Genomic DNA, 56,604 nt, shown 5'->3' with positions numbered 1-56,604 from the left:
GTACGCGCGTTCCGTGTGTGCCCCATCACCGTCCGTGAGCGGTCCCGACTTGGGGATGTGGCGGGGGGCAGTGATCGCGCACAGTCGACTGCCATGTGGGCATCAACGCAGTTGGAGCAGGAAACAGCGGCAGACGGAAGTCTGGACGTCGCGGTCCTCGGCGCGGGCGTCGCGGGTCTGGTGGCGGCGACCGAACTGGAGGCCCTGGGGCGCCGGGTGACGGTCCTGGAGGGCAGCGAGCGGATCGGCGGCCGGGTCTACACCCACCGGTTCGGCACGGCGGACGACGCTCCGTACGCGGAACTCGGCGCGATGCGCATTCCTTCCTCCCATGAACTGACCATGGAGTACGTGAAGAAACTCGGTCTCGAATCCGCGCTGCGCCCGTTCCGTACAATCCTCAGTGACGACAACAATTACCTGGCCATCGGAGAGGGATACGTCCGGGTCAAGGACGCCGCCGCCCCCCTCATGGCCGATCTGCGCAGCCTCATTCCGGCGCCGCGCAGGGAATCGTACAAAGAGACCACCCTGCTGTTCGGTGCGTGGCTGGCCGCCCTCGTCCGCGCGGTGGCACCGGCAGAATTGCGCGACAATCTCGCGTCCGAACTGGCCACGGTTCTCCCGCTCGCCGACGACATCGACCTCGCGCCGTATGTCCACGGTGTACGGGCCGACCGGCTCCGTCTCGGCCCGGTGTTCCGCGACCACCCCGAGCTGCGGGCCGGCTGTAGTCCGCGGCTGTACGGCTTCCTCGACGATCTCCTCCTGGAGACCGACACCGACCTGATGTACCTCAGCGGTGGGATGAGCCAGATCTCCGACCGCCTCGCGGAGCGCCTGCGCACACCGGTCCTGGTGGGCCATGAGGTGGTCACGATCCATGCCGGCGAGGACCGGACCGACGTACGACTGCGGGTGGACGGTCGGGAGTTGACGCGTCAGTACCCGGCCGTCCTGTGCACTCTGCCCTTCTCCGTGCTGCGCGGCATGGCGCTGACCGGCCTCGACGACGACAAACGCGAGGTCATCAGCAGTGTCGAGTACGGGGCCGCGACGAAGACGGCCCTGCACTGCCGGGACGCCTTCTGGGAGGAGGACGGACTCCGGGGCGGCGGCTCGGCGACCGGCGGGCGCGCCCGGCAGACCTACTACCCGCCGCTGGAGGGCGATCCGGCCAAGGGCGCGACCCTGCTCGGCTCGTACGCGATCGCCGAGGACGCCGATCTGCTCGGGCAGTTTCCCGCGCAGGTCCGGCACGCGGCCGTCGTCGAGGAACTCGCCCGGCTGTATCCGCAGCTCAAGGAGCCGGGTGTCGTCCTGGACGCGGCGAGCGTCGCGTGGGCGGGCAACCGCTGGAGCAACGGCTGCACGTCGCGCCGCTGGCGTTGGGGCAGCGACGCCGCGCGGTGCGCCGAGGAGATGCGGCGGGCCGCCCGCCCGCAGGGACGGCTGTTCTTCGCCGGGGAGCACTGCTCGGCCACCCCGGCCTGGATCAACGGTGCCATCGAGTCCGCGCTGGCCGCGGTGACGGCCATCGACGGGGCGCTGAAGGGGGCCCGGTGAGCATCTTCGACCTGCCCCGCCTGCACTTCGCGGGCACCGCGGTGACCCGGCTGCCCACCGGGCCGCGCGGCGGTCTCTACGACCTCGCCCACCAGCGGGCGCTGACGGCCGACGGCCGGCCGTTCCCGGTGGACCGGCCGCCGCGGGAGTACCACGAGCACCTCGACCGGCTGGGGCCGCGCTTCGACCCGGACGGCCGGGTCGCCGCCGACGGGCGGTTCGGCACGGTCAAGGGCTGGAACTTCGGCGGCAACGGGCACTTCTGGGTGGACGCCCGGATCACCGCGTGGGAGCGGGCCCCGGGCGACGCCGACACGTCCGACCCCGTCGTCGGCAGGCACGTCGACATGTGGGGCCACTACAACGACTACCTGTCGACCACCCACAACCGCGCCCGTGTCCTGGACATCGACCCGGCGTCCCGCTGGACCACCACGCTCATGGTCGGCCAGTTCGGCTTCGGCAGGAAGGGCCGTTCGCACGAGGTCGGCTACCTGGCGACCGGCGATGTCACGGGTCTTCAGCCGCCTCGCCGGCAGAACTCCCGCCACGTACTCGACGCCGGCGACCACCCCTTGGCGGACGAGTTCTCGCGTTCGGTGGTGCACCAGTTCGCCGTCCAGTCCCGGCACGGCCTGACCTGGTCGGACGAGACGGAGACCTCCGAGGCCGCCCGGCTGCTCCGCGCGCGCGTCGCCGAAGGGGAGTTCGGGGGGCTCGTCGTGCGCTTCGCGCTCACCAACATGGCCACGCCCCAGGCCCACGACGCCCCGGACCTCTGGCAACTGCGCGGCACTCTCGCGCCATGGCGCCGCGACGAGGAGCGGACCTGCCCGGCCGGGCGCCCGCTCACCGCCCGCGGGCCGCGCCGCTCGGGCACGGCGGCTCCGCTGCACCACGCCGCGGTCAGCGTGAGCGACGAGCACACCACGGTCGACCTCATCACCGCGGTGCCCGTCGTCCACCGGGGCGCCGAGCCCGTCCCCGGGCCGTTGCACCCGCTCGGTCCGCGCCTCGACGTCGGGGACCTGGAGCTGCGTACGCGTGACTCCGGACGGCTGATCGCCCGCGTACCGGCCGACGCCTATCTCGGGGACACCGACCTGACGGGCGGGCTCGTCACCGTCCCGACGCTCTCCTCCCCCGCCGCCGAGCCCATGATCCTCGTCGGCGCGCCCACGGGGCGACGGACGGAGGTTCTCCTGACCGAGGAGGAGACGGTGGTCCTGGCCGACGACTCCGCCCTCTTCCTCGACCCCGCGGAACCGTCCGGCGATGCCACGGAGGTGACACTGCGCGCCTACCGTCTGGGGCGTCCGGCGCCGGGGGCCGAGCTGCGGGTCACACAGTTCTTCAACCCGCGCGCCCTGCCCGGCCATCCGGTGGCGCAGGCGGAGGGCGCCCGGTGCGGCGACGTGCGGATCGTGGACGTACGCCCCGGAACGGCAGGGCGGGAGGGCGGCGACGACAGCGAGTGGGCGGCGTCCTGCACCCTGACGACCGACGCCGAGGGACGCGGCACCTTCACCGTCCGGCACGCCTCCCCCGGCACCACCCGGCTGCTGGTCCTGCCCGAGGGGGACGAACCGCCGTGCGACCCTGCCGAGTACGGGTCCGCCGCCCGCGCGTACGACAACGACGACCGCCTCGGCTACTGGCCCGCCGTCTGCGCCGTGGACGTGCGGGCCCTGCCCGACACCCGGCACCTCGACGACATCCCCCGCGACCAGGTCACCTTCGAGGTGCTGTACCGGGAGGTGTACGCCCCGTACGAACTGCTCCACTCCTTCATGACGGACGAGATCTTCAGCCTCGCCGACCGTTCCCGGGTGGCCACCTACGCACGGCTCATCTGGCTGATGTGCGACCCAGCCAACAAGGACAAGACCTATTACATGCCGCCCACCCGCGACATGACCGGCCCACAGGCGAGGCTCCTGCTCGCCTATCTGCGGCAGGACGAGGCAGACCGCAGGCCACCGCCCAGGACGGTGCCCCGGCGGCCCCGCGACAACCCCCTCACCACGCGCGCCCAGCTCCACGAGGCGCTTCGGGAGGCCGCCACCGTCGAACTCGCCGTCATGCTCCAGTACTTGTACGCCGGGTGGTCGATCCCGCTGTACGGCGCGGGCCGGGAGCTGGTGCGGCGCGGGGAGTGGAGCCCGCGCCAGCTCCGCCTGGCGTGCGGCGACGGCGGGGAGACCCTCAGCAACGGCATCCGCGGCACCCTGATGGGCGTCGCCCGTGAGGAGATGACGCACTTCCTGGTGATCAACAACATCATCACCGCGATGGGGATGCCGTTCCACATGCCGGGCATCGACTTCGGCACCCTCAACAGCCGCCTGCGGATGCCGCTCGACATGAGCCTGGAGGCGTTCGGTCCGGGCAGCGTGCAGCGGTTCATCGCCCTGGAGCAGCCGTACGGCATCAGCGCCGACCTCGCCGAGGACACCGCTCAGGAACGGGGCGACGGCCGCGCCTATCCGTACGAGTCGCTCAGCGACCTGTACGCCGCGATCCGGGAGGGCATCGCCACCGTGCCGGACCTCTTCCCGGTGGAGCGGGGGCGTGGCGGGGGCGAGCACCATCTGTTCATGCGCAAGTCGGTCAACGCCACACACCCCGACTACCAGTTGGAGGTCGACGACGTCGCGAGCGCCCTGTTCGCCGTCGACTTCGTCACCGAACACGGTGAGGGCAACGCACTGCCGAGCGCCGCACCCGATGAGGAGTCGCACTACGACACCTTCCTGCGGATCTCGGACCTGCTCGCCGCCGAACACCACACGGACAGGGCTCCGGGGCGGCGACCGCCGTGGACCCCCGCCTACCCGGTGCTGCGCAACCCCTCGCTGCACGCGGGCAATCCGGCCCTCGATCAGGTGACCGCCCCGGAGGCCCGTGCCGCCCTGGTGGCGTTCAACCACGCGTACTTCCTCATGAACCAGCTCATGGTCCAGCACTTCGGCGCCGCGGCGGACAGCAGCCTGCGGCGCTCGCGCCTGATGAACGCGGCGATCGACGTCATGACGGGGATGATGCGGCCGCTGGCCGAGCATCTGGTCACACTGCCGTCCGGCCGGCCGGGGCGGACGGCGGGCCCCTCCTTCGAGCTGCCGGAGGTGCCGGGCCCGATCCCGCGGCCGGACGTGGCGGCGCGGGTGTTCAGCCGCCGCTTCGCCGAACTCGCCGACATGACGGCCAAGCTGCCCGGCCTGCCCGAGCGGGTCCCCGAGCTCATGCGTTCGTACGCGGATCACTTCGGCAAGGGAGGCCGTTGACCTCCTGGCCGGGGTGTGTCGACGTACCGGCGGCCCGAAGAATCTCCACCCCGCTCCGGCATTTGTCCCGCTTCGGGTGGAGTTGACGGACGTCCGGCCACCCTCGACGATTCCACCCAAGCCGATCTGACCAGGCACAAGGGGCTGCGGTTGTCATCACGTGTACACACCCCCCACATCGACCCGACTCCCTCGTCCCGCTCCCTTCTCACCGCCGCCGAGCTCTTGCCGGTCCCCCGGTCCGGACCGCGCCTGCGCGGCAGGGAACGGCAGTGGGCGCGGCTTCTGCATCTGCTCGACACCACCCGTTCCGGCCCCCGGCGAGGCGGCGTCGCCCTCGTCGAAGGACCGGCCGGCGCCGGCCGCAGCAGGCTCCTGAACGACGCCTCGGCGGTGGCGGCCCAGTGCGGCTTCTCCGTCGCGTACGCCGGCGCCGACGAAGTCCGCCGCGCCATCCCCCTGGCTCCCCTGGCCACCGCACTGGACATCGGCACCGAAGCGGAACTCCCGCACACGGATTCCGGGGCCACGGCCGACCACTTCGCCCGGCTGGTCGACCGGTTGCAGTCCTCGCTCGGCGAACGGCTGCGCCGCGGCCCCGTGGCCGTCGTGCTCGACGACCTCCAGTGGGCCGACACCGTGACGCTCGCCGCGCTCGGCCCTCTGGTGGCGCGCTGCGCGGCCCAGCCGGTGGCGTGGGTGCTGGCCCGCCGTACCGGGGAGGCGGATTCCCTGCCGGCCAAGTTGTTCGCGGCCCTCGGCGACGCCGACCGCTCGGAACGGGTGCACCTGCCGCCCCTGGACGACAGGGCCGTGGCGGAACTGGCCGCCGACCGGCTGTCGGCCGAACCCTCGCCCGAACTGCTGGCCTGCGCCAAGGCCGCCGACGGCAACCCCGCGGCGCTCGTCGCACTCCTCGACGGCCTCGTCGAGGAGCGGCGGGTACGGGTGGCCGAAGGGCGCGCGCGGCCGGTCGAGGACATCGGGAAAGGGCCGGCGCCGCGCCGCTTCAGCGATCTGGTCCACGACCGGGGCGCGGCCCTTCAGCCGGGCACCCGGCTGCTGCTGGACGTGGCCTGCATCCTCGGCCGGGCCGCCCTGCCCGAGGACATCGCGCAGATACTGGGCGAGACCACGGCCTCGGTGCTGCCCGCCCTGCGGGAGGCGCTGGACTCCCGGCTCGTGGTGTGCGAGGGCGACGCCATCGCGTTCCGGCACGAACTGGTCAGGCAGGCGCTGCTCTCGACGCTGCCCGGACCGCTGCGCGGGTCCCTGCACCGGCAGGCGGCAGAGATGATCATCGGCAGGGACGGCGGTGTCCTGCCGGCCGCGGCCCATCTGGTGCACGGCGCCCGCCGTGGTGACACCCGGGCCGTGACGGTGCTGTGCTCGGCGGCCACCGCGGTCGTGGCGACCGAGCCCCGAACGGCGGTCGAACTGGCCCAGCGCGCGCTGGAGATCGCCGGTCCGCTGCACCCCGTACGGGCGAATCTGGTCCGCGTCGCGGTCGAGGCGCTGGCCCGCTGCGGCCCCCTGCCCCGAGCGATCACGCTGGCCGAGGAGTCCCTGGGCGGCGCGCTGCCGCAGGAGCAGGCCACCGTGCTGCGGTGCGAGCTCTCCTCGGCGCTGCTGCTCGCCGGCCGGGCCGCGCGGGCCGTGGCGGTGGCCGGGCCGCCCCCGCCGGGCACCGCGGCGGCCGAAGGCCTCGCCGAGCGCATGGAACTGGGCAGGCTGCACGGCCTCGCCGACCTGGACGCGGCGGCCGCCGAGCGTGAGACGCGGCAGGAGATGACACGCCGGGGCGGTCCGTCCGCCGGGCTGCGGTGCGTGCTGGCCCGGTCGCACTGGCACGCGGGCCGGGTCGGCGAAGCGCTGCGGCAGGCCCGCGCGGCGGTCGGCTCGGCCGACGGGGAGCACGGCGTCTGCTGGCCGTTCCCGCCCCGTCTCGCGCTCGCCACCATCCTCACCCACCTGCGGGAGACCACGGAGGCCACGGCTCTGCTGAGCCCGCTGCGCGACGAGATCGAGGCCGAGGGCCGGCCGGTGCTGTGCGGCGCCGGCATGATCCTCGGGTCGTCACTCGCCCTCGCCCGTGGCGCCCTGGAGGAAGCGGCGGCCCAGGCCACCGAAGGGCTCGCCGCCGCGAACGAGGCGGGCATGCCGCGGTACTCGCCGCTGGGATGGCGCACCCTGGCCGAGGTCGCGCTGCGCCGAGGAGACCTCGCCGCGGCCGACGAACACGTCAAGCACTTGACGCAGGCGGTGGCGGAACAGGGTCTTGACGGTGCCGCGGCAGCCGCCTCCCGGGCGGGCGCCGCGTGGATGTCGGCGCAACTGGCGGCGGCACGGCGCGACCTGGAAGGACTGGACTCCGCGCTGGCCACCGTCCACGCGGACCACAACGCCCTGCGCCCCCTGCTCTGCGAGGAACCGGCGGCGGCCGCCTGGCTGGTGCGCACCGCGGTCGACCGGGGCGACAGGGAGCGGGCCGAGGAGACGGTACGGGCCGCGCAACGGCTCGCCGCCGACAACGCGGACGTACCGTCGCTGCTCGCCGCCGCCGCGCACGCGCAGGGGGTGCTCCAGCAGGACGCCGACGCACTGCGGCGGGCGGCGCAGACACACCGCGATCCGTGGTGCGGGGCCTCCGCCGCCGAGGACCTGGGAGCGCTGTGCGAGGCCGACCGCGCCACGACGGTGATGGAACTCGAATGGGCCATGGCCAAGTACGCGCGCCTGGGCGCCGCACGCGACGAGGCCCGCGTACGCCGTCGGTTGCGCCGCCTCGGCGTGCGTCGGCGGCACTGGAAACACGCGGACCGGCCCGCGTCCGGGTGGGCGAGCCTGACCGACACCGAGCGCAGGGTCGCGGACCTGGTGGCACAAGGCCTGACCAACCGTCAGGTAGCCACCCAGATGTTCCTGTCCTCGCACACCGTCGGCTTCCACCTGCGCCAGATCTACCGCAAGCTGCGGCTGCGCTCCCGCATCGATCTGGCGCGCACCCACCCCGGAGTCGACGACGATCCCGGGCACCACGCGTCGGGCCGCGCCGCGCCGCCGCCCGGCGCCGACTCCCCCGCAAGCCCACGCGGCCCGGTACGTCATGCCCCGGAGACGCCTCTCGGGCCCGCCCCGTCGGCCCCGGGCCACCCGGGCGACACTACGCAACCGCGCTGAACGACCCGACCGACCTTGTTCCTGACCAGGAGAGCTTGCTTGCATACACGACGTGATGAACCAAGGCGTCGCACCGAACACCTCCCCTCCGCGCCCCGGACGGACAGCGGACGCCGCTGACCCCGCGCCGGAGACCGACACCTCGCTGCCCAGCCACGCGCGCATCTGGAACCACTGGCTGGGCGGCATGCACAACTTCGCCGTGGACCGCGCCGCGGGCAACCGCCTCGCGGCGGACAACCCCGGCCTCGTGGAACGGGTGCGCACCACCCGGCACTTCCTCACCCGTGCCGTGCGCCACCTCGCCCTGGAGGAGGGCGTCCGGCAGTTCCTCGACATCGGTTCGGGGCTGCCCACGGCCGGCAACACCCATCAGATCGCCCTCCGGGCGGCATCCGGGTCACGCGTCGTCTACGCCGACAACGACCCCCGCACCGTGGCCTACGCCCATGGCCTCCTCGCGTCCACCTCCCCGGAATCCGTCACCTACCTCCAGGCCGACCTGCGCGAACCCGACGCGCTCCTGGCCGCCGCGTCCCGCACGCTCGACCTGACGTCCCCCGTCGCACTCGTCCTCAGCGGCATCCTCGGCCATGTGCCCACGTACGAGGAGGCGTGCGGCATCGTCGCGAAGCTGATGGGCGCACTGCCCTCCGGCAGTTTCCTGCTGTCCCACGACGTGAGCGACACCGCCGACGACTGGCGCGCGATCCAGGCACGGCACAACTCGACCGCCGACCTCGCCTACCGCCTGCGCACACCCGAGCAGATCACCGGCTACTTCGATGGCCTGCGCCTCGTCGGCCCGGGCGTCGTCCCCCTCACCACATGGCGGCCGGACACCGACGACCCGTACTCCCACGAGTGGGCCGCCCTCGTGGCCGACGTCGTGGGCGGCGTCGGCCGCAAGCCCTGAGAACCGGTCCGCCGGCCGGTTCCGTTTCCCGCTCTCCCGGAGGCCCGCCATGCACGCCACTCCCACCTGGGACCCCCAGCGTCACCTCGACCACCCCGACCCGCGCACCCGCCCCTTCCACGACCTCCTAGCCCGCGTCCCCGATCTGCCCCGCAACCCGGCCCGCATCATGGACCTCGGCTGCGGCACCGGGTGCGTCACCGCGCTGCTCGCCGCACGCTGGCCGGACGCGCACATCACCGGGCTCGACAGCTCCGCCGACAGCATCAGTGCCGCCGCCGCGTTCGCGGGAGAGACGCCACAGGGCGGGCGCCTCCACTTCCGCCACGGCGACATCGGCCGCTGGACCCCGGAGGAACCGTTCGACCTCGTCATCTCCAGCGCCGCCCTCCAGTGGGTGGCCGATCACCCCGACCGTTTCGAGGACTGGCTGCGGACCCTGACCCCCGGTGGCGTCTTCGCCTTCCAGGTCCCCGACAACACCGCCTCCCGCGCCCACGCCGCCCTGCGTGACCTGTGCGCGAGTCCGCGCTGGCAGGACCGCCTCGGCACCGGCGTCCTTCCCGTCCACCGGGTCCACGACCCGGCCGACTATCTCGACCGGCTCTCCTCCCTCGGCTTCACGGTGGACGCCTGGGAGTCGACGTACGCTCATGTCCTGCCGGGCAAGGACCCCTTCGCGGACTGGACCACGGGGACGGGAATGCTGCCGCTGCTGAGTGCCCTGGCGGATGAGCCCGGAGCCGCCGAGGACTTCCTCGCCGCCTACCGCCGACGCCTGGCCGAGGTGTACCCGGCCACCGCGTACGGCACGGTCTTCCGGTTCCGCCGCGTCTTCGCCGTCGCCCGCAAGGACGGGGCGGTGTGACGGCGACCGCGTCGGCTCAGCGGCGGACCGCGTGCAGATACCAGCCAGGACCGACGATCCTGCCCTGGTCGTCGACCTCCACCCGCTCCCTGTCGATCGTCACGCCCAACCGGCGGAAGTGGGCGATGTCGTCGTCGGTGAGGGTGTCGGGGACCACCGCCGTGGTGAGGCTCGTGCGCCGGATCTCCGTGATGTCCCAGTGCGTGCTCACGATGGTGCGGAGGTTCTCCTCACTCACCACCATGGGCTGCTGGACACCGGGGGTCCCCGCCGCCCAGCACACCAGATGCAACTGGGCTCCCGGCTCGGTGACTTGATGCAGCGCGGCGAGGTACCGGTGGCGCTCGTCGTCACCGAGGCAGTGGTACAGCGCGCTGTCGAGGACGGTGGCGAAACGCCGCCCGGCCAGTTCCGCCAGCCGCGTGGCGTCCGCCTCGACGAACTCCACGTCGGCCCCGGCCGTCGCGGCGCGCTCCCTGGCGGTCCGCAGCACGGCGGGCGAACTGTCGAACGCGGTGACCCGGTGGCCCCGCAGCGCCAGCATGATCGCGTTGTCCCCCGGCCCGCAGCCCGCGTCGAGGACCGGGTCGTGGAAGTCCACCGACTGTTCCAGCTCGACGACCGCCGGCTGCGGTTCACCGATGTCCCAGGGCACTTTCGGATAGGGCAATTCCGTGCCCGCCACGATCGGCTGCCCGAGGTAGAAGGCGTCGTAATCGACGTTCTCCTTGGGGAGCAGCATTTCGGTCGGCTCGTCCGACATGGCATTCCTTTCCATTCGACGGTGGGGCAGCGACCATCGTGCGCTCGGTAAGTCCCTGTCCGGTAGGCATTCCGCCGTCACCAGGGACATGTCTACGCGACCGCGCGGCATGGGTCCCTCGCCACGGCGCCCACGTGAAGGGAGAGCACGCCATATCCCGGCGGCTCACGGGCCGTTCGGGGGATGCGCTGTCAGTCGCCGCCGCGAGAAGGTCAGCGGCATTTCAATGAGAGGTGGGGAAATGGAACGTCTCCTGTCGGACCACGAGGCCATGATGACCGCCGGTGACATGCGCGTGGTCACCGTCTGGGAACTGCGCGGGGACATCGACGCCTCGGCGCTCCAGGACGCGCTCGGACAACTCGTACGCCGCTATCCCGTACTCGGCGGAAAGCTGTCCCTCCAGGACGGAAACGCGTACGTGCGCATCACGGACGGGCAGCGTGCCCCCGTCCGCCTGGACCGGGGCACGGACCTGCGGCAGGAGCTGAACGCCACGACCGACTGGTCCGAAGGCCCCCTGTTGCGCATGGCGCTGATCACGGAAGAGCGAACGCGTGACACACCGGGGCAGACGCATGACACACCGGGGCGAACGTGTGACACACCGGGGCCGGCTCACCGGCTCGTCACCACACTGCCGCGGGCGTGCGTGGACGGCACCAGCGTCATCGCCCTCCACCAGACGTTCTGGTCCCTGTACACCGCCGCGTGCTCGGGGCGGCACTCCTCCACGGCGCCGGTCCAGCCGGTCCTCGCCCCGGCGATCGAGGACGCGTTCCACCACAAGTACGGGCCGGACGAGCTGCGGACATACGTGGCGCAGCGCGCGGAGACCGATGCTCTGATCCCCCCGGCCCGCCTGCCGTCACCGGCGTCGGCGGGGCCGGGACCCGGGCCCGACATGACGTTCGGAGCGGCCCGTGTCACCGTGGACGCCGCCCGCACCGCCGCGCTCGTGGACGTCGCCCACCGTCACGCGCTGTCCGTCAACTCGCTGGTGTGCGGGGTGTTCACCGCCGCCGTACGGCCCTCGCTCGAACCCGCCCGCGGGCCCGTCTCCGTGTGCTGCGGCGTGGCGGTGGACATGCGCAGGAGGGTGACGCCGCCCATCCCCGACGAGGTCCTCCAGTCGGCTGCCTCCGGCATGCCGGTCCGGCTCTCCGTCGACGACCCCGCCGACCCCCTCGCCCTGGGCCGCGAACTGTCGAAGTCCGTGCGCGAGGGCCTTGCCGCGGGAATCCCCGAACGGGAGCTGGCGGCCTTCCCGTACATGGCACAGCAGTGCCCGCCGACCTTCTTCGTCACCAACCTCGGCAGGATCACCCCGCCGTCCCTGCCGGGCGACCTCGTCGCCACGGGGCTACGGGTGCTGCCGATGGCCCGCATCCCCACGCTCTTCGTCGTCGTCACCCGCTTCGGCGACGGTCTCCACATCGACCTGCCGCTCAGCCGTGCCTGGTACACGGACGCACAGATCGACGCCCTCGCGTCGCGGACGCACGACGTCATCGACCAGGTCGTCGCGCCGCGCGCCCCCATGGCCGCGGATCGCGAACGGCACGTGCCGGAGAACGCGGGGCCGCGCCAGGGGCCACACGGTGACCTCTGAGGCGCCGCGGTCACCCGCCACCGCGGCCGACCTGACGTTTCGCCATGGCCGGCGTCGGCCTCGCCGTCATGGCCGAGATCGCGGCGGGGACCGCCCTGGCACCGAGCCTGCTCGGGCTGCTGCTGTTCATGGTCCTCCTGGGCCGGCACACCGACCCGGCCTCGCTGCGCACCAGCGCTCGCCACGCCGCGTCGGTGTCGCTGTGCGCCCTCACCCTGTCCGTCGGCTGCGGCATCGCGCCGGCCGCTGCCGCCGCGGGACTCCGCCAACGCCGTGACGGTGTCGGTGCTCACCTCGCTGGGGCAGACTTCGCCATGGGCGTGCTGATGGCGCTGATCACGGCCCTGCCGGGTGGTCTCGTACGGGATGGCCACGGCGCTCCGCGGCCCCCGGACGCTACGAAGGCCCGGCCCCGGAGGGCGGTGCCAGGCGGCGACGGCGACCGCCGCCGTGCACGCCGGCCGGCCGTCCGGCGGTGGCACGGGGCCGGTGGTTGATGAGGGCGGCGGCAGCCACGCCGGCCAGCGCGAGGATGCCGGCCGCGCACCACATGGCGGTGGAGTAGCCGTGGACCGTCGCCCGCGCCGTGAGCTGCCGGGCGGTGGCCGGGTCGAGGGGAGGGTGGTCGCGCAGGTGGGCGGCGGTGGCGGTGGCCGCGACGGTGTTGAGCAGGGCGGTGCCGATGGCGCAGCCGATCTGCTGGGCGGTGGTCACCATGGCCGAGGCGACACCGGCGTCCCGCGGCTCGACAGCGTGGGTCGCGAGGCTGACGGCGGGCATCAGAACGGTCCCCAGGCCGAGGCCCATGACGAACATGCCGGGCAGGACGATCGCGGTGTAGGAGCTGGTCGGGGTGATCTGGGCGAGGACGACGAGACCCGCGGCCCCGACCAGGAACCCGGACATCATCAGCGGCCGCGCGGGAACGCGTGGCGCCAGGCGGGTGCCGATCAGTGTCGCGCCGATCATGATGCCGACGGTCAGCGGCAGGAAGGCCGCGCCGCACAGCAACGGGCTGAAGCCGAGGTCGCGTTGCAGGTAGAAGGTGAGGAAGAGGAACAGCCCGAACATGCCGACGAAGACGATGCCCAGGCAGAGGTAGGCGCCGCCCCGGTTGCGGTCGAGGATCACGCGCAGCGGCAGCAGCGGTTCCCGCACCCGGGCTTCGAGCACGACGAACGCGGCCAAGAGCACGACCGCGCCGCCCAGCAGGGCCAGGGTCACCGGCGCGGCCCAGCCGTCGGACTCCGCCTTGGTCAGGCCGTAGACCAGGCACACCAGGCCGCCTGTGGCGAGCACGGCACCGGGCAGGTCGAGGCGGCGGCCGCGGCGGCGGCCGGCCCCTCGCTCGTCGGGGAGGTAGAGGACGCCGAGGGCGGCGACGGCTGAGAACGCGATGTTGATCAGGAGCGTCCAGCGCCAGGTCAGGTACTCCGTGAGCACCCCGCCCAGCAGGAGTCCGATCGCGGCTCCGGCGCCCGCGATGGCCCCGTAGATGCCGAACGCCTTGGCACGCTCCTTGCCGTCGGTGAACATCACCGACAGCAGGGACAGCGCGGCCGGCGCCAGCAGTGCGGCGAAGGCACCCTGGACGGCACGCGAGCCCATCAGCATGGAGGTGTTCACGGCCGCGCCGCCCACAGCGGACGCGGCGGCGAAGCCGATGGCGCCCACGAGGAAGGCGTGTCTGCGGCTCCACAGATCCGCGATGCGGCCGCCGAACAGGAGCAGTCCGCCGAACGCGAGCGCGTAGGCGGTGACCACCCACTGCCGGTTGGCGTCCGAGAAACCCAGGTCCTGCTGGGCAGAGGGCAGGGCGATGTTCACAATGGTGCCGTCGAGCACGACCATCAGCTCGGCGAGACAGATGAACACCAGGGCCTTCCACCGCCGGGTGCAGGCCTTGTGTGCCGGGCGAGCCATGCGGTTCCCCTTTCCGGGGTAACGGGAACGGACCTGCGGAATCCGGCCGTCGAGGAATCACCGACATGGACGTCATGGGGGACCTCTGGCGAAGCCGTGCTTTCAAGTCCTTTGCGTGCCGGACCTGTTGCTGCCGCGGTCCTTCCCACGTGGTTGATCAACGAGACGTGCCCCGCCGCGGCTTCCCCTGAACGAGTGACGAACGGTCCCGGCACGAGGTACGGGCGCGGGCGCCACCAGCCGACACCCGGGCGTACGGCCCCGCCCGCCCGGTAAACAGATTCAACGGCACTCTGTTAAAAACCTCCCCGGTCACGAACCTTGATGAGTCTCAGGCGGATGGGCGAAAGTCAGGGCGCGGCGGAGCCCCCACTTTCGCCGCCAGGCAAAAGCCCGCCTTCACGGGAAACGCACCCAAATCCCCATTCCGGGAATGTCGCTGTGCCCGGGATGCCGGAATGCCGTGTGGCCGCTGCCTGCTACCGGAAGGAATAAGAGTGCGCATTTCGCATAAGTCTGCCCTCATCGCCGCCGTCGGAGCACTGCTCTCGGTCACCGCCGTGACCACGACCCAGGCCCAGGCCGGCGAGGCCGCTCCGCGGTACCAGCCGGAGATGGTGCGGGCGCTCGCCGATTCGCTCGGCGTCAGCGAGAAGGCCGCCATCGCACGGCTCGACGAGCAGGACGCGCAGCAGAGACGGCTCTCTGCGCTGTCCAAGAACGGGATATCCGGCGACGGTGCCTTCTTCACCACCGGCGGCAAGCTGACCGTCAACGCCGACAACGCCGCCGAGGCCGGCAAGATCGAGAAGAGCGGCCTCAAGGCCCGGATCCCCGCCCGCGGCCAGGCGGAGCTGGACCAGATCAAGGCGAAGCTGGACGCCCTCGCCGCCAAGCGCGTCCCCGCAGGCGTGTCCTCGTGGCGCGTCGACCTCGCCTCGGACACGGTCACGGTCGAGGTCAACACCGGGCGGGGAGCGGCCACCAAGGCGTTCCTCGCCGAGGCCGCGAAGCACGGCAAGGCGGTCAAGGTCGTCAAGGGCCAGGAGAAGCTCACCCCGCAGGCCGTGATCTACCCGGGCAGCCGGATGACCTACAACGGCTACCTGTGTTCCGTCGGTTACGGCGCCCGCGACAGGTACGGCAAGCAGTTCCTGGTCACCGCGGGGCACTGTGTGGAGGACCTCCCCGTCCTCTCGTACAACAACGTGCGTTTCGCCAAGGCCACGCACTCCCGGTTCGCGGGCGGCACGCGCAGCGTGGACATGGGCATCGCGGCCATCGACGCCGGCAACTCCATCGCCACCAGCGTCGGCACCTGGGGCAACAGCAGCCCGGTCGCCGTCCAGGGCAGCCGCCGGGCCGCCTCGGGTTCCGCGCTCTGCAAGTCCGGCCAGACCACGGCCTGGACCTGCGGCAAGGTCAACTCGTACAACGTCAGCGTCACCTACACCGACCCGAACGGCGGCCCCGACACCGTGGTCTCCGGCCTCGGCAGCTCCACGGTCTGCACCGAGGGCGGTGACAGCGGCGGCGCCTACATCTCCGGCAACCAGGCTCAGGGCATGACTTCCGGCGGCCCCATCGGCCAGCAGTGCTCGGGTGTGAACTCGGGTGGTTCGTCCTACTTCCAGCCGCTCGATGACGCGCTCAGCTACTACGGCCTGACGCTGAACACCAACTGATCCTTTTCCGATCCGGGTCACAGGGGCCGTTCACCGGTTACGGTGAACGGCCCCTGCTCGGCGTATGGGCGATGGCACCGGCCGACGGACCGCGGAACGGCGCACATACGCCCACATCGAAAGAAATCATGACGAACGACCTCATTTCCTCAGGCCCGGACACCTTCGCGCTCGTCTTCCGCCAGGCCCTGCGGCACCGTGGGCTCTCCCTGGAGCGCATATGCGACCGCCTCCACGCCCAGGGGATCAGCGTCAGCCCTGCCACGCTCAGCCACTGGCAGCGGGGCCGCAGCCAGCCCGAGCGGCTCCAGTCGCTGCGGGCCATCGACGCGTTGGAGCCGATACTCGGGCTGCGGCAGGGCACGCTGCGCTCCCTGCTCGGACCGCACCGCCCCCGCGGCCGTGCGCTGCCGCACGACCCTGCCGCCGTCCGCGGTGTCTACGGCGAGAAGTCCGACCTCGAACAGGTTCTGGGCGAGGCGTTCCTGCACTTCAACTCCGACACCCAGGCGCTGGTCACCCACGAGACGGTGACCCTGGACGAGCATCGTTCCATCCGCGAGATCACGGTGACGAGCGTGCTGCGAGCCGTTCGGGACGGTGCCCGGCAGCTTGCCGTGGTCCACTTCCTCGACGCGCTGCCGACCGACGCCGTCGATGTCGTCGTGCGCGGCGGGGAGCTGGCCGACCGGCGCTTCCTGCCGGAGCTGCGCAGTGTGCTGGCGGAGATCTCCTTCGGCCGCCCGCTGGCCCGCAACGACACGGCGGTGGTCGAGTACACCGTCCACATCGGCCCGTCCTCCACGACCTCCTACTGTCATGAGCGCCGTCTCAGGGAATCCCTCCGGACCTACCTGCTGCACGTGCGTTTCCATCCGCTGGCGACCCCGACGAGCTGCCACTACGTGTACCGGGAACGCCTCGACGACGAGCCCCGGCACCGCCACCGGGTGTCCCTCGACACGTCCCACACCGCCCACCTGCTGCCGGCCAAGTGCCCGCCGGGTGTCTACGGACTGGAGTGGCAGTGGGACTGACCTCCATGGCGTGCCGACGACGGCGCCCCGCCGGGCCTCGCTGAGCGTCAGGGGAGCCGCGCGGACGCCGCCTCCAGCAACGTCCAGCCGTCGATCTCCCGTGCCCGCCGTTCGTCCGGCTGCCGGCCGTCGGCCAGCGCCTCGTCGAGCAGGGCCCGGACGGCGCCTGGTTCATGCAGGTTCAGGGACCCGCCCCGGACGAAACCCACGTCCCCGGAGCCGAAAGGGGCGCCGCCCGGCACGTAACGGCCCGGCGCCCGGGCGAAGACGATGCGCAGCGGGCCGCCGGTACCGGCCGGCTGCGGATACAGCGTGAGGGTCTGGCGGCAGTCCGCGGACCCGCCGCTTTCCCGTACGCGATGGTGGTGGCGGAGCGTCCACAGATACGCGCGCCCGTCGGCGACGAGCCGACGAGGCTTCTTCGGATGACGGGGCACGGCGCCAAGGGTACGACCTCTGCGGCATACGGCGAAGATCGTAAATCCGGTGTTCGCACACCCGCATGTCCCCTACATTGAAGCCCGATGACACTCCTACATGCCCATGACTACGGGGGCGTTGGCCCCCAGTTGGTTCTCCTGCACGGTTTCGGACGGTCGCTCGCCGACTGGGAGACAGCCGCTGCCCTGCTCACCACCGACCACCGCGTCCTCGGCCTCGATCTCCCCGGGCACGGCCGCTCCCCCGACGCCTCCCCCTGGACGATGTCCACCGCTGTACAGCTCATCGCGGACACCCTCGACGCGCACGGCGTTTCCGATGCCGTCGTGGTGGGCCATTCGCTCGGCGGAATGACCGCGGTCGAGTACGCCCGGGAGCACCCGGACCAGACCCGTGCCGCCGTGAATCTGGACGGCTTCTGGTGGGGCCCCGAGTACCCCGGCGCCGACCGCGTGAACGAGGGGCTGCTGGCGATGGCCGGGAGCGTCGCGCCCGCCGGGTACGTCGAGCAGAGGGTCGCCGACGCCGCCCGGCTCGGCATCCCCGCCGACCGCGCGGAGGCCGCGGCCCGAGCCGCCGCCCGACCGCTGCCGGACGGAACATGGCAGACGCTGCCGGAGCGGACCGCGGCGGGGGAGATCGTCGATGAACTCCACGGGGTCGGCGCGCTCGGCGTCACCAAGTGGGTGGCCGGGGTCGAGCGCCCGCTGCTCCTGGCCCAGGCGGGCCGGCGGCTGCCGTCCGCGCCGGGCATGGAGTGGTTCAGCGAGTTCAACGCCCGCTTCGCGCAAGGGGTCCGCGAGGAACTGGCGGTACTGGCCCAGACCCGGCCGACGGTCACGGTCGCCGAGGTCGAGGCCACCCACATCATGCACATGGAGGCACCGGAAGCGGTGGCGACGCTGGTGACCGAGTACGTCCGGCGACTGCCGTAGCCGTCCCTTGGAGCCGGGCGGGCTACGAGGTCCTTACCAAAGACGTCGTAGCCCGCTCTCGCCAGTCACGCCGCCACGCGGGGGCCTCGCATCCCGTTGAACCCCACGGCCACACAGGACGCGAAGCGATGCTCTGGAAGCTCGACGGGCTCGCCGAGTGCGACATCCGTCGGCCGCTGACCGCACCGGGCACCAATCTGCTCGGCCTGGTCAAGCACTTGGGGCTCTGGGAAGCGCGGTACTTCGGCGAGGTGTTCGGCCGGCCGTTCCCGATCGTCGACCGTTACCGATCCTCGACCGTTAACGATCGTCGGCCGTTACCGTCGGGTGTGGGCGCACTCGGACGGCACCATCGCCGCCCTCGCCCTCGGCTCCCCCGACCACTTGCCCTGGGCCGCGTCCCGACGTGGAGCTGTTCAACGGCCTGGTCCACTTGCTCACCGAGACCAGTCGGCACTCCGGACGAGGGCCCATAGCAGGGCGCTGAACTTGAGCCCGGTGAACTACCGCCCCCCGTAGGCAGGTTGCCTGATAACCGACACTTCGCTGAGCGCGGCTCGTTGCCCTCTATGGCACATGTCCGGATGGCTGCCCCGAACAGAGGGGCGGCAGAGCGTGCCGTGAGCCGGCGCGAGCGGGCGGTGGCCCTGGCCGTGAGGGAAGTTGACGCGAGAATGGACAGTAGGTTCGACGGTGGCCGCGGGATGCCGCTGAGCGCTGCGCAGACGGGCATGTGGTTCGCCCAGGCCCTGGATCCGCGGAGCCCGGCGTTCCGGGCGGCCGAAGTGCTGGAGCTCCAGGGCCCGGTGGACGTAGGCGTACTGGAGCGGGCGCTGCGCGAGGCTCTCACCGACGCCGAGGGACTGCGCGCACGGTTCGTGACCGACGACGGCGGTGATGTGCGGCAGATCGTCGAGCCGCTGCGCGGCTGGGGGTTGCCGCACATCGACCTGCGGGACGAGAGCGACCCCACCGCGGCCGCGTACGCGTGGATGCGCGCCGAGCTCGACCGGCCGGTGGACCTCGGGCGCTCCCCCACGGGGGTCTTCGTCGCACTGCGGACGGCACAGGACCGGTACCTGCTGTACCTCGCCATGCACCACATCACCCTGGACGGCTACGGCGCGGCCTTGTTCATCCAGCGGATCGCCGAGGTGTACACCGCCCTGGACGCCGGGGAGCCCGTACCGCCGTGCCGTATGGGCGCGTTGAGCCAGGTGCTTGCGGACGAGGCCGAGTACCACGCCTCGGAGCGGTTCGTACGGGACAGGGAGTACTGGGCGGCGGAGCTGGCCGACTGGCCCTCCCGGCCGGATTCCGCGCACGAGGTGCCGGACATCCCGCGCGGCTTCGTCCGGGCGACCGGCCACCTCGACGCCGCGGCGGCGGACGGGCTGCGGTCCCTGGCCCGAAGGGCGCGTACGGGCCTCGCGACGGCGGCGATGGCCGCCCTTTCCCTGTACGTGCACCGGCTCAGCGGGCGGGACGAGGTGACGCTCGATCTGACGGTGACCGGCCGCGGCGCCGCGGCGCGCGACGTGCCGACGATGCTCGCCAACATCCTGCCGCTGCGCGTGCGGATGGACGAGCGGAGCACCCTGGAGGACCTGCTGCGCCACACCGTCGTCAAGGCCAAGGGGCTCCTGCGCCACCAGCGCTACCCGTACGGATACATGGCACGCGAGCTGAAGATCGCCCGGCGTCCGGAGGGCTTCGCGGACGACTGGGGCATCAACATCATGACGCACGACAAGGAGTTGACCTTCGGGCGGTACGCGGCGGTGCTGCACAACCTGTCCAACGGACCGGTCACGGGCCTGGGCGTGAACGTCTACGACCGGCCCGCCGACGGCTCGCTGCGCATCGACTTCCAGGCCGACCCGGCCCTGTACTCCGCCGCGGACGTCACCGCCCACCACGGGCGCTTCATGGCCCTGCTGCGGACACTGTCACAGGCCGAACCGGTCCAGCCCCTCAAGGACATCGACCTCCTGCCGGCCGGTGAGCGCGCGGAGCTGCTGCGCGCCGCGAAGGGCGGTGAACACGCCGTCCCCGCCACGACGTTGCCGGAGCTGTTCGAGGCCCACGCCCGCCGTGCCCCCGACGGGACGGCCCTGGTGTGCGGCGGCACGGAGCTGACCGGCGGCGAACTCAACGCCCGCGCCAACCGTCTCGCGCACCTGCTGCTCGCGCGAGGCGCCGCCCCCGAGACGTACGTGGCGGTGCTGCTGCCCCGTACGGCCGACTACGCCGTCGCCCTGCTCGCCGTCCTCAAGACGGGCGCGGCCTGTGTGCCGCTGGACCCGAGCCACCCGGCGGAGCGCATCCGCACGATGGTGGGCGACGCCCGGCCGCTGTGTGTGATCACCGCCTCCGCCGAAGCCCCACGCCTCGCCCGTGCCACACCCACGGTGGTGCTCGACGAGGAGAAGACGGTGGTCGAGCTCGGGTGCCGGCCGGTGACCGATCCTCGCGGCCCTGACCGGCCCCGGCCCTTGCGGGCGCATCATCCCGCGTACGTCAGTTTCACCTCGGGCACCTCGGGGCGCCCCAAAGGTGTGGTCGTCGAGCACCGGCAGCTGACCAATCTCTTCTTCGACCACGAGCGCGACCTGATCGCTCCCGGCGTCGCCTCGGCGGGGCGCCGGCTGCGGGCCGCGCTCACCGCCTCCTTCTCGTTCGACACGGCCTGGGTGGGGCTGCTCTTCCTGGCCGCCGGTCAGGAGCTGCACCTCATCGAGGAGCCGGTGCGGCTCGATCCCGGCGCCCTCGTCGCCACCGTCCGCGAGCGGCGCATCGACTTCCTCGACCTCACGCCTTCCTTCCTCCGCCGGCTGCTGGCCGCGGGCCTCGTGGAAGGCGAGGGGCATCATCCGCGGATGGTGATGGTCGGCGGCGAGGCCATCGACGCCGGCCTGTGGCAGCGACTGCGGACCTGCCCCACGACCGTCTTCCACAACTACTACGGGCCGACCGAATGCACGGTGGACGCGGTGTACCGCCGTATCGAGGAGGCCGCGGAGCGCCCCGTCATCGGGCGTCCCGGCCACAATGTGCGGGCCTACGTCCTCGACCACGCGCTGCGGCCCGTCCCCGCGACGGTGCCGGGCGAGCTGTATCTGGCCGGTGCGCAGGTCGCCCGGGGGTACCTGGGGCGGCCCGGCCTGACCGCCGGGCGGTTCGTCGCCGACCCCTTCGGCGCGGCGGGTTCCCGCATGTACCGCACCGGTGATCTGGTGCGCCGGACGCATGACGGCGAGCTGGAGTACCTCGGCCGCAACGACGAGCAGGTCAAGGTGCGGGGCGTACGCATCGAGCTGCCGGAGATCGAGGCGGTCCTCGCCGGTCACCCGCGCGTCGCCCACGCCGCCGTCACCGTCCACGAGGCCGGTCACGGCGCCTCCGCCACGCAGACCCTGGTCGCACATGTCGTGGCCTACGAGGAGCATGTCGCCGACGGCGTCGGCGCGCCGCTGGACACCGTCGGCCTGCGGTCCTGGGTCTCGGCCCGGCTGCCCTCGCCCATGGTGCCGTCCCGCTTCGTCGTCCACCGGGCCCTGCCCCTGACCGTCCAGGGCAAGCTGGACCGCGCCGCCCTCGCCACCGCGGCGGCCCCCGCGGCCCCGGCCGGCGGCCGTCCGGCGGGGAGCCCGCTGGAGAAGGAGCTGTGCGGCATCTTCTGCGACGTCCTCGACGTTCCGGACGTCAGCATCGACGACGACTTCTTCGCCCTGGGCGGCCACTCGCTCCTGGCCGCCCAGCTCACCGCCCGCGTCCGCACCGACCTGGGTGCCGAGCTGCTGCTCGGCGCGCTGTACCAGGCCCCGACGGTCGCCTCCCTGGCCAGGCTCCTGGAGGAGGACACCCAGCAGGACGCCTTCGAGGTCCTGCTGCCGCTGCGCACCACCGGCACCCGCCCGCCGCTGTTCTGCGTGCACCCCGCGGGCGGCCTCGGCTGGTGCTACGCGACCCTGCCGCCGCATCTGCCGGCCGACGTCCCGGTGTACGCGTTGCAGGCCCGCGGGCTGCGCGGCGCCGACCGGCCCGCGGATTCCTTCCGCGAGATGATCGCCGACTACATCCGGCACATCCGCTCGGTCCAGCGGAGCGGGCCCTACCACCTGCTCGGCTGGTCGCTCGGCGGAGCCCTGGCCCATGCCGTCGCGGTCCAGTTGCAGAGCGAGGGCGAGCGGGTGGACATGCTGGCCATGCTCGACGCCCAGCCCATCGACCCCTCGGGCCACCTGTGCGCCGAGCAGGACTCGCAGCGCCTGACGAACCTCCTCCTCGAAGCCGCCGGGCAACTGCCCCAGCGGCGCGGCCCCTCGCAGGGCGGCGCCATCTCCGGTCGTGATGTCATGCCGACCGAGGCACTGCGGGCGTCGTACGCCGAGCACGCGCTCGACGAGGTCCACCTCAAGGCGGCCACGGCGCTCATCAGCCACCACGCCACTCTCCTGCCGACCTTCACCGAAGGCGTCTTCGACGGTGACCTGGTCTACTTCCACGCCACCCGGGGGAAACCCGACACCGCCCCCACGGGCCGCAGCTGGCAGCCCTGGGTCACCGGCCGCATCACCTCCCACGACACGGCCTGCACCCACCACGCCATGACCCAGGCGGAGAACATCGCCCTGACCGGCAACGTCCTCGCCGAACGCCTGGTGCCCCGCCCCTCGTCGAGGTGACAGGTCACCGTGACGGCGACGTCAGTGCCTCACGCCTCGGTGCCGTACCGCGCGGCGATGTCCTGGGAGTCGGCCCAGCGGCTGTAGGTGGGTGACTGGGGCCAGCCGTCGGGCGAGTCCTGCCACACCTCCTGCCGCCCGTACGGCAGCACGTCGACCAGCGCGAAGGTGTGGCTGAGCTGCTCGACGCCCCGGCCGCTGGTGTGCCAGGTGCGGTAGACGGTGTCGCCGTCGCGCAGGAGGACGTTGACCGCGAAGCCGCCGCCGGGCGGTGCGCCGACGTCGCCGCCGAACGGGCTGTTCGCGGTGGAGTACCAGGTCATCTTGTTCCCGACCCTGCGTTTGTACGCCAGGGCCTCGTCGATGGGCCCCTGGGTGACGATGACGAACCTGGCGTCGTACGCCTCCAGGAGCTCCGGCCGGGTGAACTGCGCCGTGAAGCCGGTGCAGCCCGAGCACTGCCAGGTCTCGCCGGGGAACCACATGTGGTTGTAGACGATGAGCTGGGAGTGGCCGGCGAACACGTCGGCCAGCCGGACCGGGCCGTCCTCGCCCTCCAGGGTGTAGTCGGGCAGCTCGACCATCGGCAGGCGGCGGCGCTGGGCGGCGATCGCGTCGAGTTCCCGGGTGGCGGCCTTCTCGCGGGCGCGCAGTTCGTCGAGCTCGTACTGCCAGGTCTTGGCGTCGACGACGGGGGGTAGCGCCTCGGCTGTCATGAGTACCTCCGTGGTTCACGGCATGCGGCATGAGCGTTCTGTACGGGTAGACCGTCCGCGTCCGCCGAACTCATCGCTCCCCGCGGCGGCATCCTGCCGGTGGCCGGTTAGGATCCGGGCCATGGCTCTGACCATGCGTGACATCGACCGCTTCGAGGCCGCCATGCCCCGCCTGCGGGCCATCGCCTACCGCCTCCTCGGGTCCGCGAGTGACGCGGAGGACGCCGTGCAGGACACGTTCCTGCGCTGGCAGGCGGCCGACGTCGACCGCGTCGAGGTCCCGGAAGCCTGGCTGACGAAGGTCCTCACCAACCTCTGCCTCAACCAGCTCGCCTCGGCCCGCGCCCGGCGCGAGACCTACGTGGGCCAGTGGCTGCCCGAGCCGCTGCTCGCCGGGGACCCGATGCTCGGCCCCGCCGACACCGCCGAGCAGCGCGAGTCGGTCTCGTACGCCGTGCTCACGCTCATGGAGCGCCTCTCCCCCAATGAGCGGGCCGTGTACGTGCTGCGTGAGGCCTTCGGGCACACGCACCGGGAGATCGCGGAGATCCTCGACATCACCGAGGCCGCCAGCCAGCAGATCTCGCACCGCGCCAAGAAGCACATCCGGGCCGGCAAGGCCCGCGCCGAGGTCGACGAGGCCGCCGCCCGGCGGGTCATCGAGGAGTTCCTCACCGCCGCCACCAGCGGCAGGACCGAGCCGCTCGTGCGGCTGCTCACGGAGGACGCCATCGCGGTCGGCGACGGCGGCGGGAAGATCCCTGCCCGCGCCAAGGCGTTCGAGGGCGCCGTCGCGGTCGCGAAGTTCATGCGGGGACTGTTCCTGCCCGGCAAGGCCAAGCGCGACATCGCCGGCGGCTCGCCCGAGGTGTACACCACGGCCGCCAATGGTTCCCCCGCCCTCGTCGCGGTCGTCGACGGCCGGGTCATCGGCGTCACGTGCCTGGAGATCACCGCCGCGGGCGTCGCCGCCTTCCGCAGCCAGTTGAATCCCGACAAGCTCGAACGCGCGAACCGGCAGTGGGCGGCGACGGGCCACGATCACGGGGAGCCCCTGCACCTCACCTTCTGACGCCTCGGCGCCAGAAGGTGAGGTGAGTCACATCGCGTTCCTGTCAGGAAACGGCGGGCTGTCCGGTTCAGGTGGCGAACCCCCGCGAGACAGGAGCCAGGAAATGCAGCACCGCATCATCGTCCTCGGAGCCGGCTACACCGGAGCGTTCGCCGCCGGGCGCCTCGCCAGGCGGCTGCGCCGTGAGGACGTCACCATCACCCTCGTCGACGCGGAGCCCGACTTCGTCGAACGCGTACGGATGCACCAGCTCGCGGTCGGCCAGGACCTCACACCCCGGCCCTACAGCGAGATGTTCGCGGGCACGGGCGTCGCGCTGAAGCTCGCGCGGGTCACCGGCATCGACGTCGACAGCGGCACCGTCTCCGTCCACGGCGCGGACGGCACCGAGGAGTTGGCGTACGACACTCTGGTGTACGCGCTCGGCAGCGGCTGGAACCCCCAGGGCGTACCCGGCGCCGCCGAGCACGCCCACGACATCGCAGGCCGCCCCGGGGCGCTCCGGCTGCGTGAGCGCCTCGCCGCGCTGGAGGCCGGCAGGACCGTGGTCGTCGTCGGCGGCGGGCTCACAGGGATTGAGGCGGCGACCGAGATCGCCGAGGCGCGCCCCGACCTCGACGTCGCGCTCGCCGCACGCGGCGGCCTCGGCGACTGGCTCTCACCCGCGGGCCGACGTCACCTGCGGAAGGTCTTCGGCAAGCTCGGCATCGCGGTGCACGAGCACACGGCCGTCACCTCCGTGGAGGCCGACCGCGTCACCACGGCGGACGGCGGTGACGTCCCGGCGGCGGTCACGGTATGGACGGCCGGGTTCGCGGTCCACCCCCTCGCACGGGCCACCGCCCTGGAGGTCACCGGCACGGACCAGATCGTGGTCGACGGCACCATGCGTTCCGTCTCGCATCCGGACGTGTACGCCGTCGGTGACGCGGCCATGGTGATGGGCCCCGGCGGCAAACCGCTCCGGATGTCGTGCGCTTCGGGAACCCCCACCGCCTGGCAGGCCGCTGACTCCATCGCGGCACGCCTGACCGGCGGGAAGCTCCCGAACGCCCCGCTGCGCTACTTCAACCAGTGCATTTCGCTGGGCCGCAAGGAGGGCATCGTCCAGTACGTCACCGCCGACGACCGTGCCGTCCGCGCGGCTCTGACGGGGCGTTTCGCCGCGCTGTACAAGGAGACGATCTGCAAGGCCGCGGCCTGGGGCGTCGCCCACCCGACCTTCGGCATGCCGGTCCGGCGCCGCGCCGTGCCCCTCCGTGTCGCCGATGTCAGGTGCTGATGGTGGTGACGGGGTCGAGGCCGTAGGTGCGGGCGTAGCCGTTCTCGGTGCCCACGAGGAGGTCCACGACCTCGAAGTAGCGGTCCCAGAAGGGCGTTTCGCGCAGTACGTCGATGAGGAGCTGGTAGGCGGCGTGGTCGTCCGCCTCCCAGACCCAGACGTCGGTGACGCGGGTGGAGTAGAACTCCGTGTCGTAGAAACGCGACCGCACACCGGTGGTCCTGGCCTTGACCGCGGACATGACCTGGGTGGCGAAGGCGTCCACCCTTTCCTCGGGCGTCATGGCGAGCCATTCGGGCTGGGTCTTGATAAGCATGAACGCGGTGACGGGCGGGGTGGTCTGCTCGGCGAGCATGGTGGTGCCTCCACAACGTGGGCGTGAGTGGTTTCGGCGACGAACCCCGCGTGCCGCGTCATGCGGCCTCTTGGGTACGTGGGTTCGTGGGTTCGTGGGTTCGTGCCGGAATCGGTACGTCACTCATCCTGCGGAGAGCCATGGCATTGCCACAATGGGAACTTCAGCACGCGATTATTGCCTGAAGTGGAATGATGCCGATGAGCAGCGAAGATCCCGTCATCGACGCCCAACTCGCCGTGGCGCTGGACGCGCTGCTGACCGAGCAGAGCGTCACCCGCGCCGCCGCACGGCTGCACACCTCGCCCGCCGCCATGAGCCGCACTCTCGCCCGTCTGCGCCGAACCCTCCAGGACCCCCTCCTGGTCCGGGCCGGCCAGGCCATGGTCCCCACTCCCCGCGCCCGGGCCCTGCGCGAGGAGGCAGCGGCGGTCGTGCAGCGTCTGGGGGCTCTGCTCAGCCCTGGTTCCCGGGTCGACCCCGCGACCCTGCGGAGCACCTTCACCCTCCAGACGGCGGACCTGGTCGGCGCGGCGCTGGCGCCCGGGCTGCTGCGGCTGGCCCGGCAGGAGGCACCGGGGGTCTCACTGCGGTTCACGGCCGAGGAGCTGGAGGCCGGTCCTGGTCTGCGGGACGGGCGGATCGATCTGGAGGTCGGGGCCATCGACCACGTCGACCCCGAGACCCTGGTCGAGGAGTTGCTCACGCTGCGCATGGCGGCGGCCGTCCGGCCAGGTCATCCCCTCACCGAAGGCACCCTGACCCCGGAGCGGCTGGCCGCCGCCGAACACGTGGCGGTCAGCCGCCGCGGCCGGTTCACCGGGCCCCTGGACGCCGCTCTCGCCGAGCACGGCCTCCGCCGGCACGTCACCGTCGTGCTGCCCAGCCACCTCGCCGCGATGGCCCTCGCCGCCCGCAGCGACGCCGTGTGCCTGGTCCCCACCAGGCCCGACGGCGCCTCCTCGCCCCCTCTCACCGACGCCGCCACGGACCTCGGGCTGCGCCTCCTCCGCATTCCGCTTCCCCTGCCGCCCGTGGTCATCGGCATGGCCTTCCATCCCCGTCACGCGGCCGACGGCGGCCACCACTGGCTGCGGGGTGCCGTCCGCCGGACCCTCGACGGTGCCCAGGACGGCGGCCGCCCCGCCATGCCGGCGCCGCCGGCTACTGCGGCTCGGTCGCGATCTGAATGAGGTTGCCGCAGGTGTCGTCGAAGACGGCGGTCGTGACGGGGCCCATCTCGGTGGGCTCCTGGGTGAATCTGACGCCGAGGCCGCGCAGGCGCTCGTACTCCGCCCGTACGTCGTCGACGGCGAACTGGGCGAGCGGGATGCCGTCCGCGACGAGTGTGTCCCGGTAGGTCACGGCGGCCGGGTGGGCCGCGGGCTCAAGGAGGAGTTCGGTGCCTTCGGGTTCGTCCGGGGAGACGACGGTCAGCCACCGGTCCTTCCCGCCCACCGGGACGTCGTGCTTCTTCACGAAGCCGAGGATCTCGGTGTAGAAGTGCTCGGCCGTGGTCTGGTCGTCGACGAAGACGCTGGTCATATGGATTTTCATGAGGTGCTCTCCTGTGGTCCTGACGGGTGGGGTGTGAGCCAGCGCTCGGCGATCTGCCGCAGCGGGGCCGTGTTCAGGTCATGGAATTTGTAGCGGCCCTCCCGCCTCGTCTCGACGAGTCCGGCGGCCTCCAGCACGGCCAGGTGCTGGGAGACCGCCTGACGCGAGATGGCGAGCCGATGCTTCATGCTCAGCCGCGAACAGATCTCGAACAGTGTCTGTCCGGATCTCTCGGTCAGCTCGTCGAGGATCGTGCGGCGGGTGGAGTCTGCCAGGGCTTTGAAGAGGTCATCGGCCACGACTCCAGGATAGGCAAGCATTCACTTGCCTAACAAGTCGGCTCAGCCGGCCGGCGAACGCGCGACACGGAAGCCCACGTCATCCACCTGGAACGCCGGGTGGCTGCGGCGCCGCGCCGACGCCCGGCAGCTCCAGTGCTCGTCGAACCAGCCTCCGCCGCGCAGCACCCGGTAGTCGCCGTAGACCTCGGCGTCGTAGATGTCCCAGCACCAGTCCCAGGCGTTGCCGAGCATGTCGTACAGGCCCCACGGGTTGGGCCGCTTGCCGCCCGCGTCGTGGATGCGCTCGCCGGAGTTGCCGCGGTACCAGGCGATCTCGTCGAGCGGCGCGTAGTGCGGTCCGCTCGTGCCCGCACGGCAGGCGTGCTCCCACTCGGCCTCGGTCGGCAGCCGGTACCCGTCGGCCGACGCGTCCCACTCGATGCGCTCGACGCCTTCCTCGCCGGGGAAGAGACGGTACGCGGGCGCGTACCCGTCACGCCCGGACAGGGCATTGCAGAAGCGGACCGCGTCCCACCAGGAGACACTCTCGACCGGCAGCGAGTCCCCCTCGGCGGCGCTCGGGCGCACACCGGTGACCTGCGCGTACAGCGCCTGCGTGACCGGGAGGGCCGCGAGTTCGTAGGGCGCGAGCCCCACCGTCCAACTGCGCTCGGTCCGCCGGTCCGAGAGCGTTACCCGCCCCGCCGGTACGGCGACCATCTGCACCGCGTTCTCGATCATGGGTCGATGATCGCACCGTCTCCGTTCCGGTTGAGGGGCGGTTTCGCAGCCGCGCCCACCGGTCGGGGCCCGTCCGGACAGGCCCGACCGGGCGGCCAGATTGGTCCGCACCAACTCCTTGACGTGGCCTGTGATGCTCTCTTAAATCAAGTACTGAACGAAGCAACGGGATTGATCGCCCGGCGCGTTCATTTTTCGACATCGATTTGTCATGGGCATGCCCCTCAGATGCTCATGGCGCCGCATGGCTCTGCATGCTCCGGCACTTCGCACCCCCCACTCCCTCGCACCCCCACGTGAAGCGATGTGATGACAGTGCACACTTCTTGGCGCCGCCGCGCGGCACTCACCACGGTCGCCCTGGCCTGCTGCGCCTCGGCCCTGGCCGGGCTCCCGGCCGGGGCCCAGGCGACCCCCGTCTCCCCTGCCGCCTCCGCCGCGGCCACCACCTTCTCCGACGACTTCGACGGGCCCGCCGGGTCCGCGGTCGACGGCGGCAAGTGGCAGATCGAGACGGGCGACAACGTCAACAACCACGAGCGGCAGTACTACACCTCGGGCAACAAGAACGCGGCCCTCGACGGCCAGGGCAACCTGGTCATCACCGCCCGCAAGGAGAACCCCGGCAACTACCAGTGCTGGTACGGGCGTTGCGAGTACACCTCGGCCCGGCTCAACACCTCCGGCAAGTTCACGCAGGCGTACGGCCATGTCGAGGCCCGCATGAAGGTGCCGCGCGGGCAGGGCATGTGGCCCGCGTTCTGGATGCTCGGCGCCGACATCGGCAGCGTGGGCTGGCCGAACAGCGGTGAGATCGACGTGATGGAGAACGTCGGCTTCGAACCCGGCACCGTCCACGGCACCCTGCACGGCCCCGGCTACTCCGGCTCCGGCGGCATCGGCGCGGGCTACACGCTGCCCGGCGGCGAGGCGTTCGCGGACAAGTTCCACACCTTCGCGGTGGACTGGTCACCGAACAAGGTCACCTGGTCCGTGGACGGCAACGTCTACCAGACCCGCACCCCCGCCGACCTCAACGGCAACCGGTGGGTCTTCGACAAGCCCTTCTTCCTGATCCTCAACCTCGCGGTCGGCGGCTACTGGCCGGGCGACCCCGACGGCAGCACCACCTTCCCGAACCAGCTCGTCGTGGACTACGTCCGGGTGACCACCAACGACTGAAGTCCCCGGACCGGTACCCGTACCGCAACCCCAGGCGCTCAAGGGTGCATGCGCGCGCCCTTCAGCACCTTGTCCACCGCGTTGCGCGGACCGTGGACCGCCAGACCGACCAGGTCAAGGGCTTCCCCGCGCACGGCCCTGACCGCCGCCCGGTTGTCGCGGTCGTTGCCCGTGGTGAAGAGGTCCGCCGTGAACAGGGCTCTGGGCAGTGAGCGGGAGAGCGCCTTGCCGTGCGCGGCCGTCAGCGTCTCCTTCGACCCCTCGAAGATGAGCACGGGCTGGCGGAACATGGGCAGGTAGGGGGTGTCGTCGGCGTCCGCGTACGGCTCGCCGACGACCTCCGGTACGGCCGTACCGAGGCCGCTCACCAGGAACGCGGTGACGTTCAGCCGCTGCCACGGTTCGAGGTCGTCGCGCAGCAGGACGGCGATCTTGGTGTCGAACCGCACGGGCGGGTTCTGGGCCTTGGCTGCGCTGCTGTCGTGCCCGGGTCCGGCTTCGGGGGCGGGTCCGGGTCCGGGTCGGGCGGCGGGGTCCGTGTCAGGGGTGGCGTCCGTGTCAGGGGTGGTGTCCGTTCTCATGCTGTGAGACTCGCGGGTGTGGGCCTTCCGCGTCTTGTACGTTCTTTGCGTGGTGCAAGGACAAGAGGTTTCCGCCTGGCGCCCGCCGGTCGCGGGAGTCGTGGAGGTCTTCCACGCCCATTTCACCGAGCACGCGTATCCCATGCACGTGCACGACGCCTGGACGCTGCTGATCGTCGACGACGGAGCCGTCCGGTACGAACTGGACCGCTACGAGCGTGGCACCCCGAGCGGCACGGTGAGTCTGCTGCCGCCGCAGGTTCCGCACAACGGCTCCGCCGCGACGCCGCACGGGTTCCGCAAACGGGTGCTGTATCTCGACATGACGCAGCTCGACGAGAGCTTCATCGGCCCGGCGGTGGACGGCCCCGACCTCACCGATCCGCTGCTCCGCAGACGAGTGGGGCAGCTGCACGCGGCCCTGGCGAACCGGGGCGACGAGCTGGAGGCCGAGAGCCGCCTGGCGCTGGTCGGTGAACGGCTGCGGGGGCATCTGCGTCCCGCGTCGCCCCCCGGCGGGCCGCGGCCTGCCCGTGGCGTCGCCCACAGCCGGGACACCCACAGCCGGGTCGCCCACAGCCTGCGCGATCTCCTCGACGAGCGGCTCTCCGAAGGCATCACCCTGGACGAGGCCGGGCGCCGGATCCACGCCAGTTCCGCGCATCTCGTACGCGCCTTCAGCGGTGCTTTCGGCATCGCCCCGCATCAGTACCTGATGTCCCGCCGGATCGACCTGGCCCGCCGGTTGCTGCTCGACGGGCGGACGCCGTCCGAGGTGGCGATCGCCGCCGGCTTCTACGACCAGCCGCACTTCACCCGGCATTTCAAGCGGGTGGTGGGGACCACTCCCGGGCGTTACGCCCGCGTACCGTCCCTGACCACGCGTGGCGAGACCGGAGCGGGTCCCACCGGGGCGTAGGTGCACCGCCTGCGCCCGGCCCACCCGCGGGCAGGCCCCGGCCCCGCCGCCCGCCCGCGTCCGCTGGTTCGTCGGTCCTCAGAACAGCGGACGCGGGGCGCGACTGGCAGGACCAAAAGGCCGGAGACAGGTCAGAGACAAGTCAGGGACAAGTCACAGACGGGTCAGAGGCCGAACTCCTGCGGCGAGACGTTGAGCGCCATGCACGCCTCGCGCAGGACCTGCTCCTCGGCCGGGGCGATATAGCCGTCCGCGCCGGCGACGACGAAACCGGTCTGGATGACCGCCTTCGCCTCCACCGGCTTCTTCGCCGCCTTGGCGATCTCCTGCATGACTTCCGTCTTGCCCTGCTGGAAGTTGAACGACAGCTGGTCCGCGTGCTTGTTGAACCGCTGCCGGAGCTGCTCGGGCGGGAAGTTCTTCAAAACGTCGTTCTGAAGGATCAGGGACTCCACGTGCTGGCGCTCGGCCGGGTCCACCGAACCGTCCGCGGCCGCCACCAGGGCGCACATGGCCATGCTGGCGTCGCGGTAGGCACCGCTCTTCAGCTCCGTCTTGAGGGAGGCGAGCTGGGTCTTGAGCACGCCCACGAGCTGCGCCTTCGACCCTCCGCTTCCGCCGGACCCCGACCCCGGACGCCCGGAGCCGCCGGAGCTCCGTCCGCCCTGCGATTGCTGCAGGCCCTTGGCCTGGTCCTTGATCCGATCCCACATCGCCATGCGTGCCACCTCGGCTACCCGTTTGCCAGTCCGCGCGTAACCGCGCGTCCTCCTGCCAACGCCCCTCCCCTCTTTGAAGTTCCTTGACCAACACAGTTGCTGACGGTCTCACCGAAATCGGCGAAATGAGGTGGCGAGAGCGGCCTCGGCAGCGCAAGGATCCACGGGACTCGTCCATGCGTTCGTGAAGGGGCAGCCATGAGCGACGCCGCTGCAAGAAGGCTGATCCATCTCGCGGATGACGAGGGGAACAGCGTCACCATCGACGTCCTGGGTATCCACCCCGGCTGGCGCGAAGGTCTCAGCGCCGAGATCGTCGTGACGACGCCGTTCGTGTCCGGCCGCATCGGCCTGGCGCTGTCCCGCACGCGGCTGGAGAGCTGGGCGGGGGCGCTGGACAGGCTCGACTCCGGTGAGAACGTCGGCTGGATGGAGATGAGCCGGGGGCCGTCCCTCTTCGTCCGGCTCACCGGTGAGCGTGACTGCCCGGAGGTACTCGTCGAGGACGAGTCGGGGTCCATGGTCACCGTACGGGTTCCACTGGCCCCGCCGGACGGCTGGATCACCGAACACCAGCAGCGCCTGCACCGCGTGGCGCGACACTGGTACCCGACGCTACGACTCCCCTCCCCCACGCCCGGCACCACGCTGGAAACCCCACACGCCCCACGGGAGCCGGCCCCGCGCGCGCCGCAGGGGGCCACGCCTGACGCCACGCCTGACGGCACACGCGAGGCCACCCCGCACGACCCACGGAGCGCGGCCCCGCACGAGACCACTCCCGACGGCACGCAGGAAGCCGCGCCTGACACCACCCGGGACGGCACACGCGAGGCCATTCCCGACACAACGCCGGACGGCACCCCGCACGCCCCGCCGAGCACCACGCCGGACGAGGCCACTCCCGACTCCACCCCGCACGCCCCGCAGAGGGCCACGCCTGACGCCACGCCACACTCCCCACGCGAGGCCACCCCGCACGCCCCACGCAAGGCCGCTCCCGACACCACGCCGGACGGCGCCCCGCAAGACCTCGTTCTGCGGCGGGTCAACGCCTTCGTGGCCGTCTTCGCCCGTTGCCAGGCCGCGCGGGTCGTCGAGCTGCCGGGCGGGTTCGCCGTCCATGACGACGCCTTCCGCCATTCGCGCGCGAACAACCAAGTCGTCATCGACACCGCCGTCGACCCCGACACGCTGCCCGCCCTCGCCGACGAGGCCCTGGGGCACCTGCCGCACCGGCTGATCTCCGTCCTGGACGACGCGGTCGGCGCCGCCTGCGCGCCGCCACTGGTGCGGGCCGGGTACTCCCACTCCACCTACCTGGTCATGCTGCACACGGGCCCGGTCCCGCTCGGCGGTTGCGCGCGGCCGGTGGAACTCGACGCGCTACGGGGCCCGCTCACCCGGCGCTGGCGCTCACTCATCCCGGAGACGGAGGCCGACGACGAGGTCATCCGCCACCTCGTGGACCGGCGCGCGGCCCGCAAGCACGGCGCCGACGTCGTGCACTTCCTCGGCGCCCGCACCCCGGAGGGCGAAGTGGCCTCGTGGGCCGACCTGTACATGGCACCAACGACCGGCACGGCCCAGATCGAGGACCTGATCACCTCCGAAGCCCACCTGAGACGCGGCTACGCGGACGCAGTCCTGAGCAGAGCCCTGCGCATGGCCGGTGACCACGGCTGCGCCACCCGCTTCCTGACCGCCGACGCGAGCGACTGGCCGCGCCACTGGTACGAGCGCCGCGGGTTCACCGTCATCGGCCGCACGCACGGCTTCGAACGAAGCTGACCGGGCCGCGATGCCGAGGGGCCCCTACGGCCGGGTGAGCCGTGTCTCACCCGGCCGGCACCTCTTGTTCATGCAACTCGTTGCATAGCAGGATCGCGGCATGGCGCTAGAGCACGCGATCCTCGTCTCGCTGCTCGAACAGCCCGGGTCCGGCTATGAGCTGGCCCGGCGGTTCGAGCGGTCCATCGGTTATTTCTGGGCCGCCACGCACCAGCAGATCTACCGCGTACTCAAACGCATGGAGAGCGACGGCTGGATCGACGCCCGTGCGGTGGCGCAGCAGGCGCGGCCGGACAAGAAGGAGTACTCGGTGGCGGCTCCGGGCCGGACGGCCCTCTCCCGGTGGCTGGACGAACCCATCGAGCCCGAGAGCGTCCGGCACGAGCTCGCCGTGAAGATCCGAGGCGCGGCCTTCGGCGATCCGGCCGCGCTGATCCGCGAGGTCGAGCGGTACCGCGATGTGCACGCCGACCGCCTCACCCGCTATCTCGCCGGTGAGCAGCACGACTTCCCACCGGACGAGGCGACCGGGGCGCCGGACGCCGGGCGGGAGTTGCAGCACGTCGTGCTGCGCGGCGGCATCGCGTACGAGCGGATGACGCTCACCTGGCTCGACGATGTGCTCGCGACCCTGCATCGGTTGGCATCACGGAGCTGAGCGCCTCCCACTTCCCTCCTCCCACTTCCCCCCTCACCCTCCTGCCCGGAAAGGCGACCTAACCCCCATGGCCGACGCCCTGCTGTTCAACCCGCACACCTACGACCCGACCCACTTCGACCCCGAGACCCGCAGGCTGCTGCGCGCGACCGTGGACTGGTTCGAGAGCCGCGGCAAGCGCAGGCTGATCGAGGACTACCGGGAGCGCGTCTGGCTCGCGGACTTCCTGGAGTTCGCCGCCAAGGAGGGGCTGTTCGCCACCTTCCTGACGCCGGCCGCCGCCGCCGGCGGGGAGCGGGACAAGCGCTGGGACACCGCCAGGATCGCGGCCCTCAACGAGATCTTCGGCTTCTACGGGCTCGACTACTGGTACGCCTGGCAGGTCACCATCCTCGGCCTTGGCCCCGTCTGGCAGAGCGAGAACGCCGCCGCCCGGACGCGCGCCGCCGAGCTGCTCTCGCAGGGCGAGGTGTTCGCCTTCGGCCTGTCGGAGAAGGCGCACGGCGCCGACATCTACTCCACCGACATGCTCCTCGAACCCACCGCCGACGGCGGCTTCCTGGCCAGCGGTGCCAAGTACTACATCGGCAACGGCAACGCCGCCGGACTCGTCTCCGTCTTCGGCCGCCGCACCGATGTCGAGGGCCCCGACGGGTACGTCTTCTTCGCCGCCGACTCGCGCCACCCGGCGTACCACCTGGTGAAGAACGTCGTCGACTCGTCCAAGTTCGTCAGCGAGTTCCGGCTCGACCGCTATCCCGTGGCCGCCGAGGACGTGCTGCACACCGGCCGCGCGGCCTTCGACGCCGCCCTCAACACGGTGAACGTCGGCAAGTTCAACCTGTGCACCGCCTCGATCGGTATCTGCGAGCACGCGATGTACGAGGCCGTCACCCACGCCCATCAGCGCATCCTCTACGGGCGCCCCGTCACCGCCTTCCCGCACGTGCGCCGCGAGCTGACCGACGCCTACGTACGCCTCGTAGGGATGAAGCTCTTCAGCGACCGCGCCGTGGACTACTTCCGCTCGGCCGGTCCCGACGACCGCCGCTACCTCCTCTTCAACCCCATGACGAAGATGAAGGTGACCACCGAGGGCGAGAAGGTCATCGACCTGATGTGGGACGTCATCGCCGCGAAGGGCTTCGAGAAGGACAACTACTTCGCGCAGGCCGCCGTCGAGATCCGCTCACTGCCGAAGCTGGAGGGCACCGTCCACGTCAACCTCGCCCTCATCCTGAAGTTCATGCGCAACCACCTGCTGAACCCGGCCGAGTACGCGCCCGTGCCCACCCGCGCCGAAGCCGGTGACGACGCCTTCCTCTTCGCGCAGGGACCGGCCCGCGGACTCGGCTCGGTGCGCTTCCACGACTGGCGCGACGCCTACGACGCGTACGCCGACGTTCCCAACGTCGCCCGCTTCCGCGAACAGGCCGACGCCCTCTGCGAGTTCGTCACCACCGCCGCGCCCGACGAGGAGCAGAGCCGTGACCTCGACCTGCTTCTCTCCGTCGGCCAGCTCTTCGCCCTGGTCGTGCACGGTCAGCTCATCCTGGAGCAGGCGCGCCTGACCGGTCTGGACCAGGACGTGCTCGACGAGCTCTTCGCGGTCCTCGTCCGTGACTTCTCCGCGCACGCCGTCGAGCTGCACGGCAAGGGTTCCGCCACCGTGCCGCAGCAGAGCTGGGCGCTCGGCGCGGTGCGGCGCCCCGTCATCGACGAGGCCCGCACCGCACGGGTCTGGCAGACCGTGGAGTCGCTCGCGGGGTCCTACGAGATGGCCCCCTGAGGGTGAGTGCCTACCGCGTGACGACCAGTTCCCTGAGGCCGGCGGGCTTCTTCGCGTCGGCGGACCTGAGCGTCACGCGGACGTAGCGCGCCACTGTCCCGTCCTTGTCGGCGCTCTGCCAGTGCCGGCCGTCCAGGGACGTCCGCACGTCGTACGACGCGGGCCGCACGGTGGTCCAGCGCGGGGTGACCTCGGAGATCCGTGCGGGCCTGCCGAGGTCCGCCGTGAGGCCGGCGCGGGCGGTGTCGGGGACCCAGGCGGTGGCGTTGCTGCCGTCGAGGGCGGCGTCGGCGTACTGCCCGGGCTGCTCCGACGTCGCTGTCGCGGCGGTGCACCTGGCGAGGTTGTCGGTGGGCCGGAGGTCCGGGCGCCGGGTCTTGAGGTGCGCGGGGTGGTCCTGGCTGACGGTCTGCCTGCCCTGCGGCGTCTCGATCTCGAACGGCTCGCCGTGGGTGAGCCGCACGGTGGTGTCATGGGCGCCGACGGCGATGTCGTACGTACGCCCCTGCCAGTGCAGCCCCTTGAGGTGCACGCCGCGGGAGAGCTGGGGCGGCAGCATCGGGTCGAGCCGCACGTGGTCCTCCCGCAGCCGCTGCCCGGTGAGGCCATGGGTGAACACCTGGAGGAAGCCGCCCTGGCCGGTCGTGAAGTTCTGGGCGGGCGAACCCGCCAGGGGGTCGGAGGCGCCTGCCTTGTCCCCGCGCGCCTCGGAGAAGAGCTCGAACGGGCCGCGGGCGAAGGGACGGATGGAGCGCGTGAGGTAGGTGTACGTGGAGCAGCCGGCCTCGTCGTTGGCCGCGGCGTCGATGGCGTGCACCGAGTCGGTCATCGCCGGGCCGTCGGGGTCGGTGCGCTCCGCGTAGTAGTCAAGGGTGTTGGTGGCGGCCTCCTTGGACATCGGCCACTCCAGCGGGTACATCAGCAGCACGGTGTCCGCCTGCTTGATGACCGAGCCCTTGTAGCCGTCGTACTGCTGGAAGACCTTCTTGTCCTTGTCGTACGGGATGCGGAGCTTGCCGGCGACGGTGTTCCAGCCGGCGGGCGCCTTCTCGCCCAGGATGCGGGCGACGCGGGTGGCGGTGCGCAGGGTGGTGGCGGCGCCCGCGTTGGTGAAGACGCCGTCGTCGACGCCGTTGCTGTACTCGTCGGGACCTGCGACGTCCTTGATGGAGTAGCTGCCGTCGGCGTTCGCCGTGGCGCGGTGGGCCCAGAACTCGGCGATGCCCCGGATCACCGGCCAGCCGCGGGTGCGCAGCCAGTGTGTGTCCTTGGTGGCGAGGTAGTACTGCCAGGCTGCCAGTGCCACGTCGCTCTGGAGGTGGTTCTGGGTGCGGCAGTGCGGCGGGTCCACGCTGTGGCACTCGGAGGCGAGGTCGCCCTTGCTCGCGCTGGTCCAGGGGTAGAACAGGCCGCGGTGTCCGAGCTTCTGGGCGTTGGCGCGGGCACCGGCCCGCGTGCGGTAGCGGTACTCCACGACCGACTTCGCGAGGTCGGGGTGGGCCGCCAGGAGGGCCGGGTACATCCATGTCTCGGCGTCCCAGAACACCAGGCCACCGTAGTTGTCGCTGCTCAGACCGGTGGGCGAGATGCTGTTGGCCGAGCCCTTACGGCTGCTGGACAACAGTCCGTACTGGGCCGAGCGCAGCCATGCCTGCATCCGGTCCTGGCCGGGCACCTCGATGTCGCTGCGCCACAGCTTGCGCCAGGCGGCGGAGTGACCGTCGAACAGCGCCTCCCAGCCCTTGCCCGCCGCCCGCCGCGAGGCCGCCACCGCGTCACGTCCGGGTGAGCGGGAGGTGAGGGAGGTGTCGACGCCGATGTACTTGGCGACTTCGTAGGTGCGACCCGAGCGGACGTCGACGGAGAGGGACTGCCGCGCGCTCAACTCCTGGCCGCGTGTGGCCTTTTCTTCACTTCCTGTACGCATTCCCTCCCCGGGGCGGAGAGTTGAAGCGACGGTTCCTGCGGTCTTCGTCCCCTGCGTCCGGAAACCCACGGCCATCGTCCGCCCACCCGGCCGCGCGCCGGCGCCGGTCGGGGTGATGCGCCGGGCGCCGCGACCGTCGATGCGGTCGGTGACGCGGGCCTCGCCGTTCCAGTGCGGCGTCATCCGCAGTCGGACGGCGCCCACGTGCGGGTCTGTGCGGTCCGCCAGGACGTCGTACTGGAGGTCGGTGGCCCGCCCGTCGGCGGCCGTCCACCTGAGTTTGGTGCGCACCAGGCCGCGGCGCATGTCCAGGCTCTGCGAGTAGTGCGAGATCCGGGACGCCGGGGTCGCGGAGGTGAAGGTCTGCGACGTGGCCCCGCCGGTGGAAACCGTGAGCGGCGTCCAGGTGGGGATCGCCGCGGCGACCTGCCGGTTCTCGGTGGTGGAGGGGTTGTGCGCGTACAGCCCCGACACGAAGGAGCCGTCGTAGCGCGGAGTGAAGAGCGGCCATCCGGTCTTGGCGTCGGAACGGGTGTAGCCGGTCCCGTTGGGCGCGACGCGCTGGCCGAGGTATCCGTTGCCGACGAAGGCGTGGTAGCTGTCCTTCGGGTCGATACGGTGCGAGGTCAGCGTCCAGCCGCCGTCCGACGGGGGTGAGGCGGAGGCCTGCGCCGCCGTCCCGCCCCCCGGGTCACCGGTCCCGGCCGTCGCTGTCGGCGGCACGGCCGCCGCGAGCACGCCGACCAGGACGGGTGCGATGAACCGGGCTTTACGGGTGAGAGACCTCATTGTGCTCCGTTACGCAAACGCGGGGGGACGAACGGGAAGACCCGAAGGTCGAGCGAGAAGGTCAGGCGACCATAAAGAGATGAACGGTCTGCGTCAATGAGTTGCGCGTTGTGTTGAAGAAGCTAAGCGAACCGGCCCGCTTGGGCTACCACCAATACGCGGGGTAGCGCGCGCTCTTGGGGCGGGACCGCGAGAGGGCCCACCCGGCCAGCACGAGCAGGGCGGTGGATCCCATGAGCAGCGGTACGAAGGTGCCGGGCGCCGGAGTGTTCAGGACGATGACCACGGCTGTCGCGCACGCGGGCGAGTGCGGGCACCGCGTCGCCGTCATCGCCGCCAGGCTGATGCCTGCCGCCACCGCGGCCGCCCAGGGCGAGCTGCCCGCGACGGCGACGACCGCGTAGCCGATGACGACGCACATCAGGTGGCCGACGACCACGCTGCGCGGCTGGGCCAGCGGCAGCCGGGGAGCCCCGTGGATGATCGCGGCGGACGCGGCGAGCGGAGGTATGAGCACCGGCTCGTGAATCAGTGACCCTATGGCGACCAGCGCCAGCAGCACGGCGGTGACGGCGCTGACGCTGTGCACGGCGGTACGGCGCGGCGGCGGGGCCGGCGCGCGGCCTGCGAGGCGGTCGAGAACGCGGGCTCGGCCGGGCGGCGGAGGCGCCGGGATGACGTCGTCGACGGCTTCAATGGTGCCGAGGGAATTGAGCGTGTTGCGGGTGTCGAGAGTGTCGCGGGTGTCGAGGGCGTCAAGGGACAAGGCAGCGGCTTTTTCCGGTACAGGGCCGACGGAGGACCCGGCAGCGGACGACGAAGGGCAGGAGTCGGCCGAGCCTTCCCGTGCTGTAGGCAGGGGGCTCAGTTGCCGGCGGTCCAGGGTCGGGAGTCCGCGTACTCGGTCGTGATTCTATGCGGTCGGATTTTGTTGCCGCAGGTCAGGGGGTCAGAGGGGCAGGTGGCAGAGGGTCAGGGGGGTGCTGGCCGGGGAGGGCGTCGAAGTCGACGCCCGTGAGTTCGCGGCTCGCGTCCCACAGCCGCGCAGCGACGGAGGTGTCGGCGAGGTGGGTCCACACCGGTTCGAGGCGGGGTTCGCCGCGCAGGCCGAACACGCGCGGGCCCCACAGTTGGCCGCCCCGCACGGCCGGGTCGAGCACCGCCCGTACCGCGGGCCACGCCCCGGCGTCCTTGCCCTGCACGAGAAGGGCCGCGGGGGCCGCGCTCAGCCGTGCGCCGGTGGTCCGCACGTGGACCGGCGGCCGTGACGGGGTGAGGGAGTCGAGCGCGCCTCCGGGATGGACCACCACGCCGGCCACCGTGCTGCCGGCAGCGCGCAGGCGGCGGTCGAGTTCGAGACCGAAGTGCATCTGCGCCAGTTTGCTGCGCCCGTAGGTGCGCTTGGGCCGGTAGTCCGTACGGGACTGAAGGTCGTCCAGGTCGAGCCGCTCGGTCTTCGCCGCGAAACTGCCCATGGTGACGACGCGGGCCGCCGGCGCGGCCGAAAGGAGCGGCATCAGCCACCGGGTCAGCGCGAAGTGCCCGAGGTGGTTCGTGCCGAACATCAGCTCGTGACCGTCCCCGGTCTCCTCGCGCGGCGGATCGTCGAGCGCGACGCCCGCGTTGTGGACCACGGCGTCGAGGTGGTCCACCCCGAGTGACTCCACCGCTGTCTCCAGGGACGAGAGGTCGGCGAGGTCGAGCCGTACGGCCCGCAGCCGGGCGCCGGGGACTCGCTCGCGGACGGCCGCCATGGCGGTCTCGGCCTTCGCCGGGTTCCGGCTGCCGAGGACGACGGTGGCTCCGGTGGCCGACAACTGCTCCGCGACGAAGTACCCGATGCCGGCGTTGCCGCCGGTGACCAGGAAGACGCAGCCATCCGCGCGGGGCGGCCGGTGGACGTCCCAGGGCGGGGTGGAGAACGTGGACGACATGGTGAAGGGGGCTCCTCGCTGATCTTCGGCTGTCGCTGTCACTGTCACTGTCGCTGACGCGCGGCAACTCGACACCCACGGTTCCAGCGGCCACCGACATATCTCCTACCGATCACCGACAGACCCGCGGGACGCATGGGTCATCCGGTGGCCCGGCACGCGCGTGCCGGTGACAATCACGGGTACCGGCCGGGACGAGCCGACGACCCCGACAGCCGACCCCGACAGAGGAGCGCCGCCTTGAGCGAGAAGGACGGACTGCGGACCTATCGCGGGAAGCGCGACTTCGACAAGACACGCGAACCGAGCGGCGAGCCGAGCGCCGGACCGAGTGGCGAACCCGGCGGCGAACCCGGCGGCGAGCGGACGGACCACGACGGCGACCCCGTCTTCGTCGTGCAGATCCACGACGCCAGCTCCATGCACTTCGACTTCCGCCTGGAGGTCGACGGTGTTCTGAAGTCCTGGTCGGTGCCGAAGGGACCCTCCACCGACCCGCAGGACAAGCGGCTCGCCCTGCCGACCGAGGACCACCCCATGGAGTACCGGGACTTCGAGGGGGTGATCCCGCAGGGTGAGTACGGCGGTGGCACCGTCATCGTCTGGGATCAGGGCACGTACCGGCCGACCAGCCACGACAAGCACAACCGGCCGGTGCCGTTCGCGCAGGCCCTGGAGAACGGGCACGCCACGTTCGAGCTGCGCGGCGAGAAGCTGCGCGGCCCGTACGCGCTCACCCGCTTCCACGGCCGTGAGGAGAGGAGCGGCGGTCCAGGATCGGCGTCAGGGAAGAAACCGACGTGGCTCCTCGTACGGAAGGGGTCCGGGCACGGCGGCAGCGGCACCGGCACGCCCGACCCCCGGCGGGCCCGCTCCGCGCGCAGCGGTCGTACGCTGCGGCAGGTCGCCGAGGCGCCGGACGCGGCGACGTGGGAGCCGGACCGCGGTGAGCGGGAGTGACCGGCCTCCTGGACACGCTGCCGCCCGAGCTGTACGAGCGCGTCCGCGAGGCGGCGCCCGGCGCCGAGCTGGCGGCCACGCCCATGCTGGCGACGCTCAGCGACCGGCGTGACTTTCCGCGGGGCTGGGTCTTCGAGCGGAAGCTGGACGGCATCCGGGTGCTCGCGGTGCGCGAGCGCGGCGAGGTGACGCTGCTGTCCCGCTCCGGGCGGCGGCTCAACGCCACCTACCCCGAGATCGTCGATGCCCTGGCGGCACAGACCCGCGCGGACTTCACCGTCGACGGCGAGATCGTCGCCCACTCCCGGGGCCGGACGGACTTCGCGCTGCTCCAGCAGCGGATGGGGCTCACGCGGCCCGCCGACGTCGCGGCGAGCAAGGTCGCGGTCACGTACTACGTCTTCGACCTGCTGCGCCTGGACGGCGCGGACGTGCGGCGGCTGCCCCTGCGCCCCCGCAAGTCGCTGCTGCGGCGCTCGCTCACGTTCACGGCGCCGCTGCGGTTCTGCACCCATCGCAACGAGGGAGGACCCGAACTGCTCGCCGACGCGTGCCGGCGCGGCTGGGAGGGCCTGATCGCCAAGCGGGCCGACAGCACGTATCAGAGACGCCGCTCGGAGGACTGGCTCAAGCTGAAGTGCTCCCGTGCCCAGGAGTTCGTGATCGGCGGCTTCACCGAACCCGCGGGCAGCCGAACCGGCCTCGGCGCGCTGCTCATCGGCTACTACGAGGACGGACGGCTGCGTTACGCGGGCAAGGTGGGCACGGGGTTCGACCACCGCACGCTGCTCGCCCTGCGGCAGGAGCTCGACGCACGGGAGGTGAACGCCTCGCCGTTCGAGGGCCGCGGGCCGGAGCGGACCGCCCGGTGGGTGCGGCCCGAACTCGTCGCCGAAGTCGCCTTCACGGAGTGGACCCGCGACGGCCTGCTGCGCCACCCCCGCTACCAGGGCCTGCGCGACGACAAGGACCCGTCGGCCGTGGTCAGGGAGCACGCGACCTCCTGAGACGGTGACGACCTCACCGAGAGGTGGCAAGGAGGATGGCGATGTAGTGGGCGGTGAAGGCCGCCACGGTCAGCGCGTGGAACACTTCGTGGAAGCCGAACCAGCGGGGTGAGGGGTCGGGGCGCTGGAGGGCGTAGACGACCGCGCCCGCGCTGTAGAGGAGACCGCCGGCCACGACAAGGACGAGTACGGCCACTCCCCCGGCGTGCAGGAACTCGATGAGGTAGCGCACGGGTGCCCACCCCAGGGCCAGGTAGCACGGGGTGTACAACCAGCGCGGAGCCCCGACCCACAGGACCCGGAACGCGATGCCGGCCAACGCGCCCGTCCATACGATCCACAGCAGCATGGACCTCTGGTCCGGCGCCAGGAGGAGCACGGCCAGGGGAGTGCAGGTACCGGCGATGATCAGGAAGATGTTCGCGTGGTCGAGACGTCGCAGCAGAGCCTCGCCGAGCGGCCCCCAGGTGCCCCGGTGGTAGATGGCGCTGGTCGCGAAGAGCAGCCAGGCGGTGACTGAGTACACGACACAGGCCCAGACCGCCTGGGGGGTGCGAGCCAGCCAGATGAGGGTGATGCCCGCGATCAGCGCGGTGGGGACCATTCCGGCGTGGAGCCAGCCACGCAGCCTCGGTTTGATCGGTTCGACCAGGTCGGCCGCCTGCTCCACGAGAGTCGCGAGCGAATGACCTTCTTCTTGCCCGGATTCGGCTTCAGCGGTGTCACGGGACATGGACTCCCGCTCTCCCCCGGATCGTTGGGCATCATCACTGGCAACCATGTGCCCATGCTAAAAGCCCTCGGGGGAGAGCTGTGCCGGGGCTCGGGGCGCCGGACGTCAGGAACTCAGGAATTCAAGAACTCAGGAACTCAGGAACTCAGGAACTCAGCAGACGGCGTATCAGCGCCGTGATCTCGCCGGGGGCTTCCTCGGCCATGAAGTGGCCCGCATCCGTCAGGTGATGGTCGAGCCTGGGTGCCCATGCCCGCCACACCTCCGCGGCGTCGTAGCCGAGCCGCGCGCCCCAGTCCTGCTGGACGACCGCGACGGGCATGGCGAACTGCGAGCCCGCGTCGGCGTCCGCCTGGTCGTGCACGACGTCCACGCCCGCCGAGGCACGGTAGTCCGCGACGATCGAGTCCACCGCCGCCGCGCTCGCCCGCAGGTACTCGGCGCGCACCGGCTCCGGGATCGCACCGGGGTCCTTGGCCCAGGTGTCGAGGAACGAACCGAAGAACGTGTCAGCGCTGTTGGCGATCATCGTCTCCGGCAGGCCGGGCGGCTGCGCCATGAGGAACAGGTGGAAGCCGACCGCCGCGGACACGCCTCGCAGTACGTCCCACATGTCCAGGGTCGGTACGACGTCGAGGATGCCCAGATGGGTGACGGTCTCCGGGTGGTCGAGGCCCGCCCTGAAGGCGACGAGGGCGCCCCGGTCGTGGCCCACCAGGGCGAAGTGTTCATGGCCGAGTTCCGCCATCAGGGCCACGATGTCGGCGGCCATGGTCCGCTTCGAGTAGACGTCGTCGTCCGTGGCCGGCGGCTTGTCGCTCGCGCCGTAACCGCGCAGGTCGGGGCAGACCACCAGGTGGTCCGTGGCCAGTTGCGGGGCGACGTGGCGCCACATGAGGTGGGTCTGGGGGAAGCCGTGCAGCAGCACGAGCGGGCTGCCGCTGCCGCCGACCGCGGCGGACAGCTCCACGCCGCCCGCGCCGGGCAGGCGTACGTACTCGAACTCCGGGATGGCGATGGCGGATGCGTGTGTGGGGATGGGGGTGGGAGCTGGATTCACAGCGGTTCCTCTCGTCTGTCGCGTCGTCCGGCACCTTCGTCCGGCTGACGCGGTCACGGTGCACCAGGGCGATCAGCAACCGATGAGCGCGGTTCGGCGGGGCCGGGTCCGTGCCCCGAGGATGGGGGCATGCGGATTGACGTACTCGGTGCCGTGCAGGCGTGGCATGACGACGGCAGCGCGATCGACCTGGGCGGGCCCCGGCACCGCGAGGTGCTCGCGCGCCTGGTCGCCGCCGAGGGGCGGCTGGTCACCGCCGACACGCTCGTCGCCGACCTGTGGGCCGAGCCGGGGGCCGGTTCCCTGGGCGCCTTGCGCACTTTCGTCGCCGCGCTGCGCCGTGCCGTCGAACCCGGCAGGGCGCCCCGTACCCCGCCGCGGCTGCTCGTCACGCAGGGACCCGGTTACGCGCTGCGTCTTTCGCGCGAGGCGGTGGACGTCCATCGCTTCGAGGACGCCCTGGCCGCTGCCGGCCGCCCTCCGCACGCCGTCGACGCCCTCGGTGACGCGCTCGCCTCGTGGCACGGGCCCGCCTACGCCGACTTCCCCGACGCCCCGTGGGCCCAGCGGGAACGGACCCGGCTGGAGGAGCTGCGGCTGCGGGCCGTGGAGCTGCGGGCGGGCGTGCTCCTCGACTCCGGTGCGGGTACCGACCTCGTGGCGGCGCTCGGTGAGCACGTCGCCGAGCATCCGTGGCGTGAGCCGGCCTGGGGTCTGCTGGCGCGCGCCCTCTACCGCGACGGGCGCAGGGCCGACGCGCTGGCGACCCTCCGCCGTGCCCGCACCATGCTCGTGGAGCGGCTTGGACTGGACCCCGGCCCCGAGCTCCGGCGCCTGGAGACCGCCATGCTCAACGGATCGGCGTCCGTCGAAGCGGCGCCGCGCCCCTGGTCCGGCACCGGCGCCCGGCTCGGCCCGCGCACCACCGTGGCCCTGGCCCGCACCCTCGCGCTGGCCGGCGGCGACGCCCTGGTCTCCTCGCGCCGCGACCGCCTCACCGCCATCCGGGCGGCGGAACGCACGGGGGACGTCGCGCTGACCGCGCGGGTGATCGGCGCGTACGACGTACCGGCGATCTGGAGCCGGTCCGATGACCCGGAGCAGTCCCGGTCGGTGGTGGCGGCGGCCGGACGCACCCTCACCGCGCTCGGCCCCGACGGCCCGCCCGAGCTGCGGACCCGGCTGTTGGCGACCATCGCGGTGGAGAGCCGCAGCGGGGACGTGTCCGGTACGGGACAGGGGGCCGCCGGTCCATCGGCGGGCGCAGGCACGGCCCTTGCCTCCGCCGACCCGCAAGCTCTGCCCCTCGCCGCCGCCGCGGCGGCGGCTGACGAGGCCGAAGCACTGGCCCGGGGCCTCGGTGACCCCGCCCTGCTGGCCTTCGCGCTCAACGGTGTCTTCCTCCAGTCCTTCGCCCGGCCGGGTCTTGCCTCCCGGCGCGACGCCATCGGCGCTGAGCTCGTCGCGCTGGCCGCCCGGCACGAGCTGCCGACCTTCGGCATCCTGGGGCGGCTCGTGCGGCTCCAGTCCGCGTCCGCCCTCGGCAGGCTCGAAGCCGGGGCCGCGCACGCCGTCGCCGCGGAGGAGCTGGCCGCCGCGCACGAGTCGCCGCTCGTCACCGTTCTCACCGCGTGGTTCAGGGCCCGGGTGCTCGCCGCCCGCAGTGCCGAACCCGGCGGCCCCTCCCCCGCCGAGGCCGCCGCGGCCTACCGCGCCGCCGATGACGCCCTCGCCGGAGCGGGCATGCCCGGCCTCCACCGCGGGCTGCTTCCGCTCGCCCTGCTGGGGCTTCGGCTGCTGCACGACCGGCCCGCGCCCACCGGCCCCCGCCTCGACTGGGGCCCGCACCTGCCCTGGGCGCAGCCCCTCGTACTGCTCGCCCGGGACGACGTGGCCGGGGCCCGCGCCGCCCTCGCCGCCCAGCCCGAACCGCCCCGCGGTCATCTGCAGGAGGCCCTGTGGTGCCTCACGGCCCGTGCCGCCGCGCAACTCGGCGAGTGGGGGGCCGCCGCGCGCGCCGCTGCCGCCCTGCGCCCGGCCGTTGCCGAGGACGCGGGTGGCGCGAGCGGCATGCTCACCCTCGGTTCTGTGCGGCGCTACCTCCGGGAGGCCGAGGCCGTCACCGGCCGATAGGCCTCAGACGTGCGCGAGGAGGCGGTCCAGGGGGCGTGGCACGCGGTCGAGGTCGAGGTGTTCCACGAAAGCGCGCGCGTACAGCGCCTTGCGGCCGCTCCTGGTGCCCATGAACCGCTGGAGTTGCTGCGGGAGGCCGCGGGTCCGCTGCGCGGGCTGCTTCTGGAAGGTGCGGAAGGAGCGCAGGTCGCCCTGTTCGGCGAGGATGTCGACGACGGCCTCCGCGCGAAGGCTGCGGATCAGTTCGTCCTCCAGGTCCGCCTCACACACGTAGAAGCCGCGCGTCTCCAGGTCGGAGCGGGTGCGCTGCGGGCCCGCCCCCGTCCGTTCGAGGACGCGCCGGAAGTAGTGTGCCTCCCCCGCGTCACACAGGCCCGCCACCGGGACGTCGAGCCCCGCGGGCCCGCACAGCGCCAGGAACCTGCCGATGCTCATCGCACCGCCCAGAGGGAGTATCGAGATGCCCTCCGCGTCCAGCCTGCGTCCGCGGCGCTCGGCCAGCGCCTCAAGGGCGACGAGGTCGCTCTCCCCCTCCACGAGGACGACCTTGCGCACACCGGCGTCGACGGCCCACGCCCGAGCCCTGTCGGCGGCGGATTCGCCGTCTTCCCCGGCGGCCGCCCACGCCACGGCGGCCCTTCGAAAACTCATCGTCGCCTTCACGCCCCCAATATCGCAGTGCCACCGGCCGCCCGGCATGCGAATTAGCTCGTACGTTCGATTGAGCGTTACGCTGGGTCGCATGGCAACGCACCAGCTCCAGGGTTCGCTCTTCGACCAGAGCGACGACGTGCACCTGCGCCCGCTGGCCGAGGCCCGCAGGACGGTACTCGGCGACGGTGCGTGGATCGACCTGCTGCCGGGTTGGCTCAGCGGCGCCCACGTGCTGTTCGAACGGCTGGCCGTGGACGTCCCGTGGAAGGCCGAGCGCCGGCAGATGTACGAGCGGGTCGTGGAGGTGCCGCGCCTGCTGGCCTTCTACGGCGACGGCGAAACGCTGCCGCACCCCGTCCTCGACGAGGCACGGCAGGCGCTCACCGACCACTACGCCGAAGAGCTCGGGGAGCCCTTCACGACGGCGGGTCTGTGCCACTACCGCGACGGACGCGACAGCGTGGCCTGGCACGGCGACCGCATCGGCCGGGGCGCGCGCGAGAACACCATGGTCGCCATCCTCTCCGTGGGAGCACCGCGTGATCTGCTGCTCCGGCCCCGCCGCGGGGGCGAGGGCATCCGCCGCCCGCTCGGCCACGGCGACCTGATCGTCATGGGCGGCTCGTGCCAGCGCACCTGGGAACACGCCATCCCCAAGTCGACCCGGGCCGCCGGGGGCCGCATCAGCATCCAGTTCCGACCGCACGGGGTGCGCTGACCGACGGCGACGGCACGGGAGCCACGCACAGAGGTTTTTGGTCAAATTCCGTCCGGTCACAGCCAACCGGTGCGCGTGGCAGTCGCCCCGGCTATCGTCGAGGTCGGTCAGGCCCGGCGGGAGGTCCGCACTGTGACCCTGCAGCAAGAGGAACTCGCCACGCTCTTCGCCCGATTGGTGAGGGCGGCCAGCGACGAGCCTCTGGACACGCGGACGTTGTTGGCCATGTGCGCGGAGAGCGGCCGGCGCGTGTACGGCGCGCGGGGCGCGATCGTGCAGTACGTACCGCTCGGCACCTCGGACGTACGGACCGAAGCGACCGGCAGCGCCCTGCGCACACTGGCGGCGGACGCCGCGGCGTGGAAGGAAGGGCCCGGGTGCGACGTCCGTTCCTCCGGCTCCACTCTCATCGACGTGGACGTCACCACGCGTCCGGCACGTGTGCGCTGGCCGTCCTGGGCACCGCGCGCGCAGGCGCTCGGCTTCGGCCGGGTGACGGCGCTGCCCCTGAAGAGCTCGGACCTCCCGTTCGGCGCGCTGGTCCTGCTGGGCCCGCCGGGAGCCGCCGTGGACGAGCAGGCTCTCGCCGTCGTCCGCTCCCTGACGGAAACGGCCGCACACGCTCTCGCCCTCCAGCGGCATGCGTACCAGAGCCGTGTCCTGGCCGACCAGTTGCAGCGGGCGCTGAACAGCCGGATCGTCATCGAACAGGCCAAGGGCATGCTCGCGGTCCGGTACGGCCTCAGCCTCGACGACGCCTTCGACCGGCTGCGCCGCCACGCCCGCGCCCACCGGCGCAAGGTGGCGGAGCTGGCGCACGAGATCACCGAGGGCCGCGACGACATGCCGTGAGGTCGCCGGGGCCCCGCGTCCGCTCTTCGAACGGTTCCCCCGGCTCGAACTGACCCTGCCCGTCGAGGCCTTGGAACCGTACGGCTCACTGCTCGGCGACGGTCACCAGACCCTCCCCGGCCGCCTACGGCGGTAACCCCTCGCCGCCCGGCCACGAGGCCGGCCGATACGTGGGGTGGGTATGCCGGACCTGCCCTTGCCGCGTCCCGGGCGTACTGTCGAGAGATGAGCGACGGTGCCGATCCGCTGGACGCGGAGCTGGCCGACGCGGTGCGCCGTACGGGCGCCTCCGCCGGAGGCATCTACCTGCTGGACGAGGGCGCGCCCGTGCTCGGCCTCGTGGTGCTGTCCGGGATGCCGGAGGAGGTGGCGTGGCCGTGGCGGCGGGTGCCGCTCTCCGCGGCCGTCCCGGTGAGCGAGGCCGTGCGCGAGAACCGTCTGGTGTGGGTGGGGTCGCAGGACGACATGGTCCGCACCTATCCGCGCGCCGCCGCGAGCCTGCCGTACCGGTTCGCGCTCGCCGCGGCCCCCCTGCCGGGTGGTTCACGGTGTCTGGGCGCGCTGTTCCTGCTGTGGCCCGCGAGCCACCCCATCGAGGCCACCCGCCGAGAGCGGGGACACATCAACTCCGCCGCGCGGCGCGTCGCCCGGGTCATCGGGGACGCCCCCGTCCTGCCCCCGGTCCCCGAGCAGCCCCGCCACATCCCGGTCGCCGTGGCCACCCGCCCGCGCGGCGGTCAGCGGCTACGGGCCGCCGGGGACTACATCGAGCGACTGCCGGAAGCGGCCATCGGCCTCGATCTGGAGGGCCGGATCACCTTCGTGACCACGGCCGCGGCGGCGCTGCTCGGGATGGACGCCAGCAGGCTGCTCGGTACCCGGCCCTGGCAGTCCCTGCCCTGGATGGACAACACGGTCGTGGAGGACCAGTACCGCACCGCCGTCATCAGCCGCGATCCGGTCGCCTTCGTCACCCTGCGGCCCCCGGACACCTGGCTGCGCTTCCAGCTCTACCCGGACGGCAGCGGCATCAGCGCCCGCGTCACCCGTGCGGCGCCACCGGAGGGCGGTGCGTCCGAACCCGCCGGTACGCTCGCGGCGCGTGGCCTGGTGTCCGCACGGCCCGCGCCGTCGGGACGGCTGTACCAGCTGGTCCACCTGGCCGCCGCGCTGACCGAGACGGTGGCCGTGCGCGACGTCGTCGAGCTGGTGGCCGACCAGATCCTGCCCGCCTTCGGCGCCGACGGCCTGGTGCTTTCCGCCGCCGACGCGGGACGACTGAAGATCACCGGGCACCACGGGTACGACCAGGCGACGATCGACCGGCTCGACGGTCTCCGCCTCGACACCGACGTCACCCCGGCCGGCGAGGTGCTGGCCAGCGGAATCCCCGCCTTCTTCACCAGCCCCGACGAGCTGGCACGCCGCTACCCCAAGGCACCGCGGCTCAGCGACAAGCAGGCCTGGGCCTTCCTGCCGCTGATCGTCTCGGGCCGCCCCGTCGGCTGCTGCATCCTCTCGTACAACCGGCCCCGTGACTTCAGCGCGGACGAGCGCGCCGTGCTGACCTCGCTGGCCGGTCTCGTCGCCCAGGCCCTCGACCGTGCCCGTCTGTACGACACCACCCGCGATCTCGCGCACGGCCTCCAGCAGGCCCTGCTGCCGCGCAGCCTGCCCGCCCTGCCGGGTCTCGACGCGGCCGCCCGCTATCTGCCCGCCAGCCGCGGCATGGACATCGGCGGCGACTTCTACGACATCATCCGCATCGACGCCACCACCGCCGCGGCCGTGATCGGCGACGTCCAGGGGCACAACGTCTCCGCGGCGGCCCTCATGGGCCAGGTGCGCACCGCCATCCACGCCACCGTCGGCGCCTCGCCCGACCAGGTCCTCGCCCGGACCAACCAGGTCCTCTCGGAACTGGAGACGGACCTGCTGGTCTCCTGCCTCTACGCGCACATCGACCTCGTACGCCAGGAGGCCGTCCTGGCCAGTGCGGGCCATCCGCCGCCGCTCCTGCACCACCTCGGCCGGCCGGCCCGCGTCATGGAATTCGAACCCGGCCCCCTGCTCGGCGTCGAACCCGTATCCCGCTACCCCGCCACCGTCCTGCCGCTGCTTCCGGGGACGACCCTCGCCCTGTACACCGACGGTCTGATCGAGATCCCCGGCACCGACCCCGACCAGACCGCCCGGGGCCTCGCCAACTGCCTCGCTGAATACAGCGGGCAGGATCTGGACCGGCTCATCGACGTCCTGCTGCGCCACGCCCGGCCCACCCCCCACTACACCGACGACATCGCCGTACTGCTGCTGCGCACCGCCCCGCTGCCGGAATGACCCGGTGCCCCGCGAGGGCCGGTCAGCCGGCGTCGGGCTGTGTGCGGCGCGCGTAGGCGCGGGCGGCACGGGCGCGGTCGCCGCAGCGGGTGGAGCACCAGTGGCGGCGCCCGTGCCGGAGCAGATAGCGGTTGCAGGGGGTGGAGCCGCAGGCGGTGAGACGCTCGGCGTCGGGCGAGGTGAGCAGGTCGGCGGCGTCGGCGGCGAGCGCGGCCAGGGCGTGGTCGAGGATCGCGGTGGTGGGGTGGGTGGTGGCGCGGTAGGGGCCCGCCTTGTCGTCCCACTGGAGGAGCGGGGCCGTGGGGACCCGGGTCATCGCGTCGTTGACGGCCGCGACGGCGGCGGGCAAGGCGGGGAGCCCGGCGGTGCGCGAGGCGAACAGCGACCTGATCTGCTCCCGCAGGGAGCGCAGTTGCGTCGCGCACATCTCCCTCATGCCGACGTCCACCGGGGCGAGGTCGCGCTCGGTCAGCCACTGGTTGGCCCGTGCGGGGGTCGCGAGGAGGTCGAGCGTATGGCCGCCGGGCAGCGCGATGCCGCTGTTGGCGAGGGCGAGGGAGGGGTGCTCCTCCTCGCCCTGCGCGGGCGGCGGGGTGGTCTCTTCGGCCCGGGGCTCCTTCATGGTCCTCATGGTACGTCTTGCGCACATCCATGAGAAACGCTTACGGTCACATCACGGTTCCATCCACTCCATCCGTGAGGTGTTTTCCTCGTGCCCCCTCAAGCCCCCTCGGCAGCGAACCGGTTCACCGTCCGGACCCTCGGCGGCCCCACCGCCTGCTTCGACTACGGCGGCCTGCGCTTCCTGACCGACCCCACCTTCGACGAGCCGCGGACCTACCCCGCACCCCCCGGCGCCCCGGCCCTCACCAAGACCGCGCCGTGCCCCGTCACACCCGCCGAGCTCGGCCCCGTCGACGTGGTCCTGCTCTCCCACGACGAGCACGACGACAACCTCGACACCTCCGGCCGGGCCATGCTCGCCGACGTCCCGCTCACGCTGACCACGCCGAGCGGCAGTGACCGCCTGGGCGCGAAGGCCCAGGGCCTGGCCGACTGGGAGTCCGTCGATCTTGACCGCCCCGGCGGCGGCACGGTCACCGTCACCGGCGTTCCCGCCGTCCACGGGCCGGGGCCGCGCGAGCAGGTCGAGCCGATCACGGGCCAGGTCGTCGGCTTCGTCCTGACCGGCCAGGGCCTGCCCACCGTCTACGTCAGCGGTGACAACGCCTCTCTCGACGCGGTCCGGGAGATCGCCGGGCGGTTCGCCCCCGTCGACACGGCCGTCCTCTTCGCCGGCGCCCCGCGCTTCCCCCAGCTCTTCGGCGGCGAGCCGGTCGTCCTGGACAGCGCCGGAGCCGCCGAAGCTGCGCGGATCCTCGGCGCCCGCCGGGTGACACCCGTCCACTTCGACAGTTGGTCCCACTTCACCGAGGGCGGCGACGACTTGAGGGCCGCGTTCACCGCGGCCGGACTCGCGGAGGTACTGGAACTGGACTGACCGGCGTCAGGACAGGTCGTCCGGCCGCACCCGCAGCTTCGCCGCGATGCGGGCCAGCGCCTTCCGGTCGCCCGCGGTGAGCGGGGTGAGCACGAGGTCGCGCACCGCCCGCACATGGGTGGGCGCGGTCTCGACGACCACTTCGTAACCCTCGTCGGTGAGGGCGGCCAGGGTGTACCGGCCGTCGTCGGGGTCGGGCGACCGCTCGACCCAGCCGCGCTGCTCGAACCGCTTCACGACGTTCGACAGGCGCGAGAGGGAGCCACTGGCGAGATAGGCCAGCTCACTCATCCGCAGGCGGCGCCCGGGGGCCTCCGAGATGTGACTGAGGGTCAAGTACTCGAAGAGGGAGAGCCCGCTCCGCTGTTGCAGCGGCGCTTCCAGCTTTCCCGGCAGCAGCAGGACCAGCGAGACGAGCCCGGTCCACGCCTCTTTCTCGTCCGCGTTCAGCCACAGGGCTTCGTCGGAGGCGTCCTGTCCTGGGTTCGCGTCGGCGGATTTGGCCATGGGGTCACCCTATCGAACACCAAGGACTTCACGCGTGAAGTGAAATCGCGTAGGGTTCACTTCAAGCATGAAGTCCTCGCATGCGGTACCCGCATGCGACCCCAGCGCAGGGAGCGCCATGAGTCAGGCCCAGTTCTTCGTCACGCCCGGATACGGCGACACACTGCTCGCCCAACTGCACTACAGCCAGGCCGTCCGCGTCGGCGACCGCGTCGAGATCTCGGGACAGGGCGGGTGGGACGAGGAGTTCACCTTCCCCGAGTCTCTGGAGGAGGAGATCGTCCGGGCCTTCGACAACGTCGAGAAGACCCTCGCCACGGCCGGGGCGGGCTGGCACGACGTCATCGCCCTGGACTCGTACCACATCCCCGGTTCGGCCGACTTCATCGGCGAACTGCCCACCCGCGTCATGGTGGAGCAGATGCGTCGGCGCATGGGTGAGCGCGCGCCGATCTGGACGCAGATCGGCGTTCCGGCGCTCGGGGCGCCGGGAATGCGGGTGGAGATCCGCGTGACCGCCGTGGTCGGCCACGACGCCTGACACCCGGCAGCGCACTGCGGCGGCCGGCCGCCGCAGTGCCGAACGGGGACGACGCGCCGCCGAGCCGCCGGTGCGGCCAGGCCCGGGTGGGCGCTTGGTCGGGTGACACCCTCAAGCCGGTCGCGGTCCGGCCGTGGTGGTTTTTCCGCCGCGGCCGGACGTCCGCGGCGGACGTGCGGCGGTCAGGACCGCGGCCACTCCTGGCCGCTCAGCCGCTCCACGCTCGTGTTGAACCGCTGGAGGTAGCGGGCGAAGGTCTCCACGTCGTCGGCCGACCAGTCCTCGAAGACCCGGTCCAACTCCGCGACGTGCGCCTCGCGCTCGACGTCCAGACGCTTCGCACCCTCCTCCGTGAGCCGGAACTTGCGGGCCATCCCGCCCTCCGGGTCAGGGATGCGTTCGAGCAGCCCGGCCCGCACCGCGCCCGCCGTCTGCCGGTTGAGCGTGGAGGCGTCGAGCATGAACGCCTCACTGAGCTGCCCGATCGTCATCGGCCCCTGCACCAGGATGCGGCTGAGCATGATGTACGTGCTGCGCTCCAGGCGGCCCTGCTGCTGCCGCAGCTTCGCGCTGCTCAACTGATGCCGCCCGAGCACCATGTGCTCGAACTCGACCAGATGCGATGGCTTGTCCATGTACGTGCGTCCTCCTACGGCGACCGTATCGCAACACGTGACGGCGTACGCGCCCCCTCCCGCGCCTTTCCGCCGGGCACACGCTGGGGCATGTGCTCAATACACACTGCGTGCTCCATGCACAGAGTATGTATAGTGCACATCGTTGCTCACGTGGAAGAAATCGAGGAGTCCCCTTATGGAAGCCCAGCAGTCGGGCGCCCGGACCGGCGGCGTGGTCGCCACCCTGGCGCTCGCCGGTACGGTCGCCGCGATCATGCAGACGCTGGTGACGCCGCTCATCGCCGAGCTGCCACAGATGCTGGACACGTCGCCCTCGAACGCCGCGTGGGTCATCACCGTGACCCTGCTCGTCGCGGGCGTCTGCGTGCCCGTCACCGGGCGCCTGGGTGACCTGGTCGGCAAGCGCCGCATGATGCTGGCCTGCGTCGTGCCGCTGATCATCGGCTCGGTGGTCTGCGCGCTCTCCTCCTCCGTCGTCCCGATGATCATCGGGCGCGGTCTTCAGGGCATGGGCATGGGCATGGTGCCGCTCGGCATCGCGCTCCTGCGGGACGTCGTGCCCACCGAGAAGCTCAGCGGATCCATCGCGCTCGTCAGCGCCTCCATGGGCATCGGCGGCGCCATCGGTCTGCCGATCGCCGCCGCCGTCGCGCAGTACGCCGACTGGCGCGTGCTGTTCTGGGGCTCGGCCGTGCTCGCCCTGGCCATCGGCGTACTGATCTTCGCCGTCGTACCGGACGTCCCGGCCGCCGCGAAGGGCCAGCGCTTCGACGCCCCCGGCGCGGTCGGGCTCGCCATCGGGCTCGTCTCGCTGCTGCTCGCCATCTCCAAGGGCGCCGACTGGGGCTGGGCCTCCGGCACCACGCTCGGCCTGTTCGCCCTGGCCGCCGTGGCACTGGTCGTCTGGGGCTTCTGGGAGATGCGCACCCGTGACCCGCTGATCGACCTGCGCACCACGGTCCGCCCGCGGGTGCTGTTCACCAACGCCGCGTCCGTCCTCATCGGCGTCGGCATGTACGCCTTCATGCTGATCGCGCCGCAGCTCCTTCAGTTCCCCGAGGCCACCGGATACGGCCTCGGCCAGTCGATGCTGGCGGCCGGTCTGTGGATCGCACCCGGCGGCATCATGATGATGCTCATCTCGCCGCTGGGCGGAAAGCTGATCAACACGCGCGGCCCGAAGGTCGCACTCGTCTGCGGTGCCCTCGTCATCGCCGTCGGATACGGGGCCGCGCTGCCGCTCATGGGGACGGCCTGGGGCATCATGCTCGCCGGCATCGTGATCAACAGCGGTGTCGCCCTCGCCTACGGCGCCATGCCCGCGCTCATCATGAGCTCGGTGCCGATCTCGGAGACGGCGGCCGCCAACGGCTTCAACACCCTGATGCGCTCGCTGGGCACCACGATCGGCTCCGCCGTCATCGGTGTCGTCCTCGCCCAGATGACCATCGGCATGGGCGGCGTCACGATTCCCTCCGAGGACGGCTTCCGTACGGGTCTGCTCATCGGCTGCGGTGTCGCCCTCGCGTCCGCCGCCGTCGCGGCCCTCATCCCCGCGATGCGCAAGGCCGACGACGACGGGGCTGCGGACAAGGCGTCGGCTCCCGCCGACCCGGCGCCGACCCGGGCCTGACCCGCACCGGCAGCTCGACGGCGGGGGGGGGGGGGGGGGGGGAAAAAGAGGGGGGGGGGGGGGGGGCGCTGGTGGGTTGATGGGGGGGGGGGGGGGTGGCATGGTGGTGTGTGCTGATATATAGAAAAAAGAGGAG

Annotated in this window: 47 protein-coding genes and 2 pseudogenes; 30 read left to right on the top strand and 19 right to left on the bottom strand. The window is 71.9% G+C overall.

Annotated elements, in window-relative coordinates; genetic code table 11:
• Positions 1–93: 93 nt before the first annotated feature.
• The 5 genes from ACZ6JY_RS11280 (at position 94) to ACZ6JY_RS11260 (ending at position 9,814) form a co-directional block, all read left to right on the top strand.
• On the top strand, positions 94–1,566 hold the full coding sequence (locus ACZ6JY_RS11280; RefSeq protein WP_469194590.1) for a flavin monoamine oxidase family protein: 1,473 nt from the start codon (positions 94–96) through the stop codon (positions 1,564–1,566).
• On the top strand, positions 1,563–4,850 hold the full coding sequence (locus ACZ6JY_RS11275; protein ID WP_469194588.1) for a ferritin-like domain-containing protein: 3,288 nt from the start codon (positions 1,563–1,565) through the stop codon (positions 4,848–4,850). The genes ACZ6JY_RS11280 and ACZ6JY_RS11275 overlap by 4 nt, the downstream gene beginning before the upstream one ends.
• 150 nt (positions 4,851–5,000) lie before the next feature.
• Entirely contained in the window at positions 5,001–8,030 is a 3,030-nt protein-coding gene (locus ACZ6JY_RS11270; protein ID WP_469194586.1) for an ATP-binding protein, read from the top strand.
• Positions 8,031–8,085: 55 nt separating this feature from the next.
• Entirely contained in the window at positions 8,086–8,946 is an 861-nt protein-coding gene (locus ACZ6JY_RS11265; RefSeq protein ID WP_469194584.1) for an SAM-dependent methyltransferase, read from the top strand.
• A 49-nt stretch (positions 8,947–8,995) separates the two neighbouring features.
• Complete coding sequence (locus ACZ6JY_RS11260) at positions 8,996–9,814, top strand: methyltransferase domain-containing protein (RefSeq protein ID WP_469194582.1); 819 nt, start codon at positions 8,996–8,998, stop codon at positions 9,812–9,814.
• Positions 9,815–9,830: 16 nt separating this feature from the next.
• On the opposite strand, the gene ACZ6JY_RS11255 is transcribed toward ACZ6JY_RS11260, so the two are convergent.
• Positions 9,831–10,577, bottom strand: coding sequence for a class I SAM-dependent methyltransferase (locus ACZ6JY_RS11255; RefSeq protein WP_469194580.1), 747 nt, complete (start codon positions 10,575–10,577; stop codon positions 9,831–9,833).
• 241 nt (positions 10,578–10,818) lie between these two features.
• Between ACZ6JY_RS11255 and ACZ6JY_RS11250 the strand changes: the two genes are divergently transcribed.
• Positions 10,819–12,189 carry a phthiocerol/phthiodiolone dimycocerosyl transferase family protein gene (locus ACZ6JY_RS11250; RefSeq protein ID WP_469194578.1) on the top strand — a complete coding sequence of 457 codons (1,371 nt, stop codon included), beginning with the start codon at positions 10,819–10,821 and terminating at the stop codon, positions 12,187–12,189.
• Between the two features lie 44 nt (positions 12,190–12,233).
• Positions 12,234–12,686, top strand: a complete 453-nt coding sequence (locus ACZ6JY_RS11245; protein ID WP_469194576.1) for a hypothetical protein — start codon at positions 12,234–12,236, stop codon at positions 12,684–12,686.
• Here ACZ6JY_RS11245 and ACZ6JY_RS11240 read toward each other — a convergent pair.
• Positions 12,586–14,112: an MFS transporter gene (locus ACZ6JY_RS11240; protein WP_469194574.1), complete on the bottom strand. Its 1,527-nt coding sequence runs from the start codon at positions 14,110–14,112 to the stop codon at positions 12,586–12,588. The two genes, ACZ6JY_RS11245 and ACZ6JY_RS11240, sit on opposite strands and share 101 nt — an antisense overlap.
• A 497-nt stretch (positions 14,113–14,609) precedes the next feature.
• Here ACZ6JY_RS11240 and ACZ6JY_RS11235 point away from each other — a divergent pair, with 497 nt between their 5' ends.
• Together ACZ6JY_RS11235 and ACZ6JY_RS11230 are read left to right on the top strand one after the other, a co-directional pair.
• On the top strand, positions 14,610–15,797 hold the full coding sequence (locus tag ACZ6JY_RS11235; protein ID WP_469194572.1) for a S1 family peptidase: 1,188 nt from the start codon (positions 14,610–14,612) through the stop codon (positions 15,795–15,797).
• A gap of 128 nt (positions 15,798–15,925) precedes the next feature.
• On the top strand, positions 15,926–16,834 hold the full coding sequence (locus tag ACZ6JY_RS11230; protein ID WP_469194571.1) for a helix-turn-helix domain-containing protein: 909 nt from the start codon (positions 15,926–15,928) through the stop codon (positions 16,832–16,834).
• Between the two features lie 47 nt (positions 16,835–16,881).
• Here the strand turns inward: ACZ6JY_RS11230 and ACZ6JY_RS11225 are convergent, their stop codons facing one another.
• Complete coding sequence (locus tag ACZ6JY_RS11225; protein ID WP_469194569.1) at positions 16,882–17,271, bottom strand: hypothetical protein; 390 nt, start codon at positions 17,269–17,271, stop codon at positions 16,882–16,884.
• An 87-nt stretch (positions 17,272–17,358) separates the two neighbouring features.
• Between ACZ6JY_RS11225 and ACZ6JY_RS11220 the strand changes: the two genes are divergently transcribed.
• From ACZ6JY_RS11220 to ACZ6JY_RS11210, 3 genes and pseudogenes are all read left to right on the top strand, one after another.
• A complete protein-coding gene (locus ACZ6JY_RS11220; protein WP_469194567.1) occupies positions 17,359–18,210 on the top strand; it encodes an alpha/beta fold hydrolase in 852 nt (283 codons plus the stop codon).
• Between the two features lie 128 nt (positions 18,211–18,338).
• A pseudogene (locus tag ACZ6JY_RS11215) lies at positions 18,339–18,685 on the top strand (mycothiol transferase); the annotation flags it as partial.
• A gap of 199 nt (positions 18,686–18,884) precedes the next feature.
• The gene (locus ACZ6JY_RS11210; protein WP_469194565.1) at positions 18,885–22,898 is read left to right on the top strand and encodes an amino acid adenylation domain-containing protein; all 4,014 of its coding nucleotides are present in this window, start codon (positions 18,885–18,887) and stop codon (positions 22,896–22,898) included.
• A 29-nt stretch (positions 22,899–22,927) separates the two neighbouring features.
• On the opposite strand, the gene ACZ6JY_RS11205 is transcribed toward ACZ6JY_RS11210, so the two are convergent.
• Positions 22,928–23,614, bottom strand: a complete 687-nt coding sequence (locus ACZ6JY_RS11205; RefSeq protein WP_469194563.1) for a DUF899 domain-containing protein — start codon at positions 23,612–23,614, stop codon at positions 22,928–22,930.
• A 121-nt stretch (positions 23,615–23,735) separates the two neighbouring features.
• On the opposite strand from ACZ6JY_RS11205, the gene sigJ reads away from it, so the two are divergent.
• Positions 23,736–24,686 carry an RNA polymerase sigma factor SigJ gene (sigJ, locus tag ACZ6JY_RS11200; protein ID WP_469194561.1) on the top strand — a complete coding sequence of 317 codons (951 nt, stop codon included), beginning with the start codon at positions 23,736–23,738 and terminating at the stop codon, positions 24,684–24,686.
• A gap of 103 nt (positions 24,687–24,789) precedes the next feature.
• Positions 24,790–25,968 (top strand): NAD(P)/FAD-dependent oxidoreductase, encoded by a 1,179-nt coding sequence (locus ACZ6JY_RS11195; RefSeq protein ID WP_469194559.1) that lies wholly within the window; start codon positions 24,790–24,792, stop codon positions 25,966–25,968.
• Here ACZ6JY_RS11195 and ACZ6JY_RS11190 read toward each other — a convergent pair.
• A complete protein-coding gene (locus ACZ6JY_RS11190) occupies positions 25,958–26,323 on the bottom strand; it encodes a darcynin family protein (protein WP_469194557.1) in 366 nt (121 codons plus the stop codon). The genes ACZ6JY_RS11195 and ACZ6JY_RS11190 overlap by 11 nt on opposite strands.
• 200 nt (positions 26,324–26,523) lie before the next feature.
• On the opposite strand from ACZ6JY_RS11190, the gene ACZ6JY_RS11185 reads away from it, so the two are divergent.
• Positions 26,524–27,516, top strand: a complete 993-nt coding sequence (locus ACZ6JY_RS11185; protein ID WP_469194555.1) for a LysR family transcriptional regulator — start codon at positions 26,524–26,526, stop codon at positions 27,514–27,516.
• Here ACZ6JY_RS11185 and ACZ6JY_RS11180 read toward each other — a convergent pair.
• From ACZ6JY_RS11180 to ACZ6JY_RS11170, 3 genes are read right to left on the bottom strand one after another with little or no spacing between them, the layout of a single operon-like run.
• A complete protein-coding gene (locus ACZ6JY_RS11180; protein ID WP_469194553.1) occupies positions 27,488–27,880 on the bottom strand; it encodes a VOC family protein in 393 nt (130 codons plus the stop codon). The genes ACZ6JY_RS11185 and ACZ6JY_RS11180 overlap by 29 nt on opposite strands.
• Positions 27,877–28,179 (bottom strand): ArsR/SmtB family transcription factor, encoded by a 303-nt coding sequence (locus ACZ6JY_RS11175; RefSeq protein WP_469194551.1) that lies wholly within the window; start codon positions 28,177–28,179, stop codon positions 27,877–27,879. The genes ACZ6JY_RS11180 and ACZ6JY_RS11175 overlap by 4 nt, the downstream gene beginning before the upstream one ends.
• A 42-nt stretch (positions 28,180–28,221) precedes the next feature.
• Positions 28,222–28,902 (bottom strand): formylglycine-generating enzyme family protein, encoded by a 681-nt coding sequence (locus tag ACZ6JY_RS11170; RefSeq protein WP_469194549.1) that lies wholly within the window; start codon positions 28,900–28,902, stop codon positions 28,222–28,224.
• Positions 28,903–29,211: 309 nt separating this feature from the next.
• On the opposite strand from ACZ6JY_RS11170, the gene ACZ6JY_RS11165 reads away from it, so the two are divergent.
• Positions 29,212–30,084, top strand: coding sequence for a glycoside hydrolase family 16 protein (locus ACZ6JY_RS11165; protein WP_469194547.1), 873 nt, complete (start codon positions 29,212–29,214; stop codon positions 30,082–30,084).
• Positions 30,085–30,122: 38 nt separating this feature from the next.
• Here ACZ6JY_RS11165 and ACZ6JY_RS11160 read toward each other — a convergent pair whose 3' ends face one another.
• A complete protein-coding gene (locus tag ACZ6JY_RS11160; RefSeq protein WP_469194545.1) occupies positions 30,123–30,665 on the bottom strand; it encodes a DUF2000 family protein in 543 nt (180 codons plus the stop codon).
• Positions 30,666–30,714: 49 nt separating this feature from the next.
• On the opposite strand from ACZ6JY_RS11160, the gene ACZ6JY_RS11155 reads away from it, so the two are divergent.
• Positions 30,715–31,584 carry an AraC family transcriptional regulator gene (locus ACZ6JY_RS11155; protein WP_469194543.1) on the top strand — a complete coding sequence of 290 codons (870 nt, stop codon included), beginning with the start codon at positions 30,715–30,717 and terminating at the stop codon, positions 31,582–31,584.
• A gap of 164 nt (positions 31,585–31,748) precedes the next feature.
• Here the strand turns inward: ACZ6JY_RS11155 and ACZ6JY_RS11150 are convergent, their stop codons facing one another.
• Positions 31,749–32,303, bottom strand: coding sequence for a tellurite resistance TerB family protein (locus ACZ6JY_RS11150; RefSeq protein WP_469194541.1), 555 nt, complete (start codon positions 32,301–32,303; stop codon positions 31,749–31,751).
• Positions 32,304–32,501: 198 nt separating this feature from the next.
• On the opposite strand from ACZ6JY_RS11150, the pseudogene ACZ6JY_RS11145 reads away from it, so the two are divergent.
• The 4 genes and pseudogenes from ACZ6JY_RS11145 to ACZ6JY_RS11130 all read left to right on the top strand — a co-directional run.
• A pseudogene (locus ACZ6JY_RS11145) lies at positions 32,502–32,897 on the top strand (DUF5959 family protein); the annotation flags it as partial.
• Positions 32,898–33,341: 444 nt separating this feature from the next.
• Positions 33,342–34,094: a GNAT family N-acetyltransferase gene (locus tag ACZ6JY_RS11140; RefSeq protein ID WP_469195035.1), complete on the top strand. Its 753-nt coding sequence runs from the start codon at positions 33,342–33,344 to the stop codon at positions 34,092–34,094.
• Between the two features lie 100 nt (positions 34,095–34,194).
• Positions 34,195–34,752 (top strand): PadR family transcriptional regulator, encoded by a 558-nt coding sequence (locus ACZ6JY_RS11135; protein ID WP_469194539.1) that lies wholly within the window; start codon positions 34,195–34,197, stop codon positions 34,750–34,752.
• A 67-nt stretch (positions 34,753–34,819) separates the two neighbouring features.
• Positions 34,820–36,541 (top strand): acyl-CoA dehydrogenase family protein, encoded by a 1,722-nt coding sequence (locus tag ACZ6JY_RS11130; RefSeq protein ID WP_469194537.1) that lies wholly within the window; start codon positions 34,820–34,822, stop codon positions 36,539–36,541.
• A gap of 10 nt (positions 36,542–36,551) precedes the next feature.
• Here ACZ6JY_RS11130 and ACZ6JY_RS11125 read toward each other — a convergent pair whose 3' ends face one another.
• The 3 genes from ACZ6JY_RS11125 to ACZ6JY_RS11115 form a co-directional block, all read right to left on the bottom strand.
• A complete protein-coding gene (locus tag ACZ6JY_RS11125) occupies positions 36,552–39,257 on the bottom strand; it encodes a discoidin domain-containing protein (protein ID WP_469194535.1) in 2,706 nt (901 codons plus the stop codon).
• Positions 39,258–39,402: 145 nt separating this feature from the next.
• Positions 39,403–40,023, bottom strand: a complete 621-nt coding sequence (locus ACZ6JY_RS11120) for an HPP family protein (RefSeq protein ID WP_469194533.1) — start codon at positions 40,021–40,023, stop codon at positions 39,403–39,405.
• Positions 40,024–40,198: 175 nt separating this feature from the next.
• Positions 40,199–41,191, bottom strand: a complete 993-nt coding sequence (locus ACZ6JY_RS11115; RefSeq protein ID WP_469194531.1) for an SDR family NAD(P)-dependent oxidoreductase — start codon at positions 41,189–41,191, stop codon at positions 40,199–40,201.
• 240 nt (positions 41,192–41,431) lie between these two features.
• Between ACZ6JY_RS11115 and ACZ6JY_RS11110 the strand changes: the two genes are divergently transcribed.
• Complete coding sequence (locus ACZ6JY_RS11110; RefSeq protein ID WP_469194529.1) at positions 41,432–42,151, top strand: DNA polymerase ligase N-terminal domain-containing protein; 720 nt, start codon at positions 41,432–41,434, stop codon at positions 42,149–42,151.
• Complete coding sequence (gene ligD, locus ACZ6JY_RS11105; protein WP_469194527.1) at positions 42,148–43,158, top strand: non-homologous end-joining DNA ligase; 1,011 nt, start codon at positions 42,148–42,150, stop codon at positions 43,156–43,158. Before ACZ6JY_RS11110 ends, ligD begins: the two co-directional genes overlap by 4 nt.
• Positions 43,159–43,171: 13 nt before the next feature.
• Here the strand turns inward: ligD and trhA are convergent, their stop codons facing one another.
• Complete coding sequence (gene trhA, locus ACZ6JY_RS11100) at positions 43,172–43,891, bottom strand: PAQR family membrane homeostasis protein TrhA (RefSeq protein ID WP_469194525.1); 720 nt, start codon at positions 43,889–43,891, stop codon at positions 43,172–43,174.
• Positions 43,892–44,036: 145 nt separating this feature from the next.
• Complete coding sequence (locus ACZ6JY_RS11095; protein ID WP_469195033.1) at positions 44,037–44,909, bottom strand: alpha/beta fold hydrolase; 873 nt, start codon at positions 44,907–44,909, stop codon at positions 44,037–44,039.
• A 171-nt stretch (positions 44,910–45,080) separates the two neighbouring features.
• On the opposite strand from ACZ6JY_RS11095, the gene ACZ6JY_RS11090 reads away from it, so the two are divergent.
• Complete coding sequence (locus ACZ6JY_RS11090) at positions 45,081–47,084, top strand: AfsR/SARP family transcriptional regulator (RefSeq protein ID WP_469194523.1); 2,004 nt, start codon at positions 45,081–45,083, stop codon at positions 47,082–47,084.
• Positions 47,085–47,087: 3 nt separating this feature from the next.
• Here ACZ6JY_RS11090 and ACZ6JY_RS11085 read toward each other — a convergent pair whose 3' ends face one another.
• Positions 47,088–47,735 carry a TOPRIM nucleotidyl transferase/hydrolase domain-containing protein gene (locus tag ACZ6JY_RS11085; protein WP_469194521.1) on the bottom strand — a complete coding sequence of 216 codons (648 nt, stop codon included), beginning with the start codon at positions 47,733–47,735 and terminating at the stop codon, positions 47,088–47,090.
• Positions 47,736–47,826: 91 nt separating this feature from the next.
• Between ACZ6JY_RS11085 and ACZ6JY_RS11080 the strand changes: the two genes are divergently transcribed.
• The 3 genes from ACZ6JY_RS11080 to ACZ6JY_RS11070 all read left to right on the top strand — a co-directional run bounded on the left by ACZ6JY_RS11080 (position 47,827) and on the right by ACZ6JY_RS11070 (position 51,648).
• A complete protein-coding gene (locus tag ACZ6JY_RS11080) occupies positions 47,827–48,456 on the top strand; it encodes an alpha-ketoglutarate-dependent dioxygenase AlkB (RefSeq protein ID WP_469194519.1) in 630 nt (209 codons plus the stop codon).
• A gap of 132 nt (positions 48,457–48,588) precedes the next feature.
• Positions 48,589–49,308: a GAF and ANTAR domain-containing protein gene (locus ACZ6JY_RS11075; protein ID WP_469194517.1), complete on the top strand. Its 720-nt coding sequence runs from the start codon at positions 48,589–48,591 to the stop codon at positions 49,306–49,308.
• Positions 49,309–49,533: 225 nt separating this feature from the next.
• Entirely contained in the window at positions 49,534–51,648 is a 2,115-nt protein-coding gene (locus ACZ6JY_RS11070; RefSeq protein WP_469194515.1) for a PP2C family protein-serine/threonine phosphatase, read from the top strand.
• 22 nt (positions 51,649–51,670) lie between these two features.
• On the opposite strand, the gene ACZ6JY_RS11065 is transcribed toward ACZ6JY_RS11070, so the two are convergent.
• A complete protein-coding gene (locus ACZ6JY_RS11065) occupies positions 51,671–52,270 on the bottom strand; it encodes an ABATE domain-containing protein (protein ID WP_469194513.1) in 600 nt (199 codons plus the stop codon).
• A 90-nt stretch (positions 52,271–52,360) separates the two neighbouring features.
• Between ACZ6JY_RS11065 and ACZ6JY_RS11060 the strand changes: the two genes are divergently transcribed.
• Positions 52,361–53,149 carry an MBL fold metallo-hydrolase gene (locus ACZ6JY_RS11060; RefSeq protein ID WP_469194511.1) on the top strand — a complete coding sequence of 263 codons (789 nt, stop codon included), beginning with the start codon at positions 52,361–52,363 and terminating at the stop codon, positions 53,147–53,149.
• 6 nt (positions 53,150–53,155) lie between these two features.
• On the opposite strand, the gene ACZ6JY_RS11055 is transcribed toward ACZ6JY_RS11060, so the two are convergent.
• Complete coding sequence (locus ACZ6JY_RS11055; protein WP_469194509.1) at positions 53,156–53,656, bottom strand: MarR family winged helix-turn-helix transcriptional regulator; 501 nt, start codon at positions 53,654–53,656, stop codon at positions 53,156–53,158.
• 118 nt (positions 53,657–53,774) lie between these two features.
• On the opposite strand from ACZ6JY_RS11055, the gene ACZ6JY_RS11050 reads away from it, so the two are divergent.
• A complete protein-coding gene (locus ACZ6JY_RS11050; protein ID WP_469194507.1) occupies positions 53,775–54,197 on the top strand; it encodes a Rid family hydrolase in 423 nt (140 codons plus the stop codon).
• A 182-nt stretch (positions 54,198–54,379) separates the two neighbouring features.
• Here the strand turns inward: ACZ6JY_RS11050 and ACZ6JY_RS11045 are convergent, their stop codons facing one another.
• Complete coding sequence (locus ACZ6JY_RS11045) at positions 54,380–54,832, bottom strand: MarR family winged helix-turn-helix transcriptional regulator (RefSeq protein ID WP_469194505.1); 453 nt, start codon at positions 54,830–54,832, stop codon at positions 54,380–54,382.
• Positions 54,833–55,010: 178 nt separating this feature from the next.
• On the opposite strand from ACZ6JY_RS11045, the gene ACZ6JY_RS11040 reads away from it, so the two are divergent.
• Positions 55,011–56,468 (top strand): MFS transporter, encoded by a 1,458-nt coding sequence (locus ACZ6JY_RS11040; RefSeq protein WP_469194503.1) that lies wholly within the window; start codon positions 55,011–55,013, stop codon positions 56,466–56,468.
• The last annotated feature ends 136 nt before the right edge of the window (positions 56,469–56,604 follow it).

It is taken from the genome of Streptomyces sp. NPDC046335, assembly GCF_055587985.1.
This window is presented reverse-complemented; position numbering and strand designations above follow the sequence as displayed.

What these genes read in the sequence shown, in the direction of transcription:
- ACZ6JY_RS11280 (WP_469194590.1), top strand. Translation starts at nt 94, where the DNA reads ATGTGGGCATCAACGCAGTTGGAGCAGGAAACAGCGGCAGACGGAAGT.
- ACZ6JY_RS11190 (WP_469194557.1), bottom strand. Translation starts at nt 26,323, where the DNA reads ATGCTCGCCGAGCAGACCACCCCGCCCGTCACCGCGTTCATGCTTATC.
- ACZ6JY_RS11265 (WP_469194584.1), top strand. Translation starts at nt 8,086, where the DNA reads ATGAACCAAGGCGTCGCACCGAACACCTCCCCTCCGCGCCCCGGACGG.
- ACZ6JY_RS11115 (WP_469194531.1), bottom strand. Translation starts at nt 41,191, where the DNA reads ATGTCGTCCACGTTCTCCACCCCGCCCTGGGACGTCCACCGGCCGCCC.
- ACZ6JY_RS11080 (WP_469194519.1), top strand. Translation starts at nt 47,827, where the DNA reads ATGGCAACGCACCAGCTCCAGGGTTCGCTCTTCGACCAGAGCGACGAC.
- ACZ6JY_RS11045 (WP_469194505.1), bottom strand. Translation starts at nt 54,832, where the DNA reads ATGGACAAGCCATCGCATCTGGTCGAGTTCGAGCACATGGTGCTCGGG.
- ACZ6JY_RS11125 (WP_469194535.1), bottom strand. Translation starts at nt 39,257, where the DNA reads ATGAGGTCTCTCACCCGTAAAGCCCGGTTCATCGCACCCGTCCTGGTC.
- ACZ6JY_RS11185 (WP_469194555.1), top strand. Translation starts at nt 26,524, where the DNA reads ATGAGCAGCGAAGATCCCGTCATCGACGCCCAACTCGCCGTGGCGCTG.
- ACZ6JY_RS11205 (WP_469194563.1), bottom strand. Translation starts at nt 23,614, where the DNA reads ATGACAGCCGAGGCGCTACCCCCCGTCGTCGACGCCAAGACCTGGCAG.
- ACZ6JY_RS11130 (WP_469194537.1), top strand. Translation starts at nt 34,820, where the DNA reads ATGGCCGACGCCCTGCTGTTCAACCCGCACACCTACGACCCGACCCAC.
- ACZ6JY_RS11065 (WP_469194513.1), bottom strand. Translation starts at nt 52,270, where the DNA reads ATGAAGGAGCCCCGGGCCGAAGAGACCACCCCGCCGCCCGCGCAGGGC.
- ACZ6JY_RS11195 (WP_469194559.1), top strand. Translation starts at nt 24,790, where the DNA reads ATGCAGCACCGCATCATCGTCCTCGGAGCCGGCTACACCGGAGCGTTC.
- sigJ (WP_469194561.1), top strand. Translation starts at nt 23,736, where the DNA reads ATGGCTCTGACCATGCGTGACATCGACCGCTTCGAGGCCGCCATGCCC.
- ACZ6JY_RS11220 (WP_469194567.1), top strand. Translation starts at nt 17,359, where the DNA reads ATGACACTCCTACATGCCCATGACTACGGGGGCGTTGGCCCCCAGTTG.
- ACZ6JY_RS11250 (WP_469194578.1), top strand. Translation starts at nt 10,819, where the DNA reads ATGGAACGTCTCCTGTCGGACCACGAGGCCATGATGACCGCCGGTGAC.
- ACZ6JY_RS11245 (WP_469194576.1), top strand. Translation starts at nt 12,234, where the DNA reads ATGGCCGGCGTCGGCCTCGCCGTCATGGCCGAGATCGCGGCGGGGACC.
- ACZ6JY_RS11240 (WP_469194574.1), bottom strand. Translation starts at nt 14,112, where the DNA reads ATGGCTCGCCCGGCACACAAGGCCTGCACCCGGCGGTGGAAGGCCCTG.
- ACZ6JY_RS11210 (WP_469194565.1), top strand. Translation starts at nt 18,885, where the DNA reads ATGGACAGTAGGTTCGACGGTGGCCGCGGGATGCCGCTGAGCGCTGCG.
- ACZ6JY_RS11150 (WP_469194541.1), bottom strand. Translation starts at nt 32,303, where the DNA reads ATGGCGATGTGGGATCGGATCAAGGACCAGGCCAAGGGCCTGCAGCAA.
- ACZ6JY_RS11260 (WP_469194582.1), top strand. Translation starts at nt 8,996, where the DNA reads ATGCACGCCACTCCCACCTGGGACCCCCAGCGTCACCTCGACCACCCC.
- trhA (WP_469194525.1), bottom strand. Translation starts at nt 43,891, where the DNA reads ATGTCCCGTGACACCGCTGAAGCCGAATCCGGGCAAGAAGAAGGTCAT.
- ACZ6JY_RS11050 (WP_469194507.1), top strand. Translation starts at nt 53,775, where the DNA reads ATGAGTCAGGCCCAGTTCTTCGTCACGCCCGGATACGGCGACACACTG.
- ACZ6JY_RS11135 (WP_469194539.1), top strand. Translation starts at nt 34,195, where the DNA reads ATGGCGCTAGAGCACGCGATCCTCGTCTCGCTGCTCGAACAGCCCGGG.
- ACZ6JY_RS11160 (WP_469194545.1), bottom strand. Translation starts at nt 30,665, where the DNA reads ATGAGAACGGACACCACCCCTGACACGGACGCCACCCCTGACACGGAC.
- ACZ6JY_RS11085 (WP_469194521.1), bottom strand. Translation starts at nt 47,735, where the DNA reads ATGAGTTTTCGAAGGGCCGCCGTGGCGTGGGCGGCCGCCGGGGAAGAC.
- ACZ6JY_RS11170 (WP_469194549.1), bottom strand. Translation starts at nt 28,902, where the DNA reads ATGATCGAGAACGCGGTGCAGATGGTCGCCGTACCGGCGGGGCGGGTA.
- ACZ6JY_RS11255 (WP_469194580.1), bottom strand. Translation starts at nt 10,577, where the DNA reads ATGTCGGACGAGCCGACCGAAATGCTGCTCCCCAAGGAGAACGTCGAT.
- ACZ6JY_RS11070 (WP_469194515.1), top strand. Translation starts at nt 49,534, where the DNA reads ATGAGCGACGGTGCCGATCCGCTGGACGCGGAGCTGGCCGACGCGGTG.
- ACZ6JY_RS11230 (WP_469194571.1), top strand. Translation starts at nt 15,926, where the DNA reads ATGACGAACGACCTCATTTCCTCAGGCCCGGACACCTTCGCGCTCGTC.
- ACZ6JY_RS11165 (WP_469194547.1), top strand. Translation starts at nt 29,212, where the DNA reads ATGACAGTGCACACTTCTTGGCGCCGCCGCGCGGCACTCACCACGGTC.
- ACZ6JY_RS11090 (WP_469194523.1), top strand. Translation starts at nt 45,081, where the DNA reads ATGCGGATTGACGTACTCGGTGCCGTGCAGGCGTGGCATGACGACGGC.
- ACZ6JY_RS11180 (WP_469194553.1), bottom strand. Translation starts at nt 27,880, where the DNA reads ATGAAAATCCATATGACCAGCGTCTTCGTCGACGACCAGACCACGGCC.
- ACZ6JY_RS11040 (WP_469194503.1), top strand. Translation starts at nt 55,011, where the DNA reads ATGGAAGCCCAGCAGTCGGGCGCCCGGACCGGCGGCGTGGTCGCCACC.
- ACZ6JY_RS11055 (WP_469194509.1), bottom strand. Translation starts at nt 53,656, where the DNA reads ATGGCCAAATCCGCCGACGCGAACCCAGGACAGGACGCCTCCGACGAA.